This is a genomic window from Cryobacterium sp. M23, assembly GCF_002929655.1.
GTDB lineage: Bacteria > Actinomycetota > Actinomycetes > Actinomycetales > Microbacteriaceae > Cryobacterium > Cryobacterium sandaracinum.
On the sequence record NZ_PJJV01000059.1, the window covers coordinates 1 to 57348 of the forward strand.

Sequence of the window (57348 nt, forward strand, 5' to 3'; positions counted from 1 at the left end):
CCACCGAACGCCTCATCAAACTCACACTCGCCGCCTAAAATGAAACCAAGGACCCCGTCCGAAAAGACCGGGTCACCCCAGGCCGGTTGCCCGGCGTGTCGCGAAAATCTCCGAGGTTGGCGACTTCGACCGCAACGGATGCCCCGGGCGAACCTCTGGAGGTCGACGTACCGGGTCTCGACAGGCTCGACCACCGGCGGAGCCGGCGAGAGGGTGGGTGTCAGGCGAGGGAGTCGGCGGACAGGCTGATCAGACGCAGGAGCGCGTTGCCGTAGGCATCCGCGGGGTCGGCGGCGTCGAAGAATTCCGGCGCCCCGTTCAGCGCCACCGTCACCCGGTAGCTGTCCTCGCCCTGACGGGTGAGCGAACGGAAGGTGCTCCGCAACAGGTCGCGCAGCTGGTCCTCACGCGGCATCCACAGGGCATCCTCGAGGGCCAGTGAATCGAGGGCCCACTCGGTGGTGCCGTTGAAGCCGAGGATCGTTCCCGTGTCGAACTCGTGCGGCTCGATCGTCATGTCACTGACCGTGAACACGTCGCTTTCGAAGCCGGAGCGCTCGATGCGGAAGGCGTCACCGGAGACGGGACGCCACTGCAGACCGGCTTCGGCCAGGGCCCGCGCCCTATCGATTGAGATCATGAAGACGACTCCGCCCACTAGCGTTGTGAAGAGAACTATATTCCCGGAGGATCGGCGTGACGCGAACGGTGAACCTGACGGTGCATGTGAAGCCCGGTAGTCGGAAGGGACCGCTGGTCTCCGGGGGAGAGCCGGGCCGGGAGCCGGGCGATGACGCGCCCCATGCTCCGACGGATGCTGCGCTCACCGTGTTCTTGCAGCAGCGGGCCGTTGAGGGGGCCGCCAACGATGCGCTGGTGAAGCTGCTGGCCAAGCACTTCGGCGTGTCCAAGAGCGCGGTGACCATCGTGCGCGGCCACGCCTCCCGGATCAAGCACGTGCGAATCGAACACGACTCGTAGCAATGCGCGACTCGCGTGGCGACTCGCACGTGCTTCCGGCACTGCGGGTTTCTAGCGGGTTCCGAGCAGGTCGATCACGAAGATCAGGGTCTGGCCGGAGAGCTGGTGTCCTCCGCCGGCCGGTCCGTAGGCCAGGTGCGGAGGGACGACCAGCTTGCGGCGTCCGCCGACCTTCATGCCGGGGATGCCCTGCTGCCATCCCGCGATGAGCTGAGCAAGCGGGAAGTTGATCGACTGCCCGCGGCTCCAGGAGGAGTCGAATTCATCTCCGGTGTCATAGGCGACGCCGAGGTAGTGCACGTTGACGGTGGCGCCGGGGGTTGCTTCGGCTCCCTCGCCGACCACGATGTCGGTGATGGTCAGTTCGGTAGGCGCGGGGCCCTCCGGAGCGTCGAGTTCGGGCTTGGTGTTTTGATCAGTCATTCCTCTATCCAATCGGATTGCGCGCTCGCCCGCACACCAAAAATTCCCCCTTGCGCGAACGTGGCCGTCGGGCGCACCATGGAACAGAACTCGCCGCTCCGGGAAAGTTGTCGGCACTGCCACACCACCGGGGCGGCGAGTCCTTGTTCGTCAGGGCACCAGAGTCAGTTGATCACGCCGGCACGGTCGCGCTGGATCAGCCCCAGCAGCTCCGATTCGTCGGCCCGGTCGACGTTCGCAGCCGTACCGTTCACCATGCGCTGTCGGGCGAAAGCCAGGCGGGTGGAGTTGTGGATGAAATGGTGCATGGCCCGCTTCCGGGTTTGGGGCTGCCGCGCGGCCCAGGATCGAGCCTGCCGACGGCCATCGCGGGTGGCGAGCATACCCACCTCGGCCGGACTGAACCAGCCGGCCGCGGCATACTCGCTCAGCCGGAGCACGGTGACGCGTTCTTCCTGGCGCCGCAGCAGCACGACAACCATGATCGCGCCGAGGAACAGAGGCACCTGCACGGCGAGGTAGTACGCCACCAGCGAGCCACTCTCGACCAGGTAGAACGCCCCGTTCCAGACGAAGTGCAGGAAGATCGCCGAGACGAATCCGAGCAGAATCGTGGCGAAGGCCGGGAACGGCCGGAACCGGACCGTCAGCCCGCACGCAATGCCGATGCAGGCAGTGAACATGACATGGGCGAAGGGCGACAACACCCCCCGCACCAGGAACGTGAAGCCCAGGTTCTCGGAGCCACCCTCCATCATCGCCACACCGAAGTATTGGATGTTCTCGGTGAAGGCGAATCCGGCGGCGATCGTCGCGGCATAGACCACGCCATCGACCGGGCCGTCGAATCTCCGACGCAGCACCCAGAAGAGCAGCAGCACCCCGGCGCCCTTGGCGGCCTCCTCGACGAGGGGCGCCTGGAAGACGGCGGCGGCGAAACCGTCATCCGTTTCGATGGCTCCGGCGCCGGCCCGGGCCAGCTGCACGCCCAGGTCGAAGAGCAGCGCGGTCACGATGGAGACGCCGGCGCCCCAGAGGAACGCGAACCAGAGGGCCGGGCGGGGTTCGGGCTCCCACCGATCGATCCAGCCCACGGCGAGCGAAATCCCGATCAGCGGGATGAGTGCCAGGATGAGGCCGACCAGCAGCGTGCCGGCATCGAGGAAGGTGGCCAGGTAGACGAACACCAGCAGCAGCGCGGCGCCGCCGATGACGAGGCCGGCGACCGTGAGCGTGACGATGCCCGCCCGGGTGCGACGAACGGGGGCGGTCCAGACGGGCTGCACCGGCTGGGCCGCGGGCTGCACCGGGGCAGGCTGGGCCGCGGTCTGGGTTCCGGCCGGATGAGAGTGTGGGGCGGCGGCGGAGTGCTCCGGGGTCGGCTCGTGGGTCATGCCCAACAGACTAGCGGCGCGCTCACGCCTCGAACATGGTGCCCGGGTTGAGGATGCCCAACGGGTCGAACGCCGCCTTGATCCGGCGCTGCAGGGCGAAGCCCGTGTCGCCGAGCTCCTCGGCCAGCCAGCGCCGCTTGAGCACGCCGACCCCGTGCTCGCCGGTGAGCGTGCCGCCGAGTTCGAGCGCGGCACGGAAGAGCTCGTCGGCCGCCAGCCAGACCGCCTCCGGCACGACCGGCTCCGCGCCGCCCCGGGCCGGATCGAACGGGATCAGGAAATTGGGGTGCAGATTGCCGTCTCCGGCGTGGGCCACCGTGGGGATGGGCAGGCCCGTGCGGGCGCTGATCTCAGCGATCCGCGCGAACATCTCGGCCAGCCGGGAGCGGGGCACGCAGACATCCTCGATCAGGACCTCGCCGTGAGCGGCCAGCGCCGGATGCGCGGCCCGCCGCACGGCCAGCAGTCGATCGGCGGATTCGGCGTCGGTGGAGACGCGCACCTCCCCGCCCGCGGCCCGCAGCACGGCCACCGCCTGGTCCGCCTCCGCCTGGCTCGCCGGCCCATCCGTCTGCACCAGCAGGAACGCTCCCCTAGCCGGAACTCCCTCGAACAGGTTCGGCCCGAGGTACGCCGCGATCAGGGCCAGGGCCACCGGGTCGATGAGTTCCATCACGGCCGGGCGCAGCCGGGCCGCCGTGACGAGACCGGATGCCGCGGCCGCCTGGGCCACGTCGGGGAACGTCGCGCCGATCGTGACGGTCTCGCCCAGGGTGATGGCGCGCGCCCGCACGGTGGCCTCGACGATCACGCCGAGGGTGCCCTCCGAGCCGGTGAGCAGGGCGGTCAAATCGTAGCCGGTGACGCCCTTGACTGTGCGGTGCCCGGTCTCCAGCAGGCTCCCGTCGGCGAGCACCACCGTCAACGCCAGCACCGCCTCCCGGGTGACGCCGTACTTCGCGCAGAGCAGCCCGCCCGCGTTGGTGGCGATGTTGCCGCCGACCGAGGAGATCGCCCGGCTTGCCGGGTCCGGCGCGAACCACAGCCCGTGCGCGGAGAGGGCCGTGTTGAGGTCGCCGTTGAGCACGCCCGGCTCGACCACGGCCAGTTCATCCTCCGGGCGGATCTCGAGGATACGGTTCATCCGCTCGACGCTCAGCACGATGGCGCCGCCCGTGCCGCACGCTCCCCCGGCCAGGCCCGTTCCGGCTCCGCGGGTGATCACCGGCACGCGAAACTCGGTCGCGATGCGCAGAGTCGCCTGCACCTGGTCGACGGATGCGGCGTAGACGACCGCCAGCGGCATCCCCGGGGCAACCCAGCCCGATTTGTCGGCCCGAACGGGCGCGAGCCGGCGCGGATCGACGCTGACGTGGGTGCCGAGTTCGGCCTGCAGACGCTCCAGTGCGGTCATGCGCCCAGAGTACCGGGCCGGGTGCCGGAGGGCAGGCCCGGACGCAGGCCGGCATGGCCCGCGGCCGCTGCGGCCGGCACCGGCGATGGCCGATTCCCGCTGGTGCGCCCGGGCTCGCGGTGGCAGGCTGGCCGGGTGACCATCCCTCCTGCCGGGCTCGATCCGGTCTTCTTCGAGCGCTACCGGGCCATGTCCTCCCGAGACTCACGCTTCGACGGTCAGTTCATCACGGGCGTGCACTCCACCGGAATCTACTGCCGCCCCAGCTGCCCGGCGGCCACACCGAAGCCGGCCAATGTGTCGTTCTATCTCACCAGCGCGGCCGCGCACGAGGCCGGCCTGCGGGCGTGCAAACGCTGCCTTCCTGATGCCGTCCCCGGGTCGCCGGACTGGGACATCCGTGACGACCTCGCCGCCCGCGCCATGCGCCTGATCAGCGACGGCACGGTTGAGCGGGAGGGCGTGCCCGGCCTCGCCCGCCGCCTCGGCTACAGCGAACGGCACCTGACCCGCGTGCTCGTGAACGAGCTGGGCGCCGGCCCGCTCGCGCTCGCCCGGGCGCACCGCGCACAGACCGCCCGCGTGCTGCTGGCGAGCACGGATGTCCCGATCACCGAGGTCGCATTCGCCGCCGGTTTCGGCAGCGTGCGCCAGTTCAACGACACCATCGCCGTCGTCTACGAGCGCACCCCCACCGAGCTGCGCCGCGCCCGTCCCGCCCGCGCCCAGCCCCGCGGCGTCGGCGGGGTCGGTGAGGCCGGCTTCGGGGTCGATGACGGGACGGGCATCGACCTGCTGCTGCCGGCGCGCGCGCCGTTCGACGGGGTGGGGGTGCTGCGGTTCCTCGCCGCGCGAGGCCTCGCGGGGGTGGAACAGGCGACGGATGCCCGTTACGCGCGCACGCTGCGCCTGCCACACGGACCCGCGACGATGGAACTGACCCTGTCGGGAACGGCGGCCGCGCCAGCCGTCGCCTGCCGCGCCCGACTGGCCAGCCTCGCCGACCTCGCGCCGCTCGTCAGCCGGGTGCGGCGCCTGCTCGACCTGGACGCGGACTCCCGGGCGATCGACCTGGCGCTCGGGCGGGACCCGCAACTCGCGGCCAGAATCGCGGCCACCCCCGGCATGCGCGTGCCGGGCAGCGTGGACCCCGAGGAGACCCTGTTCCGCGCGCTCATCGGCCAGCAGGTCTCGGTGGCCTCCGCCCGAACGGCACTCACCCGGCTGGCCGCTGCGCTCGGCGACGACGTGTACCCGGGTGCAGGGGACAGCGGCAGCGACACCACCACCGGCACCAGCGGCACCAGCGCCACCAGCCAAAGCCCCTTCATCCACGACCCCACCGCCGCTCCCCTGACCCGGCTGTTTCCCACCGCCCAGCGGATCGTGACCGAGGGCCGCGGCGTGCTGCGCGGCCCGGCCGCGCGCATCGACGCGATCATCGGCGTGGCGGAGGCGCTCTGCTCCGGCGATCTGGTGCTCTCCTACGGGCAGACCCGGGAGGATCTTGAGTCCCGTCTGACCACCCTGTCCGGGATCGGACCGTGGACGGCCGGATACGTGGCCCTGCGCGTGCTGGGCAGCCCGGACATCCTGCTGGCCAGCGACCTGGCCCTGTTGCAGGGCGCCGGGCGGCTCGGCCTGCCCGCGGAGGCCCGGCAACTCGCCCGCCACGGCGCCGCCTGGGCGCCGTGGCGCAGCTACGCCGGCATGCACCTGTGGCGCGCGGCAGGCGCCGCGGCTACCCCGCGCACCGCGACCCCTCCCGGGCCAGATAGCCTGAACAGGTGAAATTCGCCCACCTGAGAGTTGAAGGTCAATCCACTCCGCGGCTCGCCGCCGTCTTCGACGACGCAGCGCTGTTCCTCGACGAGATCATGGACGACGCCCCCCGCGATCTGCAGGACCTGATAGAAAAGGACTCTGACGAGTACAACCGGGTGCGCGCCCTGAGCCAGAACGCCGCCGCGCAGGGAGCAACGCTCACCCCGCTGGGCGAGCTACGCTACTCGTCGGCCGTGCTGCGTCCGCCTCAGATCATCGCGATCGGCGCCAACTACGCCGCCCACTCCTCCGAGCTCGAACTGCGCGTCGAAACGGCCGCGACCGTGTTCTCGCTCTGGCCCAACTCGCTCACCGGGCACGAGTCCACGATCACCTGGCCGACCGATCTGACCAGCCAGGTCGACTACGAGGCCGAGCTCGGCGTGATCATCGGCACGGCCGCACACCACGTGTCGGTGGCGGACGCTCTCGACCATGTCTTCGGCTACACGGTCGTCAACGACATCACGGCGCGCGACCTGCAATTCTCCGAGGCGCAGTGGTCGCGCTGCAAGTCCTTCGACGGTTTCACGCCCACCGGGCCGGTCGTCATCACGGCAGACCAGATCGCCGACCCGCAGGACCTGTGGCTGACCACCCACGTCGACGGCCGCATCCTGCAGGATGCCTCGAGCGGCGACATGGTGCGCTCGGTCGCCGAGATCATCTCCTACCTCTCCAAAACCTCGACCCTGCTGCCGGGCACGCTCATCTCCACCGGCAGCCCGGGCGGCGCCGGCTACAGCCGCAAACCTCCGGTGTTCCTGCGCGACGGCTCGACGGTCACGATCACCATCGACAAGATCGGGTTCCTCACCACGCATTGCCGCGCGATCTGACCGTGACCGCCAGATGGCGGATCAACGCGACAGCTCGCTGCGGGCGGGAAAGGAGGCAGCGATGATGACGATCTCGGTCGTGATCCCCTGCTACAACGACGCCGCCCTTCTCCGACTCCGTGCCGCCGGCCGACTGGCTGGCGCGGATCGAGTCCGCGCTGGCGGAGTCCCCCGGGAGCGACATGGTCACCGGCCCCGGCGATTTCTACGGCTGCGGCACCCTCGTGGCCTGGTTGGGCGGGACCTTCTACATCGGCGGATATTTCTTCTGGATGCCGTTCTGGCTGGGGCACCGTCCGGTCTTCGGCTCGAATTTCGCCATGCGCCGGGCGGTCTGGCTGGAGGCCCGCCTCCGGGTGCACCGCGACCGCGACGACATCCACGACGACCTCGACCTCAGTATGAACCTGAGCCCCGCGGTGCGCGTGCGCTACGACCCGACCCTGCGGGTAGCCATCTCCGGCCGGCCCTTCGATTCCTGGAACGCCATCGCCCGCCGGGCACGGTGGGGCGGGCGCACCCTGCTGCAGGGCTGGCCGGAGAATAACCCGTGGCACCGGCATGCCGCCCGGTACGCGGTGCGGCGCCACCGGGCCGGGCGTCCCACGATCGGGCACTGACCTGTTTCGCGGGGGCATCGGATCAGCCCGCCGGCCTCCGGTTCAGCCGGCCGGCCAACCTCCGGTTCAGCCTGCTACCAGCCGGATCAGCCTGCCGAATCGGCCCGCCTGATCAGCCAGCCGCCCGGTAAAGCGCGGCGAGGGCCAGCTCGGCGACGATCCCGGCGATCGAGTAACCGAGCACGTGCACCGGGGTGGACCCTGCGTCGGGGAACGCGATCAGGTCGGCCACGAACAGGGCGTAGTCCCAGGGCTCGGTGCCGCCGGGCCCGGCCGCGCACGCCTGGTAGTGCCCGGCCAGGTCGTGGCTCTGCACGAAGTAGCCGGCGTCGGCCAGCAGCGGGGCCAGCAGCACGAAGTCTTCCTTGGAGCCGGTCGCGCCGGGCAGCAGCACGATTCTCGGAGCGGCCGGATCGCCCAGCTCGAAGGCGGCGAGGTTCCCGCTCGGCGCCGGGAACCAGAAGGCGCGGCTGCCTGCGGGCAGCACCGTCCAGTCCCGGTCGGGGAGGGTGTGGTCGCGCAGCACCATCACATCGGCCGGGTTCCCTGCCGGCCGAGCGGCCGGCGCGGAACCCGGTCGGCCGCGGGAACGCCGCTCCCAGACGCACATGGCGTCACAGTAGCGCTCCCGCCCCGCAGCCCGAACGAATTCGACGGAGATTTTGCCGAAAACGGACCTCACCACGTCGAAATGGCCGTTTTCCTCGAGAATCTCCGTCGAATTGGTTCAACACCGGCAGGTCGCTCCGCCTGTGCTGAACAGCGTCCACTCGGGTGCGTCAGCTCTGACCCGCGGAGGGCGACCCAACCAATCGATCGAAACTCGTTCGGCTACGGCGCGCGCTGGTCGTCCCGGCCGTCGAGAGCGAGCAGTTGCTCCTCCACGGCGCCGCCGTAGCCTTCCTTCTGCGGGTCGCCGTGCAGGCCGCCGGACACCGCGTATTCTTCCTCCGGGGAGAGCACGAGACGCTTGCGCCCGTAGAGCGCGAAGATCAGCAGCATGACCACGTAGACCACGGCGATGGCCGCGATGGCCGGGCGGGCCGGCTCGTTGATGAAGAACCCGAAGAAGATCGCCAGCGAGAGGATGCCCGCGATCACCGCCCCGGGTACGCCCCACGGGCTGCGGTAGGGCCGGTTCGCATTCGGGTACTTTCGACGCAACACGACGAACGAGATCATCTGCAGGATGTAGGCGATCACGGCTCCCCAAACGGCGATGTTGAGCACGATCGCCCCGGCCACGCCGCCGGCGCCGCCGAGCGAGTCGACGAGGATCAGGGCCACGAAGCCGATCAGGGCCCCCACGAGCAGCGCCACCGCCGGAGTCTGGCGGCGGCCGGTCAGGGAGAGGAATTTCGGGTAATAGCCGGCCCGCGACAGGGAGTACATGTTGCGCCCGTACGCGAACATGATGCCCTGCAGGGAGGCCAGCAGTCCGACCAGGGCGAACAGGGCCAGCACAGCGGCCGCCTCGTCGCCGACCATCGCCCGAAAACCGTCGAGCAGTGGCTCCCCGGCGGTCGCGATGTTCGAGGCCCCGACTATCCCGGTGTTGAGCACCAGCACCAGGAGCCCGGTCACGATCAGGGTCGTGCGGGCGATCAGACCGGCTCGCGGGATGTCCCGCACCGGGTCGTGGGATTCCTCCGCAGCCAGCGGCAGCTCCTCAATTCCGAGGAAGAACCACATGGCGTAGGGCAGGGCGAACAGGATCGGCACCACGCCGAAGGGCAGGAACTCGGACTGGCCGGCCTCCGGGGCGATATCGAAGAGGTTGTCCACACTGAAGAGCCCGGAGAAGGCCGCCATTGCCGAGAACACCAGCAGGATGCCGATGGAGATGATCGAGACCACGATCGCGAATTTGAACGAGATCGCGGCGCCAGCCGAGTTCAGGCCGATGAATACGGCGTAGAGGATGGCCCACCACACCCAGGCGGGCAGTGAGACTCCGAGCAGCTCACTCGTGATGCCGTCGGCGTAGGACGCCGAGAAGTACACGATCACCGCAGTGGTCGCGACATACTCGATGGTCTCGGCCAGGCCGGTGACGAAACCGCCCCAGGGCCCGAGCGCCGCCCGGGCGAAGGAATAGGCGCCGCCCGTGTGCGGCATGGCCGACGCCATCTCCCCGATCGCGAAGATCATGCCGTAGTACATGACGATCAAGAGGGCGAAGGCGATCAGCATTCCGCCGAATCCGGCGAAATCGATGCCGAAGTTCCAGCCCGAGAAATCGCCGGAGATGACCGCGGCGACGGCGAGTCCCCACAGCCCCCAGATCCCGGCGCTGCGGCGGAGCTTGCGTTTCTCGAAGTACCCTGCCTCTGCCGTCGTGTAGGTCACGCCCGAGACGTTCAAGGTGTCTTTGGACATCCTGGATTCCTTTGCGCTCTGGTTGCGCACCTCAGCGATCGAGCGGCAACTCCGGGAGTTTACGTTGGCATGACTATAGGGCTCCAATGGTGGCTTGTACATACCTTTAGGTGCCCGATCCCTGAGTCGAGCGGAACAAAAATTGGCCGTTACGCCGCGCTCGATCTGTGGTCTAATGGTCGAATGTTCACCCTTTGACCGGCTCGATGAGGAGAAGTTGATGACACCCCGCTCCGGAAATCTCTCGCTTGAAGACCTCACCTCCCTGGTTCGCGGCGGCGACATCGACACGGTCGTCGTCGCATTCACCGATATGCAGGGGCGGCTGGTGGGCAAGCGGGTTTCCGCGCGGCTCTTCCTGGAAGACGTGGCCGGCCACGGCGCGGAGTGCTGCAACTATCTGCTGGCCGTCGACGTGGAGATGAACACGGTGGACGGCTATGAGATGTCGAGCTGGCGACGCGGCTACGGCGACATGGCCATGATCCCCGACCTCGCCACGCTGCGACGCGCGCCCTGGCTGCCCGGTGCCGCCCTCGTCACCGCGGACCTGCGGTGGCTCGACAAGTCACCCGTCGTGGCGTCGCCCCGCCAGATCCTGAAAACCCAGCTGGCCCGGCTGGCCGACCGCGGGCTGGTGCCCTATGTCGGCACCGAGCTGGAGTTCATCGTCTTCGACGACGGCTACCGGGAGGCGTGGAAGAAGGGCTACCGCGACCTGACCCCCGCCAGCGATTACAACATCGACTATGCGTTGCTCGCATCCACCCGGATGGAACCGTTACTGCGGGACATCCGTAACGCCATGGACGGCGCCGGCATGTACTGCGAGGGCGTCAAGGGCGAGTGCAACCTGGGCCAGCAGGAGATCGCGTTCCGCTACACCGACGCCCTGGCCACCTGCGACAACCACTCCATCTACAAGAACGGCGCCAAGGAGATCGCGGATGCCCACGGCAAGAGCCTGACCTTCATGGCCAAGTTCAACGAGCGGGAGGGCAACAGCTGTCACATCCACATCAGCCTGCGCGGCACCGACGGATCCGCGGTCTTCGCCGACAAGGATGCCGATCACGGCATGTCGACGCTGTTCCGTCACTTCCTCGCCGGCCAGCTCGCGGTGATGCGCGAGCTGACCCTGTTCTCGGCGCCGAACATCAACTCCTACAAGCGCTATGTCAGCGGCAGCTTCGCGCCGACAGCGATCGCGTGGGGGCTCGATAACCGCACGTGCGCCCTGCGCGTGGTGGGGGCCGGCCACGGCCTGCGGGTGGAGAACCGAGTGCCCGGCGGCGACGTGAACCAGTACCTGGCCGTGGCCGCGCTGATCGCGGCCGGCCTCTACGGCATCGAGAACGAACTCGAACTGGACGATGTCTTCGTCGGCAACGCCTACGAGAGCGTCGCCGAGCGGGTGCCGGCCTCGCTGCGGGAGGCCACCGCGCTGTTCGCGACATCCACGGTCGCCCGGGAGGCGTTCGGCGACGAGGTCGTCGATCACTACCTCAACAACGCGCGGATCGAGCTGGAAGCCTATGACGCGGCGGTGACCGACTGGGAGCGGGTGCGCGGCTTTGAGCGCCTCTGACCCCGGCACCTCGCCGCGCCCCGGAGCCGACCCGCGCCCCGTGATCGGCCTGACCACCTATCTCGAGCAGTCCCAGACCGGTGTCTGGGACGTGCCGGCCGCCTTTCTGCCCCAGGCCTATTTCGACTCGGTCATCCGCGCGGGCGGCATCGCCGTGCTGCTGCCGCCGCAGCCCGTGGACGCGGCCATTGCCGACCGGGTGCTCGACGGCCTCGACGGCCTGGTCATCACCGGCGGCAAGGACGTCGATCCGGCGCGTTACGGTCAGGCCGCCCACACGAAAACCGACGAGCCGCGGCGGGACCGTGACGCCTGGGAGCATGAGCTGATCCACCGGGCCATCGACCGGGAGCTGCCGCTGCTCGGCATCTGCCGCGGCGCCCAGATGCTCAACATCGCACAGGGCGGCACCCTGCACCAGCACCTGCCCGACGTCGTGGGCCACGGCGGCTACCAGGCCGGCGGTGGCGTCTTCAACATCGTGGACGTGCACGTGGAACCCGAGTCGCGGCTGCACGGGCTGCTCGACGCCCTGGACGTGCCGCTTCCCGTTCCCGTCTACCACCACCAGTCCATCGACCGGATCGGCGCCGGCCTCACCGTGTCCGCACGCACTCACGACGGGGTCGTGCAGGCCGTGGAACTCACCGACGTCCCGTTCGGGCTGGCCGTGCAGTGGCATCCGGAACAGCACGACGACCTACGCCTCTTCGCGGGCCTCGTCGACGCGGCCGCCCGCTACCGGGCGACCCATGAGCACGAGCACGACCACGATCAGGAAAGGGACACCCTGTGAGCAGCTACACCGTGATCAACCCGGCCGACGAGACCACAGTATCCGTGGTCGAACACCTCGACACGGATGCGACCGATGAGGCCGTCTCCCGGGCGGTGGCCGCGCAGCGGCTCTGGTCCCGGGTGGCGCCGGCCGACAAGGCTGCCGTTCTGCGCCGCTTCGCTGAGGCCGTGGACGGGGACCGGGAGAACCTGGCCCGCATCGAGATGGCCAACTCGGGGCATCCGATCATGCAGGCGCGCTGGGAGGCCGGCCATGTGCGCGACGTGCTGACCTACTACTCGGCCGCCCCCGAGCGACTCTTCGGGCGGCAGATCCCGGTGTCCGGCGGTCTCGACGTGACCTTCCAGGAACCGCTGGGTGTGGTCGGCATCATCACCCCGTGGAACTTCCCGATGACGATCGCGGCCTGGGGTTTCGCTCCCGCCCTCGCGGCTGGCAACGCGGTGTTGTTGAAGCCGGCGGAGTGGACGCCGCTCTCCAGCATCCATCTGGGCGTACTCGCCCGGGAGGCCGGCCTGCCCGAGGGGCTGTTCCAGGTGCTGCCGGGCCGCGGATCGGTGGTCGGCGAACGGTTCGTGACGCACCCCCAGGTGCGGAAGGTCGTCTTCACCGGGTCGACGGATGTCGGCAAGCGGATCATGGCCGGCTGCGCCGCCCAGGTCAAACGGGTCACCCTGGAACTCGGCGGCAAGAGCGCCAACATCGTGTTCGCCGACTCCAACCTGGAGAAGGCCGCCGCCACCGCACCCTCCGGGGTGTTCGAGAACGCCGGCCAGGACTGCTGCGCCCGCAGCCGCATCCTGGTGGAGCGGAGCGTCTACGACCGGTTTCTCGAGCTGCTCGAGCCGGCCGTCGCCGGTGTGCGGGTGGGTGATCCCGCCGACGAGAGCACCGAGATGGGCCCGCTCGTCTCGGCCGCGCACCACGCCGCGGTCTCGGCCTATGTGCCGGAAGGCTCCCCCGTGGCCTTCCGGGGCAGCGCCCCGACCGGACCGGGTTTCTGGTTCCCGCCGACCGTGCTCACCCCGGACTCCCGCACGGACCGTTGCGTCACCGACGAGATCTTCGGACCCGTCGTCACCGTGCTGCCGTTCGACGGTGAGGACGACGCCGTGAACCTCGCCAATGCCACCGACTACGGCCTCTCCGGATCGATCTGGACCCGCGACGTGGGCCGGGCGATCCGAGTGGCGCGGGCCGTGGAATCCGGCAATCTGTCTGTCAACTCGCACTCCTCCGTGCGCTACTCGACTCCGTTCGGCGGCTTCAAGCAGTCGGGCCTCGGCCGGGAACTGGGTCCGGACGCCCCGTTGTCGTTCACCGAGACCAAGAACGTCTTCATCGCCGTCGACTAGACGCCACACCCCCAGACGAACCCCAAGGAGCCAGCATGAGCACCCTCACCCCCATCGACCTCACCCAGCGGCTCGCGGGCCGGGTCGCCGTGATCACAGGCGGCGCCAGCGGCATCGGCCTGGCCACGGCGAAACGGTTCGCCGCGGAAGGAGCAACGGTCGTGATCGGCGACCTCGACGAGGCGGCGGGGCTCGCGGCGGCCGACCAGCTCGACTGCCTCTTCGTCAAGGTGGATGTTACCGACGAGGACGAGGTCAACAACCTCTTCGACACCGCCTATCTCACCTACGGCTCCGTCGACATCGCGTTCAACAATGCCGGGATCTCCCCGCCCGACGACGACTCGATCGAGACGACCGAGCTGCCGGCCTGGCAACGGGTGCAGGACGTCAACCTGAAGTCGGTGTACCTGTGCTGCCGGTCCGCCCTGCGCTACATGGTGAAGCAGGGCCGCGGGTCGATCATCAACACGGCCTCGTTCGTGGCCGTGCTCGGCTCCGCGACCAGTCAGATCTCCTACACCGCCTCGAAGGGCGGCGTGCTCGCGCTCAGCCGCGAGCTGGGCGTACAGTTCGCGCGCCAGGGCATCCGGGTCAACGCCCTTTGCCCCGGCCCGGTGAACACCCCGCTACTGCAAGAGCTATTCGCGAAGGACCCGGAGCGCGCGGCCCGACGGCTGGTGCACATCCCAGTCGGCCGGTTCGCGGAACCCGAGGAGCTCGCGGCCGCGGTCGCGTTCCTGGCCAGCGATGACTCCTCGTTCATCACGGGCTCCACGTTCCTGGTCGACGGCGGCATCAGCTCGGCCTACGTGACGCCGATGTAGCGGTGCGGGAGGGTGCGGAAACCGTGATGGACTGGAAGTTCGACCAGGAGCCAGGACCAGAACAGTGATCGACGACGAACAGCCCGGGCTCGACAGTGGCCTGCTGCTGCGCCCCGTGCACAGTGGCAACGCCTTCGAGGAGACCGTGCAGCGGCTGCTGCAGACCGTGCGGCTGGGACTCGTCGCGCCCGGCGAACGACTGCCGGCCGAACGCGAACTCTCCGCCATGCTCGCCGTGAGTCGGGACACGCTGCGGGATGCGATCGCATCCCTGGCCGAGGCCGGCTATCTGGTCTCCCGACGCGGCCGCTACGGCGGCACCTTCGTCAACGATTCGTTGCCCCAGCAGACGCCCGGCCGAGGCCACGAGCGTGGACTGCCGGCGCGCCGGGACATCTCCGTGGCCGAGATCGAGGACGCGCTCGCGCTCCGGGAAATCTTGGAGGAGGGCGCCGCCCGGCATGCCGCCGCGCGCACCCTGTCGCCCGGCGAACGGGAAGTGCTGTGGAACAGCCTGGCCGACTCGATCGGCGCCACCGGCGAGGACTACCGCCGGCTCGACTCCAGGCTGCACCTCACCATCGGCGAGCTGGCCGGCTCACCGTCGCTCGTGCCGCTGCTGGCCGAAGTGCGGATGCGGATCAACGAACTGCTCGACAACATCCCGTCACTCGGCCCGAACATCGCACACTCGGACCGGCAGCACGAGCAGATCGTGACCGCGATCCTGACCGGTCGGCCCGACGCCGCCGCGCATGCGATGGCCGAGCACCTGTCCGGCACCGCCCTGCTACTGCGCGGCTTCCTGGAGTAGCGCGAGGCCGCGCCGGGCCAGATCGAGGTCAGATCAAGAACGCGAACGGTAGGGCCAGCAGGCCGAGGGCCAGCGCCAGCAGCACGAGCAGGAGCGAGCCGGCCAGCAGCACCGCGTTGAGCACGATGCCCCAAATCGCCAGGGTGCGCGCCTGCGGTTCCCGGCCGAGGGCGAGGATGCCGACGACCAGGCCGGCAATGGGCACGAGGAAGGTCCAGCCGGCGACGATCGACACGAGGCCGAGCACGAGGCTCGACACGGCCAGAGTGCTGCTCCGCGGGGGTACGGGCTCGGCAGTGTAGACCGTGGCCTGGTCGGGAGCGATGGTTGACATGGGTGGTTCTCCGTTTCGATGGGGAGCGACGGATGCCGCTCTCCCAACGACACTACGGAGCATCCGTTCTGGCACCCATGGGGTTAGCCCCCGAATCGGGCCGGGGGCGGCCACGCGGTCACGCGCCGAACAGAACCTCGATCGGGCCGCGCACGAAGAAGACCAGGAAGCCGGCCGCGACCACCCAGAGCAACGGGCTGATCTCGCGCGCCTTCCCCGAGAACGAACGCACCAGCACCCAGGTGATGAAGCCGGCCCCGATTCCGTTGGCGATCGAGTAGGTCAGCGGCATCACGATGATCGTGAGGAACACCGGTAGCACGATGGAGAATTCCGTGAAGTCGATGAACCGGATCTGGGACACCATCATCGCGCCGACGATCACGAGGGCGGCCGCGGCCACCTCGAGCGGCACGATCTGGGTGAGCGGGGTGAAGAACATGGCCGCGAGGAACAGAAGTCCCGTGACGATGTTGGCCAGTCCCGTGCGAGCACCCTCGCCGATGCCGGCACCGGACTCGATGAACACCGTGTTCGACGAGGCAGAGGTGGCCCCGCCGACGACGGCGCCGACGCCCTCGACGATCAGGGCGGATTTCAGGCGCGGGAAGTTGCCCTTCTCGTCGGCCACATCGGCCTCGCTGGCAAGGCCGGTCATGGTGCCCATGGCGTCGAAGAAGTTCGTGAAGACGAGCGTGAAAACGAGCATCGACGCGGCCAGCATGCCGATCCGGTCGAAGGCGCCGAAGCTGACCTGTCCGACGAGGCTCAGGTCGGGCAGCGAAACGATGGAGGTCGGCAGTACCGGCGCGTTCAGGTTCCAACCGTCGGGGTTCTGCCCGAACGACGGCCCGACCTTGAAAATCGCCTCGAGGACCACCGCGATCAGCGTGGTGGCGACGATTCCGATTAGGAGGGCCGCCTTCACCTTGCGGGCGACCAGGATGCCGAGAATGATCAGGCCGAGCACGAACACGGCGGTCGGCAGGCTCACGACGGAGCCGTTGTCGCCGAGCTGCACGGGCGGCGACGCGGCGCCGCTCGCGCGCACGAAGCCGGAGTCGACCAGGCCGATGAAGGCGATGAACAGGCCGATGCCGACCGTGATGGCGATCTTCAGCTGGCGCGGCACGGCGTTGAAAATGAGCTCGCGTAGGCCGGTGGAGGCGAGCAGCACGATGATGAGCCCGTTGATGACCACGAGGCCCATGGCCTCCGGCCAGGTCACCTGGCCGACGACGCTCACGGCCAGGAAGGAGTTGATGCCGAGGCCCGCGGCGAAACCGAATGGAAGCCGGGCGACGGCGCCGAACAAGATGGTCATGACGCCGGCGGTGAGGGCGGTGACCGCGGCAACCTGGCCGTTGGGCAGCCATCCGCCGGCCACGTCGACCGCGGCCTGGTCGGCGCTGAAGCCGCCGAGGATGAGCGGGTTGAGGATCACGATGTAGGCCATCGTGACGAACGTCACCAGACCGCCGCGGATTTCCCGGCCGTAGGTGGAACCGCGCCGGGTGATTTCGAAGTACCGATCGATGCGGGCCTTGACCCCCGGGTTCGTGCCCGCCGGAGTGTCCGGCTTTGGGGCAGGCGTGGATGACGTGTGGGTCTCTGTTTCAGAAATGGGGTGCTCCTGGTGTCCGACTCAGCTGATTCTCAGTTGCCCAGTTTACGGCCCCGGAGTGCGGGCCGATTCCGCGGGGCTGCGCGAGGACGGCCCGCGGAGGCAACCGGCCGGGCTGCCGGGCTGTGGCACGCCGGGCTCAGATGTGCGGCACGAAGGCGTCCCAGGCCCGGCGGCGGTCCCCGCGCGGGTCGGACTCGACACGGTCGACGGCGTCGATGACCAGGGTCAGGCGCTCGGCCTCGTCGTAGAGCGGCCAGGCCGCATCCGGCACCCCGGAGGCGGCGAAACTGAGCCACCAACGCTGCATCCGGGCACCGATCCGCTGGAAGTCGCGGCGACCGCCGAGCGCGGTCATGCCGCGGCCGAACCAGCCGTCGAGCCGGTCGAACAGCGGGAACAGCTCGAGGCCGTGCGTGGCGTCGAGCCCCATCAAACGCACCAGGCGCGGCGCGGCATCGAAGCGGTAGAAGCGCACCGGGGCATACCGGGAGTGCCGTTCGCCCACGCGCACGCTCGGGTACCAGAACGAAAAATCACCACCGAAATCGAGGGCGGGCCGCAGCGCGGGTATCCCGGGGTACTGCGCCCGCAGGCGCGTGCGAGCTTTCTTCTTGGTGTTCGCGAACACGGCGCGGATGCGCCCAGGCGTCGTGGCGAGGATGTCGATGCGCCCACTGAACAGCGAACCTTCTCGCGAGTTGGTGCCGATGATCAGCGGAATCCGGTGGGCGCGGCCGTCGCGGAAGGCGTCGAGAGGTCGTTCGGGCAGGAAGTCGCCGTCGATCACGGGCGAGAGCGGGATCGTCCCGGGGTACCGGTCCGGGGCGCGCCGGGTCAGGTCGCTCGTGGCCTCGGCCAGATGTGCCGGGTCGGCCTGCAGAAGCAGGGCAGCGGCATCCGTCGCCGTGTTGGTCGAGTTCGTCGGGTCGGCCTGCCCGGTGCGCCGGGCCAGGAGCCGCACAAAGTCCGCTGCCCACTCGGCGGTGACATCGGGGGCATAGACGGCGTTCGGCGGGGCGCTCTGCGCGATCGCGCGCTGGAAGAGTCCGGCGGCGGCCGGGACGGTCATCAGGGTGGTCACGGCGTTGGCTCCGGCCGATTCGCCGAAGAGGGTGACGGCATCCGGGTTGCCGCCGAACGCGCGAATGTTGCGCCGCACCCAGCCGAGCGCAGCCACCTGGTCGCGCAGCCCGAGGTTGCTCTCGAACGCATGCTCCGCGGTCGAGTAACGGCTGAAGTCGATGTAGCCAAGCGCCCCCAACCGGTAGTTGAGGCTGACATAGACGATGCCGCCGCGCCGCACGAGCCCCTCGCCCTGCCGGGGCACCTCCCGCGAGGACCCGACGCTGTAGGCGCCGCCGTGGATGAAGACCATGACGGGCCGCAGCATCCGCGGGTCGACCGGTTCGTCGGGAGCGGTCACGTTGAGGTTGAGGCAGTCCTCGCTTTGCGGGATCGTCGGTTTCGCGGCGATGAACTGGCCGCGGTGGCTCTGCGTGGCGACCGGGCCGAAGGAGCTTGCATCCCGTTCGCCCTGCCAAGGCGCGACCGGCTGCGGGGCGCGGAATCGGAGCTCGTCCACGGGGGCGGCCGCGTAGGGAATCCCGCGCCACTGGCGCACCCCGCGCACCCGGATTCCGTGCAGCAAGCCGGTCTCAATCCGCACCGAGAGTGGCTCTGCTTGGGCAGGCTGAACGGATGGTCTCACCGTCCGATCTTAATTGTTCACTACCATCGGGATTACGCACGACACGGAAACGAGAAACACATGGCTCTGCCCTGGACCCTGCACGGTGACGGAAAAACGGTCGGAGCCACGGATGTCGTCGGCCCCGGCGAGCGCCTGAACTGGCCGCTGACCATCGGGATCGGCACCCAGCACGTCATCGCCATGTTCGGTGCCACGTTCCTGGTACCGCTGCTCACGGGCTTCCCACCCAGCACGACGCTGCTCTTCTCGGGCATCGGCACCCTGCTTTTTCTGGTCATCACGCGCAACAAGCTGCCCAGCTACCTCGGCTCCTCGTTCGCCTTCATCGCGCCGATCACCGCCGCGACCGCGAGCGCGGGCATGGGCAGCGCCCTGTTCGGCATCATCGTCGTCGGCCTACTCCTGGCCCTGATCGGCGTGATCGTGCAGCTCACCGGCACCGGCTGGATCGACGCATTGATGCCGCCCGTCGTCTCCGGGGCCATCGTCGCCCTGATCGGCCTCAACCTGGCGCCCGTCGCCAAGTCGAACTTCGAGCTGGCCCCGCTCACCGCGCTGATCACCCTGCTCGCCGTGATCCTCTCGACCGTGGTGTTCCGCGGCATCCTGGGCCGGCTGTCCATCTTCATCGGCGTGATCGTGGGCTATGTGGCCGCCGTGGTGGCCGGCGAGGTCGACTTCAGCGGGGTGGGCGAGGCTGCCTGGATCGGCCTGCCCCAGTTCACCGCGGCGATGAACCCGTTCGCGGATCCGTCCGCCGCCCTCGGCGTGCTGCCGGCGTTCCTGCCGGTCGTGCTCGTGCTGGTGGCCGAGAACGTTGGCCACATCAAGGGCGTTGCCCAGATGACGAATGTGAAGGTGAACCGCTTCACGGGTCGCGCCCTGATGGCCGACGGCCTGGCCACGATGCTCGCCGGCTTCAGCGGCGGATCGGGCACCACCACCTATGGCGAGAACATCGGCGTCATGGCGGCCACCCGCATCTACTCCACGGCCGCCTACTGGGTCGCGGGCATCACCGCGGTGCTGCTCGGACTCTCCCCCAAGATCGGTGCGGTCATCAACACGATCCCGGCGGGGGTGCTCGGCGGCGTCACCACGGCCCTCTACGGCCTGATCGGCATCATCGGCGTGAAGATCTGGCTCGACAACAAGGTCGACTTCAGCAAGCCGGTCAACCAGTTCACCGCGGCCACCGCGCTGATCATCGGCATCGCCGACTACACATTCTCGGCCGGCACCCTCAGCTTCAACGGCATCGCGCTCGGCACGGTCGCCGCCATCGTGATCTACCACCTGATGACGTGGGTGGCCCAGGTGCGCGGCACCGCACGGTAGCATCCGCGGCCCTCCGCAGCGTCGCAGGTAGTGGCTCGCGGCGCACGTTCTGGCTCGCGGCGCACGGTCTACCGTGCGCCCAGCTCCTTGCGCCGCCAGCCTGACGGACCAGGTCGCGCAGTCATCCGGCGTCGCGCGCGTGCAGCGCCGTTCCGCACGTGGCGTGCCACCAGCGCAGCGGCGCGGCTACCGCGCGGCGACCGAGAGCGCCCGTTACGGCACGGAACGCTGCGAGGGAAGCGCAACAGGGACGCAGCGGGTCAGCGGTGCAGGGCCGGCACAATCAGGTAGACACCGTAGAGCACGGCCGCGCTGCAGAGCACGAAACAGGCGTAGGCGCCCATCAGGGCGACCTGCTTCTGCAGGGGGCTCAGTGGGCCGGCGGCGGCCTTGCGAGCGCGCTTGGCCTCCTTGGCCGCACGCTTGGGGGTGAGAACGGTGATGGCTCCCGTGAATTCGGCCGGTTCGACCACGGGAACGCGGCCGGCGGTGGTGAGCAGCCGCAGCCCGAGCGAATACAGGCTCACCACGACCACGGACGAGAGGAGCGAAGCGACCGCGACGACGAGGAACGCAGACCAATCGATCACAGCGCGACCTGCTTCCGATCCTTGCGAGAGGCCGTGCGGGAGGCCTTGCGGGGGGTCTTCCGGATCTTCACGACCCGCCCGGCGTCGTCGATGTCGTGCAGGTTGTCGTGCGTGACCCGGCTCTGGCGGGACCGGCGAAACAGCACGGCGACGACGAGGGAACCGATCACCAGGTCGAGCACGATGCCCATCGGTCCGATCAGGGCGAGTCCGGCCGCGAAGGCACCCATGATGGCCGCCGCCGGCAGGGTGAGCACCCAGCCGAGCGCGATCTGGCCGGCCATGCCCCAGCGCACGGTCGAGCCGCGGCGGCCCAGGCCCGAGCCGATCACCGACCCGGACGCGACCTGCGTGGTGGAGAGCGCGAAGCCGAGTTGGCTGGACGCGAGGATGGTGGCCGCGGTGCTGGTCTCCGCAGCGAAACCCTGGGCCGGCTTGATGTCGGTGAGGCCGCGACCCATGGTCCGGATGATTCGCCAGCCGCCGGTGTACGTGCCGATCGCGATCGCGATCGCGCAGGTGGTGATGACCCACAGCTGCGGGCCGGTGCCCACGTTTTGCATCCCGCCGGCGATCAGGGTGAGGGTGATGACGCCCATGGTCTTCTGGGCGTCATTGGTGCCGTGTGCGAGGGCAACGAGCGACGAGGAGATGATCTGCGCGTAGCGGAAGCCGCCCCGGCCATCCGCCTTGCCGGAATCCCGCCGGGTGATGAAGTAGGCGAGCCTGGTGGCGAGGTAGGCGACGATGCCCACCGTGAGCGGGGCGATCAGTGCCGGCAGGATGACCTTGGCCAGCACGACGTCGTAGGCGACCGCCTGCGAGCCGACGCCGATGATCGTCGCGCCGATGAGTCCGCCGAACAGGGCGTGGCTCGAGCTGGACGGCAGGCCACGCAGCCAGGTGATGAGGTTCCAGACGATGGCGCCGATCAGCCCCGCGAAGATGATCTCGGGAGTGATCTGAACTCCGGCGTCATCCTTGTTGATGATGCCGCCGGAAATGGTCCTGGCGACCTCGGTGGAGAGGAAAGCCCCGACCAGGTTCAGAATGGCGGCGAGTCCCACCGCGACCTTCGGGCGCATGGCGCCGGTCGCGATGGGGGTTGCCATCGCGTTCGCGGTGTCGTGGAAGCCGTTGGTGAAGTCGAAAATCAGTGCGAGCGCAATCACAAGCGCAACGATCAGGGTGAAATCCACCGGCGTCTTCCTCTGGGTGTACGACAGCCGAAGTTATCTCAAGCTGCACCGCGGTGATAAGCCTGACACTCCCGGGGAAGCAGGTCAATTCAAACCGGGTCGACCACCGTGGCCAAGTCGGGGCCGAAGGTGTAGGTGGCCCGCACCGGAATGCCGGCGAGCACCCCCGGCAGCCAGTGCCGGGCGTCGTCCCACATCTCGTCCACCGGTAGCGCGGCCACGTCGAACCAGACCGGGTTCAGCTCGTCGGACTCGCGCGGGGTGCCGCTCCACTGCGTGCAGACGAACACGCTCGATTCCTGGCTCCAGATCTCCCGGTGCGGAAACAGGTAGGTCAGCAGACCCAACGGGGTCAGGGCGGATGCCGCCACGACCAGGCCGGACTCCTCCTCGATCTCCCGCACCATCGCCTCCACGGCCGACTCCCCCGGCTCGAGCTTGCCGCCCAGGCCGACGATGTTGCCCCGGCCCAGTCCTTTCTTCTTGCGGCCGAGCAGCACCTGCAGGTCCCCCGATGGAGAACGCCGGGTGAGGTAGCCCACGCAGACCTGAGGAAGAGACATGAACCAATGGTAACGAGGTACGGTCCGGCTCCCGTTCAGGCCGGTTTGTTAGGGTCCAGTTATGAACTTCGTGCCGGAATCCGGAACCATAACCATGTTCACGACGACCTGGTGCGGCTATTGCACCCGCCTGAAGACCCAGCTGGTCAAGGCCGGCATCGCCTACACCGAGATCAACGTGGAGGAGGTCGACGGCACGTCCGAGCTGGTGATGAGCCTGAACAACGGCAACCGCACGGTTCCGACAGTCCTCTTTCCGGACGGCTCCAGCGCGACGAACCCGTCGCTGGCGCAGGTTCAGGCCAAACTCGCCTGAGTCGGTCCCGTAACGAACGAAGGGGTCCCGGTTGAACCTCCGCCAATCGACGGAAATCGATCCGGATCCCCTCAGCGCCTGGTGCGGGTTTAGCCGAACAGCACCGCGGCCTCGTCGTAGCGCGCCTGCGGCACGGTCTTCAGACCGATGGTCGCTTCCGCGATGCTGACGATTTCCATGTCGGTGCCACGCAGGGAAACCATGGAGCCCCACTGGCCGGCGTAGACGGCGTCGACGGCCGCCATGCCGAGGCGGGTGGCGAGCACCCGGTCATAGGCCGACGGAGCGCCGCCGCGCTGGGTGTGGCCGAGGACGGTGGCGCGGGATTCGATGCCCGTGCGCTCCTCGATCATCGGGGCGATCATCTCGCTGATGCCGCCGAGGCGGGGGCGGTTGAACGCGTCGAGGCCCTTGGTCGAGAGCGCCTCCTCCATGCCGGCGAGCTTGAAGCCCTCGGAGACGACGAGCACGGGTGCGCGGCCGCGGTCGCGCACGTGCATGACCCAGTCGCAGATCTGCTCGATGGTCTGGGGCTGCTCCGGGATCAGGATGGCGTGGGCGCCGCCGGCCATGCCGGAGTGCAGGGCGATCCAGCCCACGTGGCGGCCCATGACCTCGACGATCATGCAGCGGCCGTGGGATTCGGCCGTGGTGCGCAGTCGGTCGATGGCCTCGGTGGCGATCTCGACGGCGGTGTTGAAGCCGAATGAGTAATCGGTGGCTTCGAGGTCGTTGTCGATGGTCTTGGGAACGCCGACGATCTGGAGTCCGGCATCCGTCAGTCGGCGTGCCGCGGTGAGGGTGCCCTCGCCGCCGATGGCGATGATCGCGTCGATTCCTTCCGCGTCCATCGTCTTCTGAATGTTAATGGGGCCGCCGTTTTCACCCTCGAACGGGTTCGTGCGGGAGCTGCCGAGGATGGTGCCACCCTGACGGGAGAGACCGCGCACGCTGTGCCGGTCCAGAGTCATAAAGTCGCCCTCGACCAGGCCTTTCCAGCCGTTGCGAATGCCGACGAATTCGGCATCGAGGACGCGGATGCCTTTAAGGACGGAACCGCGAATAACCGCGTTCAGGCCGGGGCAGTCTCCGCCGCTGGTGAGGATACCAATTTTCATTTGTCGTTGCTCCTTGTTGCACAAGTGATCAGATTGGCGCCCACACCGCCGCCACTCAATGATGGACCTCAAACGAGGCCCGGTTCAAATCCACGCCGGTGAGGGGCGCGTTCTACAACTCCCCGTCGAGAGCCAGGGTCAGCAGGTAGATCAGGGCGCTGGCCTGCACGGAATCGGCGGACGAGATCTCGTCGACGGCGCCGTCCAGGGCGCGGGCCGCGAGGCCCTGCTTGCTGCCGATGAGTTCGGCGATGCGCGCGTCAATGGTGTGGGCGGCGATGATCCGCCACGCGGTGACCGGCTCGTCCTGGCCGATGCGGTGCACCCGGTCGATGGCCTGTGTCTGCTCGGCGGCAGTCCAGCTGAGCTCGGCGAGCACGACGTTGGAGGCGGCCTGAAGGTTGACGCCGACTCCGGCGGCAGAGAGGGAACAGACCACCACGGCCACCCCCTGGTCCTCGTTGAAGGAGTCGATGGCGGCCTGGCGGGCCAGTGCGCTTTGGTCGCCGCGCAGGGAAACCGTGCGCAGGCCGCGCTTGGCGAAGATGTCTTCGGCGGCATCCATCACGTCGATGTGCTTGGCGAAGAACACGACCTTGCCCACCGAGTGCGCCAGCTGCACGGCGTAGTCCGCCGCGAGGGCGGCCTTGGCCTGACCGATCTTGCGCACCATGGTGAAGACGTTCTCACCGGTCGTCTGCCCCTTCGACTCCTCGAGTTCGGCGTGGGCAACCGCGCGGATGAAGGCGGCCCGCTGCTCGCCGTCGAGGACGGGCGGCGTCTGGCCCGGATGGCGGGCGGCGACGAGGGAGTGGTACCGGGTGACCAGGCGGGCGGCGAGCTCCCGCTCGGCCTGGCGGATGGAGCGGCCGAGGTCGTCGTCCAGCTCGACCGGGATGTCGGCGATGCGCTTGGCCGGCAGGTCGGCGGCGACGTCGACCTTGCGGCGGCGCACGATGCCGAGGTCGATCACCGCGGCACGCGCGGCGCTGTAGAACCCGGAGTCGGCCGGGGTCAGCCCGATCGCTTCGAGCTTCTGCATGAGTCTGGGGGCCGGCTTGTCGCCGTCGAGCCAACCGAGGAACTGCCAGATCGCCCGGAAGTCGTCGACGTCGTTGATCAGCGGGGTTCCGGTCAGAGCCATCAGCAGCGGGTTGCCGCCGGGCGTGCGGCGCCGGATCTGCTCAGCCAGGGCCAGAACGTGCTTGGAGCGCTGCGACTGCAGGTTCTTGATGAAGTGCGCCTCGTCGACGACCATGCCCTTGAAGCCCAGGGTGCCCAGCCAGGTGCGGTGCCGGTCGAGCACGTCGTAGTTGACGATGACCACATCGGCGAAGGCGTCGAGCGTGTCGCCGTCGCCGTGGATGACGGTGGCCCGGCGGTTCGGCGTCCACAGTTCGACCTCGCGCACCCAGTTCATCTTGACGACGTTGGGAACGATGGCCAACAGCGGGTAGGCCCCACTGACGGATGCCGCGAGCAGGCTCTGCGCCGTCTTCCCGAGCCCCGGCTCGTCGGCGAGCAGGTAGCTGCGGTGGCCCAGGCGCGCGCTTTCGACGAACCGGGACTGGTGGCGCATCAGCTCCATGCCGCGAGGCGAGAGCCGGTCGACGCGGGGTGCCTCGGGCAGGTCCATGCTGGCGGCCTGACCGCCGGAACCATACTCGAAGGATTTGAACAGCGGGCCGATGAGTTCCCAGTTGGCCAGGCGACGGCCGGAGACGACCGGCTGGGCCGTCGCGGCGCTGAAATCGGGCGCGAGGAACGGGTTGGCGAGCTGGCGGGCCTTGACCGACTGAGGGATGACCTGGTTGACCGGAATTTCCGGCTTGGCCTCGGCCTCGCGGGTGATGATCAGTTCGTCGGGGGTGAGTTCGGCACCGGACTCAAGCAGCCAGTCGCGGCGGAACCGCTGCGCGACCGTGGACACGCCGGCATCCGGTTCCAGCAGGGTGATCAGGCTGGTGTCGCGGGCCGCGGTCTTCGCCAGGATCTGGGCGATGCCGTCAAGGCGTTTCAGCAGTTCCGCGCGGTTCGCGTCGGTGAGGTCCTTGTCGCCCTTGACCCGGGCGCGTTCCTCGCGCATGAGCAGCGCGATGACCTGGTACTTGGTGCGGTTGGTCGGGCCCAGCTTGGCGCCGATCTGCGCCTTCGCCTCCACCTCGCGCACCTTGCGGGCGAGGATGGGAATGATGGGGGCGTCATCGTCGCGGGAACGAGGTCGCTGCCGAGCGCGACCTCCGGCGGCAACACGGTTGTTCGAACCGGCGGCCTGGTGGCGGGTGTAAGCCATTCTTCTCCAACTTCACAGCAGCACAGCAGACAAAGGCCGTGCTCGACGTGGTGCGGCATCCGTGGACACCGGTGCGATCGATACGTCGAAGCCTGAATCGAGCAACGTGCCAACCCTATTTGCGCCACCGGCATTTGGGATGCAGCGGCACGGTCAAGACGGTAATCGGGCTTTTTCGACGCGAATCCAGTCTACGCCCGCTGGTCAATCCCGATGCACCGGCACCTTGGTGACGACCCCGACGAGGATGAAGACCAGCGCGGCGATGAACTGGGCGGACACCCAGCCCCGGCCGGACAGGTCGATGACCACGATCGGGTTCCAGAGCACCGCGATCGGAACGAGACCGATCAGCCACAGCCAGGCCTTCGCCTGGATGGCGAAGACGCAGAGGATCATCGCAAGGATGCTGACCGCGTACCGGATGATGATGAAGCTTTCGGAGTCCAGCAGCGCTAGCCCGCCGAGCAGGATGACCGCCCCGAGCAGACCGGGGGCCAGAGCGGAACGTGTGACTGTGGGTTCGACCGGGGTGCCCATCAGACGCCTCCTCCTCCGCCGCCGCCTCCACCACCGCCGACCGAGCCACCTCCACCCGAACCGGAACTGGAGGAACTCGACGCGCTTCCCGACCAGGAGGCCGAGGTGGAGCTCGTGAACGAGCTCAACCCGGCGGCGAACCAGACCGGGTTGAACGGAGCGGACTCAGCGTACCAGTCCGGCTGCGCGTCACTCCGGGCGTAGTAGTCACCGAGAACCTGGGCCCACTCCTTCTCCTGACCGAACAGCACCGCGAACGGCAGCAGGTGCTCATAGAGCTTCAGCACCTGCCCCGGCTGCCCCGGATCGGGCAGGCCGAGAACGGATGCCGGGTCCGGCCGGTCGGGCGACCTCAGCGCTCCCTCGGGGCTCTGCAGCACTCGCAGCCGGTCGGCCTCGGCTATATCGATGTATAGCTTCACGCCGGCCAGGTAATCGCGCAGCTCGGCGTCGGCAGCGGTGAGTGGGCGCACACTCGCGGACACGACAAGGGTCGTGACCGGGGTGGCGATGCCGAGCACCAGTACGAGCACCGGCCAGCCCCCGCCGACCTCCGTGACGAACGCCCCGACGCAGCCGACCAGAGTCAGAATGCCGGTGAGCACAGCGCCGACGAGCAGCCAACGGCGCAGCCGGCCACCCTTCCTCTCCCGCAGCCCGTCGGCCAGCACCTGCTCGGTGACCGCCTGGAGCTGCTTGGCCAGCCCGGCGCCCAGCTTGGTGTCCTTCGTCTTGAGGTCGCGGCTCGTGCCCGCGTGCAGCCCCGGGAACAGCAGCCGGAGCACCGCCTGCTCGGCCGGGTCGAGGTCTCTGGTGTGCAGCAGCTCGAGCAGGTAGTGCTTTGTGCCCTCCCCCTCCAGGACCCGCACATTGCCACGCACAGCGAAGCTGAGCAACTGGGCGGTCATGGCCTTGGCGCTCGTGCGCATCACGTTTCCCGCCACGAGCAGGTTGACGCCCTGCGGCCGCAGGTACTCGGCGACAACGGTCGGCCGACCCGGTGCGTTCCGCCAGCGGGTGGCCCGGGAGGCGACGGCGAGACCGGCGCCGAGCAGGCCGATCAGGGCCGCTGCGAGGCCGATACCCGGGAACGGGTTCGCCGTGAACGACTGGTCGCGGGGCACGAAGGTGCCGGGCTCGAACCCGACGGACAGAGTGAGCCCCTCGGCCGGGCCGAGTGCCCCGGCGGTGACGTCGATCGGGACGGCCTCGCCCGCGGCATCCGTCGTCAGCGAGGCGCAGGGTTCCGACGAATCGCCGGTGCCCTGATAGCAGGCGGCATCCCCGGTGAGCCAGGGCGCAACCACCGGGTCGACGGTGAGGGTGGCGGACACATCGCCGAACGGCTGGGCCCAGCCGGTGCCGTTGACCTCACGGTAGAACTCCTGGATCGAGGCATCCTCCGGGTCGAGCGTGACGTCGACCTGTTCGCAGGTGATGACATAGGTCTGCGCGCCATGCACGAAGACATCGGTGGCGATCGTCACCGCCAGGAACTGGTCTCCGCCGTCTTCGCTGGTGGTTTCGGTCTCGACGTCGCGCTGCCGCCCGTTCTCGTCGGTGACGCTGACCAGTTCCAGGTCGGTCGGATGTCCGTCGTAGTGGGTGGGGATGGCACGCAGGATGCCCCGGTTCTGGTCGGTCTCCGGAAACCGGGCCACGATCGTCTCGGTGGTGGTGAGGCGCGAGTGCCCGTCGCCGGTGAGCAACAGCCGGAAGTCCGAGTGCCACGAGTCGAAGGTGAAGTCCTCGACGCCCGCCGACACTGCGGACGGCCCCCGCACCGGGCCGGCTACCGCGAGGCCGGGGGCGGACAGGCCGAGCAGCGCGCATGCTCCGTGTGTGGCTGTGAGCAAGAGGATGAGCGCACGACGCATGCCTTCACTCCACGGAGAGCCGAACCGCCGGCGCGGCTACCGGACGGTGTTCGAGCGCAGGCTATTGAGCACCACGAACAGGCTGGAGAACGCCATCGCTGCGGCGGAGATCAACGGGTTGATCAGGTTGAACACGGCCAGTGGCAGCGCCGCCCGGCCGTAGCAGAAGGTGCAGAATAGGGTACCCCTGATCACGCGCAGGGTGCGTCGGGACAGCCGGATGACGTCGGGCATGGTGCCAGGTGGTCGCACACGATGGTGACGTCGCTGGCAGACGACAGAATACCCCTCCGGGGTATTTGGAATCGCGGTACTGTAGACCCATGATTGACGACATCAAACGGCGTGCCCTGCACCGTGCCCGCATCCTCGAGGGTCAGATGCGTGGTTTGGAGAAGATGATCGAGAACGAGGATTACTGCATCGACATCCTCACGCAGTCCCTGTCAATCCAGAAGTCGCTCGGCTCGCTCAACAAGCTCCTGGTGGACAATCACCTGCAAACCCACGTGACCGAGATGTTCGAGGCCGGGGGCGAGGCTCGGGGGACCGCCATCGCGGAGCTGCTCAAGGTCTTCGAACTCAACAACAACCGAGGCTGACGCCGGAGGCACCGCCGCGTTGACATCACCGGTGGAATCAATTAGCGTCTCTGAATGCTCCAAATCCGGGCATCGGTCGTTCCCCCGAGACGAATTGGTTTTCCCATTGACTTCAGAATCTGCATCCCTGCCGAACCTTCCCGGCCACACCGAACACCACGACATCACGAATCTGGTCGGCGAATACCGCCAGCGCCAGCTCAATCTCTTCCGTGAGCGCCAGCTGGAACTCGAGCCCGACGAGCAGATCTCTGCGCACCTTCCCACGCACTAGCCACTGCGCACGAGTCACTGCGCAGACTCGCCCCACATCAGATCTGCTGGATCGGCATCGCGTTGCTCGCAAGTCTTCCATAGTGCCTCGCCGTGACCGCACCGGCCCCTGAGTGAGTCCTCATCGCTTCGCGGCGTCGCGCGCACACGATCGGGTCCGACGGCACCGCGTGCACGCGGGTCATCACCGGCGAGGCGGCGAGTGCCCCGGTCAAGGCCCGAGCCGCACGAGTCATGCGGCGCCTCCGGCGATCACCGTTTGGTATCCGGCAGATGGTGTGGCCAACTCAGGAGATCCGCTCGGGGCATGCCGGGCATCCGCGCTGGTTCCGCACTAGTCTGCGGCGGCTGGCGGACCCAGGCGGCGGATGTCCTGAGTTGGCCACACGCGCGGGCTCAGCCGGGCCTGACCGACGAAAGCGTCCGGGGCGCCAGAATCGCCGTCGACTCCGTTCCGGGCTGAGTGGCTGCAGGGCCTCGGACTCGGAAACCCGGGCGGTTGGAACGCGGATTCATACCGCGTCGCGGTCCCGGTCTTCACCGGTCAGGTCAGGGCCCGGTCAGGTCAGGGCCCGGTCAGGTCAACCTCGGTGAACTCACCGCTCAGGCGGCGCGCTCGGCGACCGGCCGGCCCGATCCGGGGGCAGTCGGGGCAGTCGTGGCGTTCGCGTTCGTCACGGCCACCTCCACGGCAGCCTCCCCTACGGCGGCCGCCGTGATCCGGTTGGCCATGCCGGTGAAGATGACGCCGTGGAAGGGCAGGATCGCGAACCAGTACAGCCGACCGCCCAGTCCCCGCGGGAAGAAGACGGCGCGCTGACGGTACACGGAGCCGCCGCCCGGCGCCGGAACCGCCGTCATCTCCAGCCACGCCCGGCCGGGAACGCGCATCTCGGCACGGAGACGCAGGAACCGGCCGGTGTCGATGCGTTCGACCCGCCAGAAGTCCAGCACATCGCCCGTATGCAGGTGGTCGGGGTTACGACGGCCGCGGCGCAGGCCGACCCCGCCGACGAGCTTGTCCATCCAGCCGCGGATGGCCCAGGCCAGCGGGAATGAGTACCAGCCGTTGTCACCGCCGATGCTCTCGATCACGCGCCACAGGTCTTCCGGCTTCGCGGCGGTGTGCTTTTCCTTGAGGTCGGTGTAGACGAGGTGCCCGGCCCATTCGGGGTCGCTGGGCAGTGGGTTGCTCGACGCGCCCGCGATCGACGCGTTTCGCCAGCTGGTCTCGACGTCGCCGTCGCGCATGCGGCCGAGGGCCAGGCGCACGGCGGTGCGATACCCGGTGAGGCCCTCTTTCGGCTGGGGAATGTACTGGTCGATGTCGCGCTCGTGCACCACACAGTCGTTCTGCAGACTTGCGATGATCGGCACGGCCAGGCTGCGCGGGATGGGCGTGACCAAATTGACCCACTGCGATGCGAGCCAGGGCGTGAACACGGGCAGGGACGCGATGGGGCGCTGGCGAAGGCCGGCCTCGAGGGCGTACCCGTTCATCATCTGGCCGTAACGCAGCACGTCGGGGCCGCCGATATCGAAGGTGCGGTTGACGTCGGCGGGAAGCTCCGCCGACGCGACGAGGTAGTAGAGCACGTCACGCACGGCGATCGGCTGGATCTTGTTGCGCACCCACTGCGGCGCCGGCATGTACGGCAAAACGTCGGTCAGGTGCCGGATCATCTCGAACGACGTGGAGCCGGACCCGATGACCACCCCGGCCTGGAGGGCTGCTGTCGGCACACCGGACTCCACCAGGATGCGGCCGACCTCTGCCCGGGAGCGCAGGTGCTGGGACAGCTCCTCGGTGTCCGGGTGCAGCCCGCCCAGGTAGACGATGCGGGAGACGCCGGCCGCGGCGGCGGCTGTAGCCACATTCGTGGCCGCGAGGCGTTCCGTGCTCTCGAAGTCGCCGCGGGTGCCCATCGAGTGCACCAGGTAGTAGAGCACATCGACCCCGGCGACGGCGGATCGCACACTGGCCAGGTCCCCGAGGTCGCCCTCGGCGACCTCCACCTGTTCGACCCACGGGACATCCTTCAGCTTCTGGGGTGTGCGCACGAGCACGCGCACGTCGTAGCCGGCTTCCAGCAGCAGGGGAACGAGTCGGCCGCCGATATACCCGGTAGCGCCGGTCACAAGTACACGTCGTTGCGTCGTCATAGTGAAAGCCTAGGGGCGGATGCTGGACTGACGCCGAGGATCGGGCAAACGGCCGCGCCGTGCGGAGCTGTGGCTGTGGGCCAGGGCTGTGGATGACTCGCGCGGGCGCGCGCCCAGTGCGGCATCATCGCTGAATGACACTCCGACTCGATCCCCGGTATCCGGTCGTCTGGCGCTCGCCCGACATCATCCAGGTCGGCGTCGACCGCCCGTTGGTCGTGATCACCGCCCTGAGCCCGGGACTCGAGCGGGTGCTCGCGGCCCTGTTCGTGGGGGTGCCCCGCTCCGGAGCCCTGATGATCGGGCGGGAGGGCGGGGCCTCCGACGAGGCCATCCTGGCGCTGCTCCGCGCCCTGCGGCCGGCTCTTCTGGTCACCGCCGAGAATGTTCCGGGCCCGGCCCGGATGCCCGAACCGGTCGCCGTGGCACCGCCGCCCAGAATCTGCGTCGACGGGTGCGGGCTCACGGCGGACCTGATCCGCACCCTGATCGGCACCCTGGGTCTGACCCTGGCCAAGACCGACGACCCCGGCACCGGGCTGGCCGTGGTCCTGGGTCACTACGCCCTGGAACCGGAGCGGCACGGGCGCTGGCTGCGCCGGGACATCCCGCACCTGCCCGTGGTCTTCAGCGACAGCGAGGTGCGGATCGGACCCCTGGTCGAGCCGGGGGTCGGCCCCTGCCTGTACTGCCTGGAGCTGGCGCACATGGATTCCGACCCGTCGTGGGCCGCCCTGGCCTGCCAGCTGCTCAGCCGCCGGGCACCCACGGAAACCCCGCGGGCCGGCATCGATGTGGCCGCCCTCGTCGCCGGGATCGGCCACGACCGGCTGGTCCTCGGGCGGTCCATCCTCACGGAGACCGCGCTCGTCTTCGACGTGGCGTCCGGCACGCTCAAACGTCGTGGCTACCGGCCGCATGAGTCGTGCGGCTGCCGCACCGTTCCCGGGAACGTGACCGCGCTGCCCGGGGCCGGGCGCCCCGCCCGGGACTGACGGGACAGGTCCAGGTCAGACCCGCTCGCAGACCGGGGCCCAGATCGGGCTCGGGCGAGCCGGATGCCCCGCTCCAGCCCCACGAACAGGGTCAGGTCGAGAAGGGGCCGGGCTTCGGCCCAGCCGCCCTCGCCGTGCAGCAGGTAGTTGCCCTCCACCACCACGAGGCGCCGGCGTTCAGCCGGGCGACCAGCGCCTCCCCCACGGTCGACTTTCCCGATCCCGGGGCGCCGGCCAGGCCGACGAGGGTGCGCGAGCCGGCATCCGTCGCCTGCCGGGTGCGTTCGAGTTCGACCGCCCGGACGACCGCGACAACCTCGTCGAGTGTACGGAGCAGGGCCATCAGGTGCTCTCAGCCGACCGGGCGGTCGAGTCGGAGGCCGGGCGCGGAGTCGAAGACGAACCGGGCCCAGAGGCGGTAGCCGAGCGCGCTCGGGTGGAACTCGTCGCTGGCGAAGAAGCCCTCGACGTAGGGCGGCGGGGTCGGGATCGCGGCGACCCCGTCGAGACCCTCGACGGCCAGGCGGGCGCCGGTGTCGAGGCTCGCGGCGTGCCGCGCGAGGGTGGCGCGCAGGGGTTCGGGCAGCAGCGCGAAGCGGTCGAAGCGCGGCATCAGCGACACGAGCACGGCCGCCTGCGGCGCCGCGGCCCGCAGGGCGAGCACGATTCGGCGCACATCGTTCGTGAAGGCGTTTCGGGAGCGCAGCCCCAGCGCATCGTTCGCGCCGATGGTCAGCAGGGCCAGGTCGAAGGGCACGGCGGCGGCGTCCGTCAGGAAGCGCTCGCGCACGTCCCGGGCCGTGGCGCCGTTCTCACCGATCGCCCGCCAGGTGCTGCCGCGGCCCCAGCGCTCGGCCACCTCGTGGGCGATCCAGCCCGGCAGGGCCTCGCTTTGGGTCTCGGCGCCCACGCCGGCGGCGGTCGAGTCGCCGAGCACGAGGATGCGCAGCGGGCCGGGGCCGGGCCGGGAACCGGTCCACGGGAGGGCGGCGTCGGGCAGCCGGGGCGTGTCGCGGCGCAGCCGGCGTGCCTGCGTCACCAGCAACGGCGCGTAGGGCACCGCAGCCAGGCGGGTGAACGGAAAAGTGGGCACGCCCCGAGGCTACCCCGCGCCGGTCTCAGGAGCCGCGGGCGGCGGGCGCACGCACGCCTCGGGCGCCGATCTCGGACAGGAACCGGGAACGCTCTCTGGGGCCGCGCTGCTGGTGGCCCGCAGCAGACCAGCTCAGGGACAGCCGTTTGCGTGCCCGGGTGATGCCCACGTAGAGCAGCCGGCGTTCCTCGTCGATCTGCTCGAAGGTGCCTGCGTAGCTGATCGGCACGAGTCCCTCGGACAGACCGATCAGGAAGACGGCGTCCCATTCGAGGCCCTTCGCCGAGTGCAGCGTCGCCAGGGTCACCGCGGACACCGTGGGTTCGTGCTGGCCGGCCTGGCGCTCCATCAGCTCGTCGGTGAACTGGCGGAATGTGGTCTCCGGGGCTGCCTGGTCGACGAGGCCCATGATCGCGTTCAGCGACTCCCACCGGTCGCGCACCGCGCCCTGGGCCTCCGGCGCACTCTGGCTCCAGCCGAGGGAGCGCAGCACGTCGCTGACGGATTTGAACAGCGGTTCGCCGATGATCGAGACGGATGCCGCGCGCAGCTGCATCACCGCCTGCTTGACCTCGGCCAGGTCGAAGAAGCGCTTCGACCCGCGGATCTGATAGCTCACCCCGACGTCGCCGAGGGCCGTTTCGAGGAAGGCGGCCTGCACGTTCACCCGGAACAGCACGGCGATGTCCTCCGGGCGGGTGCCGCCCTCGATCAGCTCGACGATGTTCTGGGCGACGCCGCGGGCCTCGGCCATGTCGTTCGGGTACTCGCGCACGCCCGGCTCGGTGCCGATTTCGCTGGCGTGGGCGCGCAGGGTGAGGGCGCCGGTCCGCCCGCGCATGAGCTGGTTGGCGGTGGCGACGATCGACCCCGTCGACCGGTAGTTCTGCTCGAGGCGCACGACGGTGGCGTCCTCCCACCGCTTGGGGAAGTCAAGCAGGTAGTCGCTGCGGGCGCCCGCGAAGGAGTAGATGGTCTGGCTGGCGTCCCCGACGACGCAGAGGTCGCGGCGCTGGCCCAGCCAGAGCGAGAGCAGGTCGTGCTGAAGCGGGGAGACGTCCTGGTATTCGTCGACGACGAAGAAACGGTACTGCTCGCGCACCTGTAGGGCGACGGATGGCTCGGCCTCGATCATCCCGGCCATCGCCAGGAGCACATCCTCGAAGTCGATCTGCTTGCGGTCGTCCTTGAGGCGCTCGTAGGACTCCATCATGGCCAGCACCTGGTCCACGTCGAGCCGGCCGGGCAGGCCGCGCTTGGCGATGCCGGCCCCATACGCCTCAATGCCGATTCCGGAGGTCTTTCGCCACTCGATCTCCGCGGCCAGGTCGCGCAGGGTGGCCGTGTCCAGCTTGAGCTTCAGGGTTTCGGCGGCGTGCCCGAGCAGACGGCCCTTGCCGTCGAGGATGCGGGGCGCCTGGCCGCCGACGACGTGCGGCCAGAAATAGTTCAGCTGCGACAGGGCCGCCGAGTGGAACGTGCGGGCGGCGACGCCCCCGGCGCCGAGTTGGCGCAGCCGGCCGCGCAGCTCCGCGGCGGCGCGCGCCGTGAAGGTGAGGGCCATCACCCGGTTCGGCGAGTACGCGCCGGTCATCACGCCGTAGGCGATGCGGTGGGTGATGGCCCGGGTCTTGCCGGTGCCGGCGCCGGCGAGCATGCACACCGGACCCACGAGCGCCTCGGCCGCCACCCGCTGCTGGTCGTCGAGGCCGGCCAGCAGGGAACCGGTGGTCAGCGCCATCCGTGCGCCTTGTCGGGGCCGAATTCGAGGGGTTCGCCGAGCCAGTGCTCGATGATCGCCCGGGCGATCGAGGAACGGCCGGGCAGGATGATGACGTCGCCGGAGGCCCGTAGCTCGTCGCGGCTGAACCAGCGCAGGTCGAGGATCTCCTCCCCGTCGGGGAGCAGGGCCGCCGGAGCCTGGCCGTCGGCGAGCCGGGCCGTGAAGCCGAACATGATCGAGGCCGGGAACGGCCACGGCTGGGAGCCGAGGTAGACCGGGTCGGCCACGCGCAGGCCGGATTCCTCGAACATCTCCCGGATGACGGCCGCCTCGAGCGACTCGCCCGGTTCGACGAAACCGGCCAGGAGCGAGTAGCGGTTGCCCTCCCAGAGGGCGTTCGAGCCGAGCAGGATGCGGTCGTCGGCGTCGGTGATCAGCACGATCACGGCCGGGTCGGTGCGAGGAAACACCTGGCCGCCGCAGTCGGGGCAGCGCCTCGTCCAACCGGCGTTCTCGACCAGGGTGGCCGCGCCGCAGCGCGGGCAGTGGGCGTGGGAGTCGTGCCAGTTCACGACGCCGAGCGTCTCGGTGAACAGTCCCGCGTCGCGGTCGGACAGGGTGGTCGCCACAGGGCGCAGGGACACCCAGAGGGACTCGTCGGGTTCGAGCGCCAGGGCCTCCTCGTCGGTCAGCACGGCCGCGACCAGCGGGGTGCCCACGGGCTCCGGCGCATCTTCGGCCAGGGAACGGCCGAGGTAGAGCCGAAACTCGCCGGCGGGAACTCGGTCGGGAGCCAGCAGGCGCAGTCGGGCGGGGGCGGCGGCCTCCATCAGCGCGGAGCCTCGCCACAGCACGAGCAGGCGCGTGCCGGCATCCGTCTGCAGCGTGTTGAGCAAACCGGGGGTGGCGCGCGCCTCGCCGTCACGGTCGACCGCGTGACGGGATAGCGGCAGACGGGAGGTGAACGCAAACGACATGGTGCTCCTCGGTCTCGGACAGACTGCCGAAGTTGTGTCGAGGCGTGGCGAACAACCGCGCCGAGGGGAAGTCGACCTAACCTAGAAGGTATGGTCAGATCCCCTCTCACTCTAGCCGCGCTGGCCACTGCCGCCGTCCCCGGTCTCGACGTCGTCCAGGTGCGTCTGCACGGCTCCGTCGCGCGTTCCCGAGGAGCCAGCGGCGCGTTCGAATCCGCACTGCTGATCGACCGCGACGACCGTGCCCTCATCATCCGGGTCCCCGCCTCGCAGGCTGCCGAAACCGAGCAGTCCGCCGATCTGGTAGCCCTGCGCGCGCTCACCGTCGGCAACCGGAGCCGGCTCCCCTTCGACGTGCCGCAGTTCGTGGGCCAGGCGCCGCTCAGCGGCACCCGGGCCGTCGTCTACGAGTTTTTGGAGGGCGATTCCTTCGACGCGGATGCCCTCACCGGCCACGCGGGCGTGTCCGGTTCGATCGGCCGCGCCATCGCCGCGGTGCACTCACTGCCGACGGCCTTCGTCGGCACCGCCGGGTTGCCTCAGCAGAGCGCTCAGGAATGCCGTACCGGAACCATCGCCTTGATCGACCGGGCGGCCACCACTGGCTACCTGCCCGCCGCGATCCTGCGCCGCTGGGAACAGGCCACCGACGACGACGGGCTCTGGCAGTTCGCGCCCTGCGTGGTGCACGGGTCGTTGTCGGCCGACTCGTTCCTGATCACCGACGACTCCGTCTCCGGGGTTCTCGGCTGGTCCGCCCTGAGCGTGGGCGACCCGGCCCGCGACCTGCACTGGCTGCTTGCCTCCCGCGGGGCGGCCGGCGAGACAGCCGTCGCGTCGTACGCGTCGGCCCGCCAGGGCAACGACCCGAGGATCACGCAGCGCGCGATGCTCTACGCCGAGCTGGAGTTGGCCCGCTGGCTGCTGCACGGCACGGACACGCGCAGCCAGGGGATCGTCGACGACGCCGTGGCCATGCTCGACGGTCTGGTGGACAACGTGCACCAGGCTACGTCGCATCCGTTGTCACCGGCCACCGGCCCGATCCTCGATGTTGCCGGGGTGGAGAGCATGCTCAAGTCCACACCGCGCGGCATCCCCCGCCGCGACCTGGGTGGTTCCATGCACACCGACGCCTACAACCTGTCGGAGTTCGGCGGCGAGTTCGAGGACGACGATGAGACCGGCTCCGGTTCGGGTCCAGGCTCGTCGTCATCGTCATCGTCATCGTCATCGTCATCGGCCGACGATGCCACCACCGGCGCGATCGACACCGTGGGCGACACCGCCTTCAGGCGAACGGACGACCAGGCCCGCACCAGGTCCTCCTCGGAGTAGAGCCGGTCCGGGGCGACGATCGTGTCGTCCGCGACGAAGTAGAACACCGCGTCGACGATCTCCGGGTCGATGCCCTTCCAGCGCGCATAGGCGAGCCGGTACAGGGCCAGCTGGGTCTGCTTGAGCTCGAGGTCCGCGGCGCTCGAAGGCGACCGGCCGGTCTTCCAGTCGACGACCTGGTAGCCCGTCTCGGTGCGGTAGACCGCGTCGAGCTTGCACACGAAGACCTGCCCGGCCAGCACGTGGTGGATCTCGATCTCGACCTCTTCGGGCTGCACCGACGCCCACGGCGAGTGCTCGAAGGTGCGCTGCAGCCGTTCGAGCTGGGCCTGCTCCAGCGGCTGGTTCTGATCGAGGTCGAGGTCGAAGGCGTCGGGGCCCTGGTCACCGAGGTCCAGTTCGCTCTCGTCCGCGTCGATCAGGTCGCCGCCCGACGCCCCGCCGGCGCGCTGTTCCACCCAGGAGTGGAACAGGGTGCCCAGCCGGGTGGCCCGGTACGGTCGCTCGGGCATGGGGCGGCGCAGGGCGGCGGCCACCCCCACCGGGTCGTCGATGTAGTCCTTGAACCGGGAAGCCGGAATGCGCGTGGGCAGCGGGACGGCGCCCGCGCCGGCGAGGCGCAGCATCCGTTCCTCGAGCAGCAGGGTGACCGCGTGGGACCACCGGGTGTCGCGTTCGCTCTGCGCTTCGGCGCGCACCCGGGCGGCCGCGGCCTCGACGAGGGGCCGCCGCGTGCCGAGCGGGTCGAAGGGCCAGTGCTCGTCGACGCCCTCCCCGGTGTCGGGTTTCTCGTCGTGCTCGCTGCCCTCCGGCAGCGCGGCGATCAGCCCGGCCTCGGCGAGCTCTTCGAGGTACCGACTGGGGGCGCGCACGGTGCTGCCGCCGCCCCAGTACGATCCGGTGAGCAGCAGCTCCTCCTGGGCGCGGGTCGTGGCCACATAGATCAGGCGCCGCTCCTCGTCGTCGTGGCGGGCGGCGAGCTGCTCTTTGTAGGCTTGAAATTCCGTGTCGAACGACAGCTGGGTCTCATGCTCCTGCCAGGCGAGCTCGGGCAGCTCGGCCCGGTCGCCGCGGAACGGGTAGGGCAGCTCGCCGAACTTCAGCCAGCCGGCCCCGTCCCGGGTCTGAGCCGGCAGGCTCTTCTCGGTCAGGTTGGGGATGGCCACATAGTCCCACTCGAGCCCCTTGGCCCCGTGGATGGTGAGCAGTTGCACGGTGCCGCTCTCGCCCGGCTCGATCCGCGGGCCCAGGTCGTCGTAGGCGGCGGCCCTGCCCAGCCAGCGCAGGAAACCGGCGAGGCTGCCGACCTCGTCGCTGGCAAGGAAGGCGGAGACCGTGTCGTGGAAAGCGTAGAGGTTCGCGAGGCCCAGGCCGTTGGCCTCGTTGGCGACGAGTTCCACGTCGAGCAGGAGCTCCTGCTCGATCAGCCGCACGAAGTCCAGCAGCGGCAGGCCGGCCCGCGCGCGCAGCCAGGCCAGCTGGCGGCCGGCGGCCCGCACCCGGGCCCGGCCGGTGTCGCTGAAGCCCGCGAGCTGCCCGTGGGTCTCGGGGGCGGCAGCCACGAAGTCGAGGGCGTCGACGAGCGACGCGCCCTCGTCGACGGCGACGGATGCCCGCATCTTGTCTTTGAGTTCCTGCGTCACCGCCTGCTGGGCCCAGTCGTGTGCCGCCAGCCAGCGCGCCACGGCCGCGAGGTGCTGCAGGTCGCGGGGGCCGACCCGGTAGCGACCGCTGGCGAGCAGTCGCACCAGTTCGCTGCCGGCGGCGGGATCGTGAACGACCCGCAGCACGCAGATGACGTCGGTGACCTCCGGGGTGGAGAGCAGGCCGCCGAGGCCGAGCACGTGGGCGCGGACGCCTTGCTCCCGTAGCACCTCGGCGAAGAACTCCATCTCGCGCCGGGCCCGGAAGAGCATCGCGCCGGACTTGTCGGTGCCGCTGGAGAGGCGCGTGGCGAACCAGTCCGCCACGACCCGGGCCTCGTCGGCGATGGTCTCCAGCATCGACGCCTCGACCCGCCCGTTCGCCTTGCCGGCCGGCACCGCGAGGGTGTCGACCTGGATGCCGTCGGGCCGGGCCCGGAGCGCCTCGCTCAGCGGCGCCACCAGCGCGTTCGCGGTGTCGAGCACCGTGACCGGGTTGCGCCAGGTGACGGAGAGGCTCATCGACGGCGACTGGCGGTTGGAGAGTCCGGCGAAGCTCTGCGAGAAACCCAGCAGGTTCGCCGAGCTGGCCCCGCGCCAGCCGTAAATGGACTGGTGCGGGTCACCGACGGCCATCACCGGATGCCGGCTGAAGAGGGTGTGCAGCAGCTCGGTCTGCAGCACCGAGGTGTCCTGGTATTCGTCGAGCAGCACCACCCGGTACTGGTCGCGGTAGCGAGCGACGACCTGCAGGGCCTTCTGGCAGACCTGCAGGGCGAGAGCCACCTGGTCGGAGAACTCGATCAGCCCGAGCCGGCGCTTCTCCACTGCGAAGCGTTCGGCGAGCTCGAACAGAACCGGCAGCGGCTCCACCGCCGCGAGCGACTCGGCGACCGAGGCATACGGGATCTTCTTGCGCGGGTTGCCGTAGGGCAGGTCTCGCAGATAGCCGAAGCCGGCGGAGAGGCCGGTCAGGTCGTGCGGCGCGGCCGGAACGCCCGGGACAACGGGCGGGGGGTTCTCGGCGAGGGAACGGCTGAAGGCGAGCACGGCATCCGTCACCGCGTCGAGCTTCTTGCCGAAGGGTACGAGCCGGCTGTCGCCGTGCTCGATCACCACCCGGCGGGCCAGCAGCCAGGCGCTGGTCTCGCTGAGCAGCACCGACTCGGGTTCGCGCCCGAGGAGCAGGGCGTTGTCGGTGAACAGGCGGCTGGCGAACGAGTTGTACGTCGACACCGTGGGCATGTTGAACAGGTCGGAGGAATCGATCGTGACCACCCCCGCCGCGGGCGCCGGCGGCTTCGGCAGCAGCCCCTGCGCGTCGAGCTGGTCGATGCGGTCGCGGATGCGCTCGGACAGTTCGCCGGCGGCCTTGCGGGTGAAGGTGAGGCCGAGGATCTGGTCGGGCCGGGCGTGCCCGTTGGCGAGCAGCCAGAGCACCCGGTTGGCCATGGTCTCGGTCTTGCCGCTGCCGGCCCCGGCCACCACGAGGGTGGGCGCCAACGGCGCCTCGATCACGGCCTGCTGTTCATCCGTGGGGGGGAACATGCCCAGCGTCGCAGCGATCTGGCGGGCCGAGATGGGCGGGGTGACGGACTGGTTCATGAGCTGACCTGCTTGATGACGTGGATTCGGCAGGACCCGTGCGAGCGCGGGTCGAGGCAGTGGGAACTGATTTCGGCGAGGAAGGTGGCGCCGCCCATGCCGGCGGCGTCCCAACCGACCCGGCTGCGGAAGGCCGCAAGCTCCTCAGGGGTGAAGGTGGGCTGGGTGGGATTGCGGTAATTCTGCTTGACCGTGCCGCTGGACACGATCAGGAGGCGAGCGCCGGCGAGCGGCATTCCGGCGGGGATGCCCTCGATGGCACCCTCGCTGAACGCGAGCTGGTAGGCGCCGAGCTGCGGATGCAGGGCCACCCCGGCGTCGCTGATCGGGTCGCCGCGGCCCGTCTTCAGGTCGACGATGACCGCCCGCCCGTCGCCGAGCCGCTCGACCCGGTCGACCGTGCCGGACAGCACGGCGCCGTCGACATCGAGCTGGAAGGTGCCCTCCGCGCTGAGCAGGCTGCCACCGCCGTGTTCGAAGTCGAGCAGGTAGGAGGCGAGCCGGTCGGTCAGCGCACGCGCCTCTACCTTCTGCACCCGGGACTGCCAGTCGGCGTCGAACTGAAGCTCACCCCAGCGCGCCTCGACGCCCTTCCAGAGCGCGTCGGGGCTATGAGTGGTGGAGTCCTCCATCACCTTGTGGATGATCGTGCCGAGGTTCGCGGCGGTGTTGGACGTGCCGCCGCCGACCTGCCCGATCACCCAGTGCAGCGGGCAGGTCTCGAAGGCCGCCATCCGCGACGGCGAGACGCGCACCGGGGCGTCGCCGGCCTCCGGGTCGTTGAGCGGGCGCACGGTGCTGGGCTCGTTCAGGCCGTACCACTGGTCGGGGGCGGCACCGACCACGTTCTCCCGGGCCAGCCGGGCCAGGGTCGCTGCGGCATCCGTGGCCCGGCTCGCGGCCTCGTCGCCGTGGGCCGCGGTGCCCCGGGTCAAATCCCGGCGGAGCCGGCCCACCAGGCCGCGCAGGGAGAGCGGGTAGCGGCTGATGTCGCCGGGCTCCGGAGCCGTGCGCGGTGCGGGCTTCGGCAGCAGCCGTAAAAAGACCGACGGCTGGTTCTCCTCGTTGTCGATGGCAGTCACCAGCAGTTCGCTGCGGGCGCGGCTGGCCGCCTGGGCGAACATGCGCAGCTCGTCGTGCAGCACGGTGGTGCGGGCGCCGGCCTCCTCCGGGCGCCGGCCGGCGGCGAGCGTGGCCAGGTCGCCGGCTCCGAGCAGCGAACCACGGATGCGCAGGTCGGGCCAGACGTTCTCCTGCACCCCGGCGATGACGACGACGTCGAATTCGCGGCCGATCAGGCCGCTCGGGGTGGACACGATGACCGCGTCGCCCAGCGCGCGCGGGGCGAGGGTGTCTTCGGGCACGTCGGTGTCGACAAGGTGTTCGAGGAACAAAACCGGCGGGGCGGTCGGGGTGCGCTCCACGTAGCGCTGCGCGGCGGAGAAGAGCTCCACCACGGCGTCGAGGTTGTGGTTGGCCTCGTCGGCGACGATGCCCGTGCCGGTGGACTGGTCCTTCCACTCCCGGGCGAGGCCGCTTCGTTGCCAGAGACCCCAGAGCAGTTCCTCGATCGTGGCGCCGGCAGCGTATTCCACGGCGGCCGCCCGGAGGCTCTCCCCGCAGCTGGCGGCCCGGCGGGCCGTGCGGTTGTCGATGGCGGCGAACAGGCCGGGGTCGCCGAGGGCCTCCACCAGGAGCTCGTCGGCGGAGCGATTCCGGTCACTGCTGAGTTCCTGTTGGCGCAGCGCGGCACGCAGGCGCCGCAGGGTGATCGGGTCGAGGCCGCCGAGCGGGCCGCGGAGCAGCAGGGTCGCCTCCTCGGGCCCCAGGGGTGTGCGGCCCAGGGTCACCTCGAGCGCGAGGATGAAGGCCCGCACGGCGTAATCGTCGCGGAGCGCGGTCTGCGCCGACGACACCTGGGTGGGCACCTCGAGCGCGGCGAGCCCCTTGGACAGGGCGGGCACGAGCGAGCCGCTGCGCACGACGACCGCCATCTGACCCCACGGAATGCCGCCGAGCACGTGCCGCTCCCGCAGCCGGCGGGCGATCACGGCGAGCTGGTCGGCGGGGCTGTCCGCGAGCATGGTCTGCACGGGGTTCGGCTCCCCGGCAGGCTCGGCCTGGTCCGCCTGCCCTCCGGGCTGGACTGCCTGCGCGGCCGGGTCAGCCACGCCGACGGCGAACCGTTGAGTGCCGGCCGAGGCTGCGCCGATGCGGTGCGTGAGACCCCGCACCACCCCGCGGATGGCCGCGTCGTGCCGGTACACCGTGCTGAGAACCAGGGTCGGCAGCACGGCGCCGGACAGGTACGCGCCCAGCCGGCCGAGGGCATCCGGGTGGGCGCCGTGGAAGGAACCGGTGCTGATATCAGGGTCGCCGAACGCAATGACGCCCACGCCGCGCGCCGCGAACTGGGCGAGGAGGGTCAGGTTGGCCTGGGTAAGTTCTTGCGCATCGTCGAGCAGGATCAGGCGCAGGCTGCCGAGCGAGCCGAGCGCCGCGGAACCGGCCGGGGCCCGGGCCACGATGGCCGCGGCGAACTGGGCCAGTTCGGTGGAGTCGTACTGGCCGGGGCGGGACTGGTCTTTCACGTCGTCGTAGCCGCGGATGAACTCGGCCGCGGCCACCCACTCCGGGCGCCGCTCGCTGCGGCCGAGAGCCGCGAGCGCCTCCGGGGTGACGCCGTATTCGACGGCGCGCATCATCAGGTCGCGCAGCTGCGTGCGGAACCCGCGCAGGCTGCGCACGTCGGCGCCGAGGCTGTCGGGCCAGTCCGGTGCGGCGTGCCGCGACTCAGGGTGTGACTCGATGTGCTGCGACCCGCCCTGCGCTTCGGCCTGCTGCGCTTCGGCGTGGTCCTGCCGGTGCCCCTCGAGCAGCTCCGCGATGATCTGGTCTTGTTCGCCGCCGGTGAGCAGGGTGGGAGCCGCGCCTCCCGCCCGGGCCAGGGCATCCCGCACGATCTGGAACGCGACCGAGTTCGCGGTGCGGGCCAGCGGGCCGTTGGTGGGCACGCCGAGGCGCAGCGCAAGCCGGTCACGCAGGGCCGTCGCCCCCGTGCGAGTGGGCACCAGCACAAGCACCTCGCTGGGCGAATACCCGTGGCCCCGCACGCACTCGGCGACGAGTTCGACCAGCGTGGTGGTCTTGCCGGTGCCGGGTGCGCCGATCACGGCGGCGCTGACTCCCGGGATGTGGCGTCGACCAACGGGCAGGGCAGGCTGCGCTACCAGCGCCAGAACGGCGCGTTGCGAGTCGTCGAGAACGACCGTTTCTTGCTCGGTACGGAGCGGGAGTCCCAGGGTTGTCACGTTTTCAAACGTAACGGGTTGCGCCGACAGTGAACGATGTCGGCCCGGTGCGCGGTTCTGTCGTAATCTGGGCGCTTAGGCAACGAAAGGCGCATCTGGTGGATATCCGCATTGGCATCTTCAATTCTCCCCGTGAGATTGGCTTCGAGACCTCACAGCCCGCGAACGAGGTCGAGGAAACGGTCGCTGCCGCCCTCGCCGGGCAGACCGGGTACTTGAAGCTCTCCGACAGCAAGGGCAAGGTCTACATCGTTCCGACCGTCGGGCTCGCGTACGTTGAGCTGGGCTCCGAGGCGTCCCGCCGCGTCGGCTTCGTCGCCTGAACAACCGTGGAACTGCTCTTCATCGCCCTCGGCGGTGCTGTTCTGGGGATTGCCGCACGGTATGCCATTCCGGGGCGCCGCGCACACGGCGCTGTCCTCGTCCCGGCGATCGGCACCATGGTCGCGTCCGTCGTCTGGGTGGCGCTGAGCTGGCTCGGCGCGCCCTGGGACGGTGGCTGGATCTGGTGGGTCACCCTCGGGGTGACCGCACTGGCATCCGTCGCAGCCGACCTGGCCCTGGTGCGCACGCGCACCGCCGGCGACGAGCGGATGCTGCACACCCTGATGCGCGACGGGCACCCGGCCGGCGCGTGACGAAGGCTCCCCCGTGCGGCCGGCGGTCAGGCGGTCAGGCCGAGCCCGTCCATGCGCCGCGTGTGCGTGGCGATGAGCTCGGTGAACACGGGTTCGATCCGGGACTCGGCTGCGGTGATGCCCTCCATCGGCAGAGCCGAGCGGGCGACCAGCAGGGTGTCCCCGACCAGGCGTCGTCCCCACAGGGCCAGGTGCGACCCGAGCGCCGGGGCGGCGCCGATGGCGGCCTTCAGGTGGGTGACGAGAACCTCCGTGCCGGCGTCCTGGCCGAGCAGGTGCGCCACCCGCGGGCCTACATCGCCGGGCAGCCCGTCGGACAGCCGGATGAAGAAGTCGTCGAGCAGTCCCCCGGCGAGATAGCAGCTGAGCAGCAGTTCGTTCCAGTCGGCGCCGGCCGTCTGCTCGCGGAACGCGTCGAGGTGGGGCGCGAACGGGGCCATCACCTCGGACGGCTCACCGCCGCGGCGACGGATCTCGGCCACGAGCCCCTGGTGCTTGGCGAGGGCCCGGCCGGCGGCGACGCTCAGCGCCTCCTTCGCGGTGAGGTCCGGAGCGATCGCGATGGCCAGGGCGAGGTTCTCGAACATGCCGAGTTGGAAGTACGCCGCCTGGCCGAGGTAGGGCAGCAACTCCGGCGTGAAACCGGCGATGTCCATTTTCGTGGTCGACTGACGTGCCCGCCGCGCCGGTTGCCGGGGTGCCTCCACGCGCTTCTTGCGCCCATCGGTCCACATGATCACAGGCCCAGCTTAGGACAGTGTCGTGCCGCCACCGCGGGTTCCGACCCACGCTGGGCGAATCGGTGCGTCCGGGTCCGGTATAAGAGACTTCACAGGGCCGCCCGATAGGCTGGGACCACGCCATCGGCATGGATCGATGGCCAGGTGCCCGAAGCAAAAGACGGGCGCATCCCGCTTCCAGCTAATGACAAGGCAATAATTCGTGACTTTCTCCGAACTCAACATCGACCAGGACATGGTTCAGGCTCTCGCTGATCAAGGCATCATCGAGCCCTTCCCCATCCAGGTGCAGACCATCCCCCTCGCCCTGAGCGGCCAGGACATCATCGGTCAGGCCAAGACCGGCACCGGCAAGACCCTCGGCTTCGGCCTTCCGATCATTCAGCGACTCGGGCTCGACCCCGCACCCGGCGTGCAGGTACTCGTCGTCGTCCCGACCCGCGAGCTGTGCGTGCAGGTCTCCGAAGACCTCGAGATGGCGTCCAGCAACCGCAACACCAAGGTTGTCTCCATCTACGGCGGCAAGGCGTACGAAGGTCAGATCGAGGCGCTCAAGGCCGGCGCGCAGATCGTCGTCGGCACCCCCGGCCGGCTCCTCGATCTTGCCAGCCAGCGCCTGCTCAGCCTCGCCAACGTGAGCGAGATGGTGCTCGACGAGGCCGACAAGATGCTCGACCTCGGCTTTCTCGCCGACATCGAGAAGCTGTTCTCGCAGACGCCGTCCACCCGCCACACGATGCTGTTCTCGGCCACGATGCCGGGCCCGATCGTCGCCCTGGCGCGCCGGTTCATGAACCGACCGATCCACATCCGTGCGTCCGACCCCGACGAGGGCCTGATGCAGGCCAACATCGAGCACCTTGTCTACCGCGCACACAACATGGACAAGGACGAGGTGATCGGCCGCATCCTGATGGCCGAAGGCCGCGGCAAGACCGTGATCTTCACCCGCACCAAGCGCGCCGCCGCCAAGCTGGTCGAGGAGCTCGGCGATCGCGGCTTCAACGCCACGGCCGTGCACGGTGACCTCAACCAGGAACAGCGTGAACGCGCCATGGCCTCCTTCAAGGCCGGCAAGAAGGACATCCTGATCGCCACGGATGTCGCCGCGCGCGGCATCGACGTGGACGACGTCACTCACGTGATCAACCACACCATCCCCGAGGACGAGAAGGCCTACCTGCACCGCGTGGGACGCACCGGCCGTGCGGGCAAGACCGGCATTGCGGTCACGTTCGTCGACTGGGACGACATGCACAAGTGGACGCTGATCAACAACGCGCTCGACTTCGGCACGCCGGTTCCGATGGAGACCTACTCGTCGTCGCCGCACCTCTACGCCGACCTGAACATCCCGGCCGGGTCGAAGGGGCGCCTCCGCGCCTCGCCCAACCGAGAGACCGCCGCCTCGGCTGCACGCACGGGTGGCGCAGGCCGCACCGGCGGCGCCGGCCGCTCCGACTCGGGCCGCTCTGACTCGGGCCGCTCTGACTCCGGCCGTTCCGGCGGGGGCCGCACCGGTGGCGACTCCTCGCGCTCGGGCGCCGGTCGCTCCGGCGCCGGTCATACCGACGCCGCACGCTCGGGCGCGAGCCACTCCGGCGAACTGGCCGGCAGCCGCCCGCCGCGCTCGCGCACCCGGGTCAGCGCGACCACCAACCCGGATGCCCCGGTCATCACCCCGGCCGCCGGCACTCACGACGGCGGCGGCGCCGAGCACCACGACGGCAACAGCGCCCCGCGGCGTCGGAGCCGCACGCGTCGCCACGCCCCGCAGGCCGGCACCCCCAGCTAGGCACCCCCTGCACGGCAGTTCCTGCACGGCAGTTCCGGCCGTAAGCGCCTCCACTTCGGCGGGGGCGCTTTTCGTTTGCCTCCGCGGCGGCTCACGTGAGGGCTCGCGGCGCATGGTAGACCGCGCGCCCTGTTCCCTAGGGTGGGCGGCGTCAGCCGTAGACGGGCGGCGAGCCCGTTCCCTGTCCGATGATGCGCTCGAGCACCTCGGGCGCCGTCGTGTTCTCGCCCAGGCGGTTCGGCTTGCCCTCGCCGTGGTAATCGCTGGACCCGATGACGAAGAGTCCGTACTTCTCGGCGAGCGCGTAGAGGTGGGCCTTCGCCTCGGGCCTGTTCTCACGGTGCTCGAGTTCGAGCCCGAAAAGGCCGGCCTCGGCCAACCGGGCCAGTTTCGCTTCAGGGATGACGTCGACCGCCCCGCGCGTCGCCGGGTGTGCGATGACCGGCACCCCACCGGCCGCGCGCACGAGGGTGATGGCCCGCAGCGGGTCCGGCGCGTAGTGGGGCTGGTAGTAGCCGGCCTCCCAGTGCAGGATTCCCGCGAAAGCCTCGCTCCGGGTGAGCGCGAACCCGCGGGCCACCAGTGCGTCGGCGATATGCGGGCGGCCGACCGTCGCATCCGGCGTGGTCTGTGCGAGCACGTCTTCCCAGGTCAGGGCGTAGTCGACGCCGATGCGCTCCACCATCTGCTCGGCGCGCACCAGCCGGGCCTGCCGCACCCGGGCGGTTTCGGCCACGATGCCGGCGTTGGACGGGTCGAACAGGTACGCGAGCAGGTGCACGCTGGAAAAGCCCACCCGGGTGCTGAATTCCATGCCGGGGATGAGTGTGAGTCCGGCGGTGCGGGCGGCAACACCGGCCTCGGCCCAGCCGGCGGTCGAATCGTGGTCGGTCAGTGCGACCGTGCCCAGGCCGGCCGCGGCGGCGGCCCGCACGAGCTGCGACGGGGTCTCCGTGCCATCCGACACGCTCGAATGCGTGTGCAGATCGATCGGACCACGGAATCGTCGAGCACCAAGCATTCCCCCATGCTAGTTGTGCGGCGGACCCGGACCGTCCCGCGGGGTTCCCAGCCGCCGCCATCGCCCGACTCGCCCTCGGCCAGAACGCCGACATCGTCACCCTGCCGGAAACCACCGAGGCCACCGGTGAGGCCGTCGCCGAAGCCATGCGCGAGGGCGGACGTCCGATGTGGGTGCACACCATCGCCTTCGACCAGATCTCCAAGGCCCGCTCCACGACCCTGCTGATCACCCCGACTTGGGCGACTACACGGTCAGCGACGAGGCCGGCTCCGGGCCTCCCGGCAACACCAACGTGCTGCCGACCGTCGTCGCCACGCCCGCCGACGACGTCGGGCCCACCATCATCGCGGTGCACGCCGTCGCACCCATTCGATTCGAGATGTCGAACCGGCGTTCCGACCTGGACTGGCTCGCCGAACAGTGCGTTGAACCGAACGTGATCATGGCCGGTGATTTCAACGCGACGGTCGACCACCTGAGCGGCCACGAGACATCGGCCGGCGCCGTCCTCGGCGACTGCCGGGACGCCGGACCGGCGACCGGTGCGGGCGCCGTCGGCACCTGGCCAACTTTCGCGCCGGCCCTGCTCGGCTTGCCGATCGACCACGTGTTGGCCACCGCAAACTGGCAGGTGCAGGGCCTGCGCGTGATCGAGGCGGAAGACGGCGCTGGCAGCGACCACCGCCCGATCGTGGCCACCCTCGCCCCGACCTCCTAGCTCAATGGGACAATGGGCCATGGCCACTTCCAGCGAAACCGCGATCACCCCTGCTCCCCGATCGAACGAGAACCGCTCCACCACCCCCGGTTCGGCCGGGTTCAAGGCGTACATCTCCAGCGACTGGGCCGAGCGCACCGAAGAGCTACCGCTCGCCCGCGAGCAGGCGCGCTTCGCGGCCGCCCGCCGCGAACTCCTTTCCGCAATGCACCCCGGACAGCGTCTGATCATCCCCGCCGGCCGTCTCAAGCAACGCTCCAACGACACCGACTACGCGTTCCGCGCGCACTCGGCCTTTGCGCACCTCACCGGCTGGGGCAGCGACGCCGAGCCCGGCGCCGTGCTGGTGCTCGAACCCACAGCGACCGGCCACGACGCCACCCTCTACTTCCGAGAGCGGGCCGGCCGCGACTCGGACGAGTTCTACGCGAACCCCGATATCGGCGAATTCTGGATCGGCCCACGCCCCGGGGTCGCCCAGGTTGCCGCCGACCTCGGCGTGCCGGTGCGCGGCATCGCCGACCTGGCCCTGGTCATGAACACGATCGACACCGAGAGCCTCGTGCTGCGGGAGGCCGACCCGCTCTTCACCACCGAGGTCGACGAGGCCCGCCTCCGATTCGCGGCGGAGAAGGTGCTCACGACCGACGCCTCCGACTCGCCGTTCAGCCTCGAGATCAACGGCGACCACGCCGCCGACGAGCAGTTCGCCCGCGGCCTGTCGGAGCTGCGCCTGGTCAAGGACTCCTACGAGATCGCCCAGATGCGCCTCGCCGTCGCCGCCACGGCCCGCGGCTTCGAGGACGTTATCCGGGACCTGCCCCGCTCGAGCACCCACCACCGCGGCGAACGGCTCGTTGAGGGCGTGTTCAACACCCGGGCCCGGTCCGACGGCAACGCGGTCGGCTACGATACGATCGCCGCGTCCGGCCCTCACGCCTGCATCCTGCACTGGACCCGCAACGATGGCGCCGTCGTGCCCGGCGACCTGATCCTGATCGACGCCGGCGTCGAGGTCGACAGCTACTACACCGCCGACATCACCCGCACCCTCCCGGTGAACGGCACCTTCACCGACGTGCAGCGCCGCGTCTACGACGCCGTGCGCGAGGCAGCGGATGCCGCGTTCGCCATGGCGCGTCCCGGCGCCGTGTTCCGCGACGTGCACGCCGCGGCGATGGCGGTCATCGCGCGTCGCACGGCCGAATGGGGCATGCTGCCCGTCACCGCCGAGGAGGCCCTGCTGCCCGACAACGGCCACCACCGCCGCTATATGGTGCACGGCACCAGCCACCACCTCGGCCTCGACGTGCACGACTGCGCGCAGGCGCGCCGCGAGATGTACATGGACGGCGTGATCGAGCCCGGAATGGTGTTCACGATCGAACCCGGCCTCTACTTTCAGCCCGACGACCTGACGGTGCCTGCGGAGTACCGCGGCATCGGCGTGCGGATCGAAGACGACATCCTGGTCACCGCGGACGGCCCGGAGAACCTGTCGGCCGGCATCCCCCGCACCGTCGAGGAGGTCGAGGCCTGGATCGCCGCCCTCACCACCTAAACCTGGCCGCGGACTGTCAGGGCAGCGGATGCTGCGGAGCCGCGGGCGGCTCTTCGACGCGAGGGGGCTCTTCGACGCGAGGGGGCTCCGACGGATGCGGCGGGGCCGGCACCGCCTGCTCGGCCTCAGCGTGCCCGGCGAGCAGGTTCCGGGCCCGATTGACCAGGGCGCCGTCGACGATTACCTGATAGGTGCTGGCAATCACCTGCATGGTCGATGTGAAGTCGCGGCGACGGCGATTGAGCGCGGCACTGACGACCCCGAACAGCATGCCGAACCCGGCGCCGATCATCACCGCGGCGAATACGAACGGCAGGCCCGCGCCATCCGGCGAGAAAATGAAGAACAGCAGCCCGAAGAACACGCCCAGCCAGGCGCCGGAGGCCGCACCGGCGAGAGCGACGCGCCCCCAGGTGAGTTTGCCGGTGACCCGCTCGACGGTTTTGAGGTCGCTGCCGAGGATGGAGACCTGCTTCACCGGGAAGTCGGACTTCGCCAGAGTGTCCACAGCTTCCTGAGCCTCGCCATAGGTGGCGTATGTCGCGAGCACCTCCCCCTTGGGTAAAACGGGGAACAATGCGGCCCTGCGCCCGCCGAAGGGGTTCTGATTGCTCATGAGTCCATTCTTTCACAGGACCGATCTGCCCTGAAGGTGGCCTAGATTTGATCTGTGTCTGCCACCAGAGTCTTCGTTGCCCGTTTGGCCGGGTGTACCGTTTTCGACCCCGCGGGAGACCGTGTGGGCAAGGTCAGGGACGTGCTGGTGGTCTACCAAAAAAACGACCCGCCCCTCGTCGTCGGCCTGATCGTGGAGATCCCGGGCAAACGCCGCGTTTTCGTGTCCATCGGGCGCGTCACCAGCATCGGTTCGGGTCAGATCATCACCACCGGCCTGATCAACGTGCGCCGCTTCGAGCAGCGCGGCGGAGAGGTGCGCGTCATTGCCGAGATGCTTGGGCGCACGGTGGTCTTCAACGACGGTTCCGGTGAGGCGACCATCGAAGACGTCTCGATCGAGGAGCTCCCCCAGGGCGGTTGGGCGATCAGCCAGCTCTTCGTGCGCCGCCCCAAGACCAGCCTGTCCCTCTTCGCGAAGGGCGCCACGACCTTCACGGACTGGGCCGAGGTGCGCGAGCAGACCACCGAGGGCCAGGCCCAGTCGGCCGAGCAGCTCATCGCCACCTACTCCGACCTCAAGCCCGCCGACCTCGCGAATACCCTGCTCGACCTCCCACCGGAGCGCATGCACGAGGTTGCCGGCGAGCTGCCGGACGGCCGCCTCGCCGACGCCCTCGAGGAGATGCCGGAAAGTGAGCAGGTCAGCATCCTGACCCGGCTCGGCGACGCCCGCGCCGCCGACGTGCTCGACCACATGCAGCCCGACGACGCCGCCGACCTGATCGCGCAGCTGCCGGAAGAGCTCGGCGAACAGCTGCTCGACCTGATGGAGCCGGAGGAAGCGGACGACGTGCGTTTCCTGCTCACCTACGCCCCCGACACCGCCGGCGGCCTGATGACGACCGAACCGATCATCGTCTCGGCCGATGCCACGGTCGCTGAGGGGCTCGCGCTCATCCGTCGCCACGACCTGGCGCCGGCCCTCGGCGCGGCCATCTGCGTCACCCTCCCGCCCTACGAGCCGCCCACCGGCCGCTTCCTCGGCATGGTGCATTTCCAACGGATGCTGCGCTACCCGCCCCACGAACGCCTCGGCACACTGCTCGACCAGGGTCTCGATCCCGTCACCGCCGACACCTCGGCCGCAGAGGTCACCCGCATCCTCGCCAGCTATGACCTCGTCTCCGTGCCCGTGGTCGACGAGAACCACCGACTCGTCGGGGTGGTGACGATTGACGACGTCCTCGACTATCTGCTGCCCGACGACTGGCGCAGCCACGATGGCAACGACGACGTGCGCCGCCGGGCCGAGGCCCGCACCGAACTGACCACGGGAAGCATCCCGCTGCACCACGGACGGAGGACCGGCAATGGCCCGAGCTAACCGAGCGGATCTCCGCCTCGACTCCCCCAAGGGTTTGCGCACGCCCGCCCTCGGCCGCAAGCGCCGGCGTAGCCGCGACCGCCCCAGCCGCGACCGCTTCGGCCGGTTCACCGAGGCCATCGCCCGCGGCATGGGCACGCCGTGGTTCCTGCTCGGGCTGACGTTCTTCGCCGTCAGCTGGATCGCCTGGAACACGCTCGCACCGGTGCAGTGGCGCTTCGACTCCGTGTCGCTCGGCTTCATCGCACTGACCCTGGTCTTGTCGATGCAGGCCTCCTACGCGGCCCCGATGATCCTGCTGGCGCAGAACCGCCAGGACGACCGAGACCGGGTGCAGTTCGAACAGGACCGGCAGCGCGCCGAACGCAACCTGGCCGACACCGAATACCTCGCCCGGGAGGTGGTGGCGCTGCGCCTCGGCATGAAGGACCTCGCCTCCCGCGATTTCCTCCGCTCCGAGCTGCGCGCCCTTCTCGACAACCTGGAAGAGCGCGAAGACCCGGACAAGCAGACCCGGAAACGCCTCCGCAAGGGCGACCGCGAGCGAGACCGCGACCGCGAGGAGCGATCGCCCAGTGCCTGAGCCCCTCTTTTCCGCCGACCAGGTGCTCACCGCCCTGGCCCGGGTGATCGACCCGGAGATCCGCAAGCCGATCACCGACCTCGACATGGTCGCCGGGGTGCGGATCGTCGACGGCCGCGCCCTCGTGGGGATCCGTCTCACCATCGCCGGCTGCCCGGCGGCCCGGCAGATCGAGCGCGATGTGTTGCGCGCCGTGGAGTCCGTGGCCGGCCCCGGCAACGTGACCGTGGATGTGAGCGTGATGACGCGCGAGCAGCGCCGTGCGATGACGGAGAAGCTGCGCGGCGGCAAGGAAGCCCGCAGCAACCAATTCGGCCCGGACTCGCTCACCCGGGTCTACGCCATCACCAGCGGCAAGGGCGGGGTCGGCAAGTCCACAATCACCGCGAACCTGGCCGTGGCGCTGGCCGAGCGCGGCCTGCGGGTCGGCATCGTCGACGCGGATGTCTACGGGTTCTCCATCCCCGGACTCCTCGGCCTGGTCACCCCGCCTTCCCCCGAGACGGGCAAGTCCGCCGCGGTCAAGCCGACCCAGGTCGGCGAGATGATCCTGCCGCCGATCGCCTTCGACGTGAAGGTCATCTCGATCGGCATGTTCGTGGAGGACGGCTCCGTCGCGGTCGCCTGGCGCGGGCCGATGCTGCACCGCACGATCACCCAGTTCCTCACCGACGTTTACTTCGGCGACCTGGACATCCTGCTGCTGGACCTGCCTCCGGGCACCGGCGACGTGGCCATCTCGGTCGGGCAGCTGCTGCCCCAGGCCGAGGTCATCGTCGTCACCACCCCGCAACCGGCCGCCGCCGACATCGCCGAACGCAGCGGTGTCGTGGCCCGGCAGACCGGCCAGACCATCTACGGCGTGATCGAGAACATGGCCGGAATCGTGCAGCCCGACGGCACGGTGCTGGAGCTGTTCGGTTCCGGGGGCGGCGCCGAGGTCGCGCGCCGGCTCGGCGCCGGGCACGAGTTCCCCGTACCGTTGCTCGCCCAGGTTCCCCTCAGCGTGCCGCTCCGCAGCGGCGGAGACACCGGGGTGCCCGTGGTGCACGGCGACCCGACCGACCCCGCGGCCGTGGCTATCCGTTTGGTTGCCGACCGCCTCGCCACCCGGGCGCGCGGCCTCTCCGGATTGAGCCTCGGCATCACCCCAAAGTAGCGTCGCCGCACCGGCGCCGCGGCGGAGCGCATGCGCCGCCCCCACCTAGACTTTCGGCATGCCTGCCTCCCCCCTCGACCCTGCCGGGATCACGACTCTCACCCGCTCCATACGTTCCACGACGGGGGCCACGGTCACCGTGATCGCGCCCTTCACCGGGGAGGTGCTGCACGAGCTGCCCGTCAGCGGGCTGCCCGACGTGCAGGCGGCCTACGCGCAGGCACGCCTGGCCCAGCTGGCCTGGGCGCGGGCCGGGTTCGCACGGCGCCGGGCGATCCTGTTGCGCGCGCACGACCTGATCCTCGAGCGCCGCGGGCTGCTGCAGGACACCGTGCAGGCGGAGACCGGCAAGACCCGCGGCCAGGCCTTCGAGGAGGTCTTCCAGGCCGCCGGCGTCACCCGCTTCAATGCCCTCGCCGCGCCGCGCGTGCTGCGCGGCGGGCGCCGCCACTCCGCGATCCCGCTCGTCATCACGGCCACTGTGCGCTACCGGCCCAAGGGCATCGCGGGCGTGATCACCCCGTGGAACTACCCACTCAGCCTCGCCGCCATGGATGTCGTGCCGGCCCTCGCCGCCGGCTGCGGTGTGGTGCAGAAGGCCGACGACCAGGGTGCGCTGAGCATCCTGTCGTTGCGTCAGGCATTCATCGACGCCGGCGTGCCCGAGCAGCTCTGGGCCGTGGTCGTCGGCGACGGCGCGGAGATCGGCGGGGCGGTCACCGCGGAGGCCGACTACGTCTGCTTCACCGGGTCGACCGCGACGGGCAAGCGGGTGGCGGCGCAGGCGGCCGGCAACCTCACCGGCGTCTCGCTCGAGCTGGGCGGCAAGAACCCGCTGATCGTGCTTGACGACGCCGACCCGGCCCGCGCGGCCGCCGACGCGGCCCCGGCCTGCTTCACGGCGATGGGCCAGCTCTGCGTGTCGATTGAGCGCATCTTCGTGCAGCGAGGTGTGGCCGACGCGTTCCTGCACGAATTCGTGGCCGTCACCCGGTCGCTCCGGCTCGGCGCCGACTACGACTACACGACGGACGTCGGTTCCCTCACCTCGCAGGCCCAGCTGGACCGGGTGAGCGCGCAGGTGGCCGACGCGGTCGCCCACGGCGCCACGGTCGAGGTCGGGGGCCGTGCCCGCCCCGACCTGGGACCGTTCTTCTATGAACCCACCGTGCTGACCGGAGTCACCCCGGCGATGGAGTGCTTCGCCGGCGAGACGTTCGGCCCTGTGGTTGCGGTCACCGTGATCGACTCGGAGCAGGACGCCATCCTGGCCGCCAACGACAGCGACTACGGGCTGAACGCGTCGGTGTTCTCCGGTTCCGTGCGGCGGGCTCTGCGCGTGGGCGGGGCCCTCGAGGCCGGCAGCGTGAACATCAACGAGGGCTATCGCGGCTCGTTCTCCTCGGTGGCGGCCCCGATGGGCGGACTGAAGCAGTCCGGTCTCGGCCGACGCAACGGCCCGGAGGGACTGCTCAGGTTCGTGGACGCCGTCACCATCGCGCGCCCGACGGGTCTCGTGCAGCTGCCGCGCACCGGCCACGACTTCGAGCGGCTGGCCGGGCCGATGCTGCTGCTGGCGGCCGTGCTGAAGGGCATCCGCCGCCGCTGACCCCGGGCAGCAGAGCCGTGACCCGGCTCCGCGAACCCGGCTCAGACGGTCAGCTTGGCCGACGCCGCCGCCTGCTGGGCCGCCTGCTGGGCCGCCTTCTCCGGCGCCAGCTTCGCCGCCTCCGCCTTGGTCGCCTTCTTCGCGTTCTTCTTGATCTTGGCCTTGCCCTTCGGCTTCGCCGTGGGCTTTCCCAGCGTGGTCGTGATGTCCGGCACTGGCCGGTTCAGCTCGCGCGGCGGGCGCTCGTACTCCGAGCCGGCGGGGCGAGTCGGAATGGTCACCTGGGGCGGCTCGCGATGAGTGTAGGGGACGATCGACAGCAGGTGGCTGATCATGTTGAGGCGCGCGGCCCGCTTGTCCTCGCTCTCGACGACCCACCATGGGGCCTCCGGCAGATCGGTGTGCACGAACATCTCGTCTTTGGCGCGGGAATAATCGACCCACTTCGTGATCGAGAAAAGGTCGGTCCCAGACAGCTTCCAGCGGCGCATCGGGTCGTTCAGCCGTGACCGGAACCGCCTCTCCTGCTCGGTGTCGGACACCGAGAACCAGTACTTGACGAGCAGAATGCCGTCTTCGACCAGCATCCGTTCGAAGAGGGGCGCCTGGTGCAGGAAGCGGCGGTACTCGTCGGGGGTGCAGTACCCCATCACGTGTTCGACGCCGGCGCGGTTGTACCAGGAGCGGTCCATCAGCACGATCTCACCCGTGGAGGGCAGGTGTTCGATGTACCGCTGGAAGTACCACTGGCCGCGCTCGCGCTCGGTCGGCACCGGCAGGGCGACGATCCGGGCGACGCGGGGATTGAGGAACTCGCTGACCCGCTTGATCGCGGACCCCTTGCCGGCCGCGTCCCGGCCCTCGAAGATCACGACGATGCGGGCCCCGGACTCCTTGACCCATTCCTGCATGGCGACCAACTCGGTCTGCAGATTGCGCAACTCGGCGGAGTAGACGGGCAGCGGCACCCGCTTGGGCTTCGCGTGGGTGTTCGACGGCTTCGACACGGTCACACTCCTCAGATACGTGGGTT

The 57348-nt window shown here is 69.6% G+C and carries 51 protein-coding genes and 1 pseudogene; 24 read left to right on the forward strand and 28 right to left on the reverse strand.

Annotated features, from left to right (window positions below; all coding sequences use genetic code 11):
- Window positions 1-220 precede the first annotated feature (220 nt).
- Complete coding sequence (locus tag CXY82_RS05010) at window positions 221-640, reverse strand: hypothetical protein (RefSeq protein WP_104169985.1); 420 nt, start codon at window positions 638-640, stop codon at window positions 221-223.
- Window positions 641-696: 56 nt separating this feature from the next.
- On the opposite strand from CXY82_RS05010, the gene CXY82_RS05015 reads away from it, so the two are divergent.
- Window positions 697-981 carry a DUF167 domain-containing protein gene (locus tag CXY82_RS05015; RefSeq protein WP_233199211.1) on the forward strand — a complete coding sequence of 95 codons (285 nt, stop codon included), beginning with the start codon at window positions 697-699 and terminating at the stop codon, window positions 979-981.
- Window positions 982-1032: 51 nt separating this feature from the next.
- On the opposite strand, the gene CXY82_RS05020 is transcribed toward CXY82_RS05015, so the two are convergent.
- The 3 genes from CXY82_RS05020 to CXY82_RS05030 form a co-directional block, all read right to left on the reverse strand.
- A complete protein-coding gene (locus CXY82_RS05020) occupies window positions 1033-1404 on the reverse strand; it encodes an FKBP-type peptidyl-prolyl cis-trans isomerase (RefSeq protein WP_104101078.1) in 372 nt (123 codons plus the stop codon).
- 164 nt (window positions 1405-1568) lie between these two features.
- The gene (locus tag CXY82_RS05025) at window positions 1569-2798 is read right to left on the reverse strand and encodes a PrsW family intramembrane metalloprotease (RefSeq protein WP_104169947.1); all 1230 of its coding nucleotides are present in this window, start codon (window positions 2796-2798) and stop codon (window positions 1569-1571) included.
- Window positions 2799-2820: 22 nt separating this feature from the next.
- On the reverse strand, window positions 2821-4212 hold the full coding sequence (locus CXY82_RS05030; protein WP_104169948.1) for an FAD-binding oxidoreductase: 1392 nt from the start codon (window positions 4210-4212) through the stop codon (window positions 2821-2823).
- A gap of 135 nt (window positions 4213-4347) precedes the next feature.
- Here CXY82_RS05030 and CXY82_RS05035 point away from each other — a divergent pair, with 135 nt between their 5' ends.
- The 3 genes from CXY82_RS05035 (at window position 4348) to CXY82_RS05045 (ending at window position 7495) form a co-directional block, all read left to right on the forward strand.
- Window positions 4348-6003 carry a DNA-3-methyladenine glycosylase 2 family protein gene (locus CXY82_RS05035; protein ID WP_255408573.1) on the forward strand — a complete coding sequence of 552 codons (1656 nt, stop codon included), beginning with the start codon at window positions 4348-4350 and terminating at the stop codon, window positions 6001-6003.
- Window positions 6000-6875: a fumarylacetoacetate hydrolase family protein gene (locus CXY82_RS05040; RefSeq protein WP_233199212.1), complete on the forward strand. Its 876-nt coding sequence runs from the start codon at window positions 6000-6002 to the stop codon at window positions 6873-6875. Before CXY82_RS05035 ends, CXY82_RS05040 begins: the two co-directional genes overlap by 4 nt.
- A gap of 119 nt (window positions 6876-6994) precedes the next feature.
- On the forward strand, window positions 6995-7495 hold the full coding sequence (locus CXY82_RS05045) for a hypothetical protein (RefSeq protein ID WP_104169949.1): 501 nt from the start codon (window positions 6995-6997) through the stop codon (window positions 7493-7495).
- A gap of 112 nt (window positions 7496-7607) precedes the next feature.
- Here CXY82_RS05045 and CXY82_RS05050 read toward each other — a convergent pair whose 3' ends face one another.
- Both CXY82_RS05050 and CXY82_RS05055 read right to left on the reverse strand, forming a co-directional pair.
- On the reverse strand, window positions 7608-8105 hold the full coding sequence (locus CXY82_RS05050) for an alpha/beta fold hydrolase (RefSeq protein ID WP_146069054.1): 498 nt from the start codon (window positions 8103-8105) through the stop codon (window positions 7608-7610).
- Window positions 8106-8326: 221 nt separating this feature from the next.
- Complete coding sequence (locus CXY82_RS05055) at window positions 8327-9874, reverse strand: amino acid permease (protein WP_104169951.1); 1548 nt, start codon at window positions 9872-9874, stop codon at window positions 8327-8329.
- A 220-nt stretch (window positions 9875-10094) separates the two neighbouring features.
- On the opposite strand from CXY82_RS05055, the gene CXY82_RS05060 reads away from it, so the two are divergent.
- From CXY82_RS05060 to CXY82_RS05080, 5 genes are all read left to right on the forward strand, one after another.
- Window positions 10095-11462, forward strand: a complete 1368-nt coding sequence (locus CXY82_RS05060; RefSeq protein ID WP_104169989.1) for a glutamine synthetase family protein — start codon at window positions 10095-10097, stop codon at window positions 11460-11462.
- On the forward strand, window positions 11449-12258 hold the full coding sequence (locus tag CXY82_RS05065; RefSeq protein ID WP_199180884.1) for a gamma-glutamyl-gamma-aminobutyrate hydrolase family protein: 810 nt from the start codon (window positions 11449-11451) through the stop codon (window positions 12256-12258). The genes CXY82_RS05060 and CXY82_RS05065 overlap by 14 nt, the downstream gene beginning before the upstream one ends.
- The gene (locus CXY82_RS05070) at window positions 12255-13616 is read left to right on the forward strand and encodes an aldehyde dehydrogenase (protein ID WP_104169953.1); all 1362 of its coding nucleotides are present in this window, start codon (window positions 12255-12257) and stop codon (window positions 13614-13616) included. The genes CXY82_RS05065 and CXY82_RS05070 overlap by 4 nt, the downstream gene beginning before the upstream one ends.
- 35 nt (window positions 13617-13651) lie before the next feature.
- Entirely contained in the window at window positions 13652-14443 is a 792-nt protein-coding gene (locus CXY82_RS05075) for a 3-oxoacyl-ACP reductase (protein WP_166786616.1), read from the forward strand.
- 67 nt (window positions 14444-14510) lie between these two features.
- Window positions 14511-15257, forward strand: a complete 747-nt coding sequence (locus tag CXY82_RS05080; RefSeq protein WP_104169991.1) for a FadR/GntR family transcriptional regulator — start codon at window positions 14511-14513, stop codon at window positions 15255-15257.
- Window positions 15258-15285: 28 nt separating this feature from the next.
- On the opposite strand, the gene CXY82_RS05085 is transcribed toward CXY82_RS05080, so the two are convergent.
- From CXY82_RS05085 to CXY82_RS05095, 3 genes are all read right to left on the reverse strand, one after another.
- Window positions 15286-15591, reverse strand: coding sequence for a hypothetical protein (locus CXY82_RS05085; RefSeq protein WP_233194207.1), 306 nt, complete (start codon window positions 15589-15591; stop codon window positions 15286-15288).
- 118 nt (window positions 15592-15709) lie between these two features.
- Window positions 15710-17215 carry an NCS2 family permease gene (locus CXY82_RS05090; RefSeq protein WP_104169954.1) on the reverse strand — a complete coding sequence of 502 codons (1506 nt, stop codon included), beginning with the start codon at window positions 17213-17215 and terminating at the stop codon, window positions 15710-15712.
- 139 nt (window positions 17216-17354) lie between these two features.
- Complete coding sequence (locus CXY82_RS05095; protein ID WP_233199213.1) at window positions 17355-18884, reverse strand: carboxylesterase/lipase family protein; 1530 nt, start codon at window positions 18882-18884, stop codon at window positions 17355-17357.
- A gap of 102 nt (window positions 18885-18986) precedes the next feature.
- On the opposite strand from CXY82_RS05095, the gene CXY82_RS05100 reads away from it, so the two are divergent.
- The gene (locus CXY82_RS05100; RefSeq protein ID WP_104169956.1) at window positions 18987-20267 is read left to right on the forward strand and encodes a uracil-xanthine permease family protein; all 1281 of its coding nucleotides are present in this window, start codon (window positions 18987-18989) and stop codon (window positions 20265-20267) included.
- A gap of 260 nt (window positions 20268-20527) precedes the next feature.
- Here the strand turns inward: CXY82_RS05100 and CXY82_RS05105 are convergent, their stop codons facing one another.
- The 3 genes from CXY82_RS05105 to CXY82_RS05115 all read right to left on the reverse strand — a co-directional run bounded on the left by CXY82_RS05105 (window position 20528) and on the right by CXY82_RS05115 (window position 22619).
- The gene (locus CXY82_RS05105) at window positions 20528-20857 is read right to left on the reverse strand and encodes a peptidase (RefSeq protein ID WP_104169957.1); all 330 of its coding nucleotides are present in this window, start codon (window positions 20855-20857) and stop codon (window positions 20528-20530) included.
- Window positions 20854-22056: an inorganic phosphate transporter gene (locus tag CXY82_RS05110; protein ID WP_104169958.1), complete on the reverse strand. Its 1203-nt coding sequence runs from the start codon at window positions 22054-22056 to the stop codon at window positions 20854-20856. Before CXY82_RS05110 ends, CXY82_RS05105 begins: the two co-directional genes overlap by 4 nt.
- A gap of 89 nt (window positions 22057-22145) precedes the next feature.
- Complete coding sequence (locus CXY82_RS05115; protein ID WP_104169959.1) at window positions 22146-22619, reverse strand: 8-oxo-dGTP diphosphatase; 474 nt, start codon at window positions 22617-22619, stop codon at window positions 22146-22148.
- Between the two features lie 61 nt (window positions 22620-22680).
- Here CXY82_RS05115 and CXY82_RS05120 point away from each other — a divergent pair, with 61 nt between their 5' ends.
- Complete coding sequence (locus CXY82_RS05120) at window positions 22681-22935, forward strand: mycoredoxin (RefSeq protein WP_104101065.1); 255 nt, start codon at window positions 22681-22683, stop codon at window positions 22933-22935.
- An 89-nt stretch (window positions 22936-23024) separates the two neighbouring features.
- Here CXY82_RS05120 and CXY82_RS05125 read toward each other — a convergent pair whose 3' ends face one another.
- From CXY82_RS05125 to CXY82_RS05145, 5 genes are all read right to left on the reverse strand, one after another.
- A complete protein-coding gene (locus tag CXY82_RS05125) occupies window positions 23025-24053 on the reverse strand; it encodes a 6-phosphofructokinase (RefSeq protein ID WP_104101064.1) in 1029 nt (342 codons plus the stop codon).
- Window positions 24054-24165: 112 nt separating this feature from the next.
- On the reverse strand, window positions 24166-26346 hold the full coding sequence (locus CXY82_RS05130) for a DEAD/DEAH box helicase (protein WP_104169960.1): 2181 nt from the start codon (window positions 26344-26346) through the stop codon (window positions 24166-24168).
- 204 nt (window positions 26347-26550) lie between these two features.
- Complete coding sequence (locus CXY82_RS05135; protein WP_104169961.1) at window positions 26551-26886, reverse strand: DUF6804 family protein; 336 nt, start codon at window positions 26884-26886, stop codon at window positions 26551-26553.
- Window positions 26886-28763 carry a DUF2207 domain-containing protein gene (locus tag CXY82_RS05140; protein ID WP_104169962.1) on the reverse strand — a complete coding sequence of 626 codons (1878 nt, stop codon included), beginning with the start codon at window positions 28761-28763 and terminating at the stop codon, window positions 26886-26888. Before CXY82_RS05140 ends, CXY82_RS05135 begins: the two co-directional genes overlap by 1 nt.
- 36 nt (window positions 28764-28799) lie before the next feature.
- Window positions 28800-28997: a cation-translocating P-type ATPase gene (locus tag CXY82_RS05145; RefSeq protein ID WP_199180885.1), complete on the reverse strand. Its 198-nt coding sequence runs from the start codon at window positions 28995-28997 to the stop codon at window positions 28800-28802.
- An 89-nt stretch (window positions 28998-29086) separates the two neighbouring features.
- On the opposite strand from CXY82_RS05145, the gene CXY82_RS05150 reads away from it, so the two are divergent.
- Window positions 29087-29365, forward strand: coding sequence for a metal-sensitive transcriptional regulator (locus tag CXY82_RS05150; RefSeq protein ID WP_104101060.1), 279 nt, complete (start codon window positions 29087-29089; stop codon window positions 29363-29365).
- A gap of 106 nt (window positions 29366-29471) precedes the next feature.
- Window positions 29472-29639: a hypothetical protein gene (locus CXY82_RS17245; RefSeq protein WP_158252085.1), complete on the forward strand. Its 168-nt coding sequence runs from the start codon at window positions 29472-29474 to the stop codon at window positions 29637-29639.
- Window positions 29640-30241: 602 nt separating this feature from the next.
- Here the strand turns inward: CXY82_RS17245 and CXY82_RS05155 are convergent.
- Window positions 30242-31801 carry an SDR family oxidoreductase gene (locus CXY82_RS05155; protein ID WP_104169963.1) on the reverse strand — a complete coding sequence of 520 codons (1560 nt, stop codon included), beginning with the start codon at window positions 31799-31801 and terminating at the stop codon, window positions 30242-30244.
- Window positions 31802-31935: 134 nt separating this feature from the next.
- Here CXY82_RS05155 and CXY82_RS05160 point away from each other — a divergent pair, with 134 nt between their 5' ends.
- On the forward strand, window positions 31936-32796 hold the full coding sequence (locus tag CXY82_RS05160) for a hypothetical protein (RefSeq protein ID WP_104169964.1): 861 nt from the start codon (window positions 31936-31938) through the stop codon (window positions 32794-32796).
- Window positions 32797-32887: 91 nt separating this feature from the next.
- Here the strand turns inward: CXY82_RS05160 and CXY82_RS17545 are convergent, their stop codons facing one another.
- The 4 genes from CXY82_RS17545 to nudC are packed head-to-tail and all read right to left on the reverse strand — an operon-like array spanning window position 32888 to window position 36589.
- Complete coding sequence (locus tag CXY82_RS17545; protein ID WP_199180886.1) at window positions 32888-33139, reverse strand: hypothetical protein; 252 nt, start codon at window positions 33137-33139, stop codon at window positions 32888-32890.
- A gap of 9 nt (window positions 33140-33148) precedes the next feature.
- A complete protein-coding gene (locus CXY82_RS05170) occupies window positions 33149-33889 on the reverse strand; it encodes an SGNH/GDSL hydrolase family protein (RefSeq protein ID WP_104169965.1) in 741 nt (246 codons plus the stop codon).
- A 25-nt stretch (window positions 33890-33914) separates the two neighbouring features.
- Entirely contained in the window at window positions 33915-35630 is a 1716-nt protein-coding gene (locus CXY82_RS05175; protein WP_104169966.1) for an ATP-dependent helicase, read from the reverse strand.
- The gene (gene nudC / locus CXY82_RS05180; RefSeq protein WP_104169967.1) at window positions 35621-36589 is read right to left on the reverse strand and encodes an NAD(+) diphosphatase; all 969 of its coding nucleotides are present in this window, start codon (window positions 36587-36589) and stop codon (window positions 35621-35623) included. The genes CXY82_RS05175 and nudC overlap by 10 nt, the downstream gene beginning before the upstream one ends.
- 90 nt (window positions 36590-36679) lie before the next feature.
- Between nudC and CXY82_RS18520 the strand changes: the two are divergent.
- A pseudogene (locus CXY82_RS18520) lies at window positions 36680-37441 on the forward strand (phosphotransferase); the annotation flags it as partial.
- 284 nt (window positions 37442-37725) lie between these two features.
- Here CXY82_RS18520 and CXY82_RS05190 read toward each other — a convergent pair.
- Together CXY82_RS05190 and CXY82_RS05195 are read right to left on the reverse strand one after the other, a co-directional pair.
- Entirely contained in the window at window positions 37726-41175 is a 3450-nt protein-coding gene (locus CXY82_RS05190) for an ATP-dependent DNA helicase (protein WP_104169969.1), read from the reverse strand.
- Window positions 41172-44486 (reverse strand): ATP-dependent DNA helicase, encoded by a 3315-nt coding sequence (locus tag CXY82_RS05195; protein ID WP_104169970.1) that lies wholly within the window; start codon window positions 44484-44486, stop codon window positions 41172-41174. The genes CXY82_RS05190 and CXY82_RS05195 overlap by 4 nt, the downstream gene beginning before the upstream one ends.
- Before the next feature lie 98 nt (window positions 44487-44584).
- Between CXY82_RS05195 and CXY82_RS05200 the strand changes: the two genes are divergently transcribed.
- Both CXY82_RS05200 and CXY82_RS05205 read left to right on the forward strand, forming a co-directional pair.
- Window positions 44585-44809, forward strand: a complete 225-nt coding sequence (locus CXY82_RS05200) for a DUF3107 domain-containing protein (protein ID WP_104169971.1) — start codon at window positions 44585-44587, stop codon at window positions 44807-44809.
- A gap of 6 nt (window positions 44810-44815) precedes the next feature.
- Window positions 44816-45124: a hypothetical protein gene (locus CXY82_RS05205; RefSeq protein ID WP_104169972.1), complete on the forward strand. Its 309-nt coding sequence runs from the start codon at window positions 44816-44818 to the stop codon at window positions 45122-45124.
- 26 nt (window positions 45125-45150) lie between these two features.
- On the opposite strand, the gene CXY82_RS05210 is transcribed toward CXY82_RS05205, so the two are convergent.
- Entirely contained in the window at window positions 45151-45858 is a 708-nt protein-coding gene (locus CXY82_RS05210) for a ferritin-like fold-containing protein (protein WP_233194223.1), read from the reverse strand.
- A 208-nt stretch (window positions 45859-46066) separates the two neighbouring features.
- Here CXY82_RS05210 and CXY82_RS05215 point away from each other — a divergent pair, with 208 nt between their 5' ends.
- Window positions 46067-47659: a DEAD/DEAH box helicase gene (locus CXY82_RS05215; RefSeq protein WP_104169974.1), complete on the forward strand. Its 1593-nt coding sequence runs from the start codon at window positions 46067-46069 to the stop codon at window positions 47657-47659.
- 151 nt (window positions 47660-47810) lie between these two features.
- Here the strand turns inward: CXY82_RS05215 and CXY82_RS05220 are convergent, their stop codons facing one another.
- Window positions 47811-48680: a PHP domain-containing protein gene (locus tag CXY82_RS05220; RefSeq protein WP_104169975.1), complete on the reverse strand. Its 870-nt coding sequence runs from the start codon at window positions 48678-48680 to the stop codon at window positions 47811-47813.
- A 238-nt stretch (window positions 48681-48918) separates the two neighbouring features.
- Here CXY82_RS05220 and CXY82_RS05225 point away from each other — a divergent pair, with 238 nt between their 5' ends.
- Together CXY82_RS05225 and CXY82_RS05230 are read left to right on the forward strand one after the other, a co-directional pair.
- Window positions 48919-49401: an endonuclease/exonuclease/phosphatase family protein gene (locus CXY82_RS05225; protein ID WP_104169976.1), complete on the forward strand. Its 483-nt coding sequence runs from the start codon at window positions 48919-48921 to the stop codon at window positions 49399-49401.
- A 19-nt stretch (window positions 49402-49420) separates the two neighbouring features.
- Window positions 49421-50962: an aminopeptidase P family protein gene (locus CXY82_RS05230; protein WP_104169977.1), complete on the forward strand. Its 1542-nt coding sequence runs from the start codon at window positions 49421-49423 to the stop codon at window positions 50960-50962.
- A 16-nt stretch (window positions 50963-50978) separates the two neighbouring features.
- Here CXY82_RS05230 and CXY82_RS05235 read toward each other — a convergent pair whose 3' ends face one another.
- Window positions 50979-51578, reverse strand: coding sequence for a general stress protein (locus CXY82_RS05235; protein ID WP_233199214.1), 600 nt, complete (start codon window positions 51576-51578; stop codon window positions 50979-50981).
- 54 nt (window positions 51579-51632) lie between these two features.
- Between CXY82_RS05235 and CXY82_RS05240 the strand changes: the two genes are divergently transcribed.
- From CXY82_RS05240 to CXY82_RS05255, 4 genes are read left to right on the forward strand one after another with little or no spacing between them, the layout of a single operon-like run.
- The gene (locus tag CXY82_RS05240; RefSeq protein WP_104169978.1) at window positions 51633-52964 is read left to right on the forward strand and encodes a magnesium transporter MgtE N-terminal domain-containing protein; all 1332 of its coding nucleotides are present in this window, start codon (window positions 51633-51635) and stop codon (window positions 52962-52964) included.
- A complete protein-coding gene (locus CXY82_RS05245; protein ID WP_104169979.1) occupies window positions 52951-53547 on the forward strand; it encodes a DUF1003 domain-containing protein in 597 nt (198 codons plus the stop codon). The genes CXY82_RS05240 and CXY82_RS05245 overlap by 14 nt, the downstream gene beginning before the upstream one ends.
- Window positions 53540-54706 carry an Mrp/NBP35 family ATP-binding protein gene (locus CXY82_RS05250; protein WP_104169980.1) on the forward strand — a complete coding sequence of 389 codons (1167 nt, stop codon included), beginning with the start codon at window positions 53540-53542 and terminating at the stop codon, window positions 54704-54706. The genes CXY82_RS05245 and CXY82_RS05250 overlap by 8 nt, the downstream gene beginning before the upstream one ends.
- Window positions 54707-54764: 58 nt before the next feature.
- The gene (locus tag CXY82_RS05255; RefSeq protein ID WP_104169981.1) at window positions 54765-56315 is read left to right on the forward strand and encodes a succinic semialdehyde dehydrogenase; all 1551 of its coding nucleotides are present in this window, start codon (window positions 54765-54767) and stop codon (window positions 56313-56315) included.
- A gap of 41 nt (window positions 56316-56356) precedes the next feature.
- Here the strand turns inward: CXY82_RS05255 and ppk2 are convergent, their stop codons facing one another.
- Window positions 56357-57226 (reverse strand): polyphosphate kinase 2, encoded by an 870-nt coding sequence (gene ppk2 / locus CXY82_RS05260; protein ID WP_369828412.1) that lies wholly within the window; start codon window positions 57224-57226, stop codon window positions 56357-56359.
- Window positions 57227-57348: the final 122 nt, after the last annotated feature.

Bases quoted from the DNA above. Each gene is read 5' to 3' on its own strand.
- CXY82_RS05145 (WP_199180885.1), bottom strand. From the start codon at position 28,997: ATGCCCGACGTCATCCGGCTGTCCCGACGCACCCTGCGCGTGATCAGG.
- CXY82_RS05030 (WP_104169948.1), bottom strand. From the start codon at position 4,212: ATGACCGCACTGGAGCGTCTGCAGGCCGAACTCGGCACCCACGTCAGC.
- nudC (WP_104169967.1), bottom strand. From the start codon at position 36,589: ATGTCGTTTGCGTTCACCTCCCGTCTGCCGCTATCCCGTCACGCGGTC.
- CXY82_RS05120 (WP_104101065.1), top strand. From the start codon at position 22,681: ATGAACTTCGTGCCGGAATCCGGAACCATAACCATGTTCACGACGACC.
- CXY82_RS05085 (WP_233194207.1), bottom strand. From the start codon at position 15,591: ATGTCAACCATCGCTCCCGACCAGGCCACGGTCTACACTGCCGAGCCC.
- CXY82_RS05100 (WP_104169956.1), top strand. From the start codon at position 18,987: ATGGCTCTGCCCTGGACCCTGCACGGTGACGGAAAAACGGTCGGAGCC.
- CXY82_RS05060 (WP_104169989.1), top strand. From the start codon at position 10,095: ATGACACCCCGCTCCGGAAATCTCTCGCTTGAAGACCTCACCTCCCTG.
- CXY82_RS05230 (WP_104169977.1), top strand. From the start codon at position 49,421: ATGGCCACTTCCAGCGAAACCGCGATCACCCCTGCTCCCCGATCGAAC.
- CXY82_RS05125 (WP_104101064.1), bottom strand. From the start codon at position 24,053: ATGAAAATTGGTATCCTCACCAGCGGCGGAGACTGCCCCGGCCTGAAC.
- CXY82_RS05235 (WP_233199214.1), bottom strand. From the start codon at position 51,578: ATGAGCAATCAGAACCCCTTCGGCGGGCGCAGGGCCGCATTGTTCCCC.
- CXY82_RS17545 (WP_199180886.1), bottom strand. From the start codon at position 33,139: ATGGCCCTGCTCCGTACACTCGACGAGGTTGTCGCGGTCGTCCGGGCG.
- CXY82_RS05115 (WP_104169959.1), bottom strand. From the start codon at position 22,619: ATGTCTCTTCCTCAGGTCTGCGTGGGCTACCTCACCCGGCGTTCTCCA.
- CXY82_RS05055 (WP_104169951.1), bottom strand. From the start codon at position 9,874: ATGTCCAAAGACACCTTGAACGTCTCGGGCGTGACCTACACGACGGCA.
- CXY82_RS05160 (WP_104169964.1), top strand. From the start codon at position 31,936: ATGACACTCCGACTCGATCCCCGGTATCCGGTCGTCTGGCGCTCGCCC.
- CXY82_RS05220 (WP_104169975.1), bottom strand. From the start codon at position 48,680: ATGCTTGGTGCTCGACGATTCCGTGGTCCGATCGATCTGCACACGCAT.
- CXY82_RS05075 (WP_166786616.1), top strand. From the start codon at position 13,652: ATGAGCACCCTCACCCCCATCGACCTCACCCAGCGGCTCGCGGGCCGG.
- CXY82_RS05190 (WP_104169969.1), bottom strand. From the start codon at position 41,175: ATGAACCAGTCCGTCACCCCGCCCATCTCGGCCCGCCAGATCGCTGCG.
- CXY82_RS05020 (WP_104101078.1), bottom strand. From the start codon at position 1,404: ATGACTGATCAAAACACCAAGCCCGAACTCGACGCTCCGGAGGGCCCC.
- CXY82_RS05130 (WP_104169960.1), bottom strand. From the start codon at position 26,346: ATGGCTTACACCCGCCACCAGGCCGCCGGTTCGAACAACCGTGTTGCC.
- CXY82_RS05175 (WP_104169966.1), bottom strand. From the start codon at position 35,630: ATGGCGCTGACCACCGGTTCCCTGCTGGCCGGCCTCGACGACCAGCAG.
- CXY82_RS05155 (WP_104169963.1), bottom strand. From the start codon at position 31,801: ATGACGACGCAACGACGTGTACTTGTGACCGGCGCTACCGGGTATATC.
- CXY82_RS05140 (WP_104169962.1), bottom strand. From the start codon at position 28,763: ATGCGTCGTGCGCTCATCCTCTTGCTCACAGCCACACACGGAGCATGC.
- CXY82_RS05135 (WP_104169961.1), bottom strand. From the start codon at position 26,886: ATGGGCACCCCGGTCGAACCCACAGTCACACGTTCCGCTCTGGCCCCC.
- CXY82_RS05010 (WP_104169985.1), bottom strand. From the start codon at position 640: ATGATCTCAATCGATAGGGCGCGGGCCCTGGCCGAAGCCGGTCTGCAG.
- CXY82_RS05150 (WP_104101060.1), top strand. From the start codon at position 29,087: ATGATTGACGACATCAAACGGCGTGCCCTGCACCGTGCCCGCATCCTC.
- ppk2 (WP_369828412.1), bottom strand. From the start codon at position 57,226: ATGCAGGAATGGGTCAAGGAGTCCGGGGCCCGCATCGTCGTGATCTTC.
- CXY82_RS05050 (WP_146069054.1), bottom strand. From the start codon at position 8,105: ATGTGCGTCTGGGAGCGGCGTTCCCGCGGCCGACCGGGTTCCGCGCCG.
- CXY82_RS05255 (WP_104169981.1), top strand. From the start codon at position 54,765: ATGCCTGCCTCCCCCCTCGACCCTGCCGGGATCACGACTCTCACCCGC.
- CXY82_RS05025 (WP_104169947.1), bottom strand. From the start codon at position 2,798: ATGACCCACGAGCCGACCCCGGAGCACTCCGCCGCCGCCCCACACTCT.
- CXY82_RS05210 (WP_233194223.1), bottom strand. From the start codon at position 45,858: ATGTGGACCGATGGGCGCAAGAAGCGCGTGGAGGCACCCCGGCAACCG.
- CXY82_RS05245 (WP_104169979.1), top strand. From the start codon at position 52,951: ATGGCCCGAGCTAACCGAGCGGATCTCCGCCTCGACTCCCCCAAGGGT.